This window comes from Haloarchaeobius amylolyticus (genome assembly GCF_026616195.1).
GTDB classification, from domain to species: Archaea; Halobacteriota; Halobacteria; order Halobacteriales; family Natrialbaceae; genus Haloarchaeobius; species Haloarchaeobius amylolyticus.
This window is the reverse complement of the sequence record NZ_JANHDH010000001.1, coordinates 2042760-2098162: the sequence shown is the minus strand read 5'-3', so window position 1 is coordinate 2098162 and position 55403 is coordinate 2042760. Positions and strand designations below refer to the sequence as shown.

General features: G+C 67.4%; 58 protein-coding genes (2 of these 58 cut by a window edge). 29 read left to right on the top strand and 29 right to left on the bottom strand.

Annotated features, from left to right (window positions below; translation table 11 throughout):
* Both NOV86_RS10815 and NOV86_RS10810 read left to right on the top strand, forming a co-directional pair.
* Window positions 1-358, top strand: the 3' portion of a protein-coding gene (locus NOV86_RS10815) for a hypothetical protein (protein WP_267641398.1). 65 nt of this gene lie to the left of the window's left edge; the window shows 358 of its 423 coding nt (coding positions 66-423); its start codon lies beyond the left edge, outside the window; it ends in the stop codon at window positions 356-358.
* 66 nt (window positions 359-424) lie between these two features.
* Entirely contained in the window at window positions 425-1087 is a 663-nt protein-coding gene (locus NOV86_RS10810) for an HAD family hydrolase (protein WP_267641397.1), read from the top strand.
* Between the two features lie 76 nt (window positions 1088-1163).
* On the opposite strand, the gene NOV86_RS10805 is transcribed toward NOV86_RS10810, so the two are convergent.
* The 8 genes from NOV86_RS10805 to NOV86_RS10770 all read right to left on the bottom strand — a co-directional run bounded on the left by NOV86_RS10805 (window position 1164) and on the right by NOV86_RS10770 (window position 7437).
* Entirely contained in the window at window positions 1164-2000 is an 837-nt protein-coding gene (locus tag NOV86_RS10805; protein WP_267641396.1) for an ABC transporter permease, read from the bottom strand.
* Window positions 1997-2944, bottom strand: a complete 948-nt coding sequence (locus tag NOV86_RS10800) for an ABC transporter ATP-binding protein (protein ID WP_267641395.1) — start codon at window positions 2942-2944, stop codon at window positions 1997-1999. The genes NOV86_RS10805 and NOV86_RS10800 overlap by 4 nt, the downstream gene beginning before the upstream one ends.
* A 71-nt stretch (window positions 2945-3015) precedes the next feature.
* Window positions 3016-3885: an ABC transporter permease gene (locus NOV86_RS10795; protein ID WP_267641394.1), complete on the bottom strand. Its 870-nt coding sequence runs from the start codon at window positions 3883-3885 to the stop codon at window positions 3016-3018.
* On the bottom strand, window positions 3882-4802 hold the full coding sequence (locus NOV86_RS10790) for an ABC transporter ATP-binding protein (RefSeq protein WP_267641393.1): 921 nt from the start codon (window positions 4800-4802) through the stop codon (window positions 3882-3884). Before NOV86_RS10790 ends, NOV86_RS10795 begins: the two co-directional genes overlap by 4 nt.
* A gap of 79 nt (window positions 4803-4881) precedes the next feature.
* A complete protein-coding gene (locus NOV86_RS10785; RefSeq protein ID WP_267641392.1) occupies window positions 4882-5730 on the bottom strand; it encodes an ABC transporter permease subunit in 849 nt (282 codons plus the stop codon).
* Window positions 5727-6698: an ABC transporter ATP-binding protein gene (locus NOV86_RS10780; RefSeq protein ID WP_267641391.1), complete on the bottom strand. Its 972-nt coding sequence runs from the start codon at window positions 6696-6698 to the stop codon at window positions 5727-5729. The genes NOV86_RS10785 and NOV86_RS10780 overlap by 4 nt, the downstream gene beginning before the upstream one ends.
* A 104-nt stretch (window positions 6699-6802) precedes the next feature.
* On the bottom strand, window positions 6803-7066 hold the full coding sequence (locus NOV86_RS10775) for a DUF7967 family protein (RefSeq protein ID WP_267641390.1): 264 nt from the start codon (window positions 7064-7066) through the stop codon (window positions 6803-6805).
* 65 nt (window positions 7067-7131) lie between these two features.
* Entirely contained in the window at window positions 7132-7437 is a 306-nt protein-coding gene (locus NOV86_RS10770) for a DUF5789 family protein (protein WP_267641389.1), read from the bottom strand.
* Window positions 7438-7549: 112 nt separating this feature from the next.
* Between NOV86_RS10770 and NOV86_RS10765 the strand changes: the two genes are divergently transcribed.
* Window positions 7550-9316: an excinuclease ABC subunit C gene (locus tag NOV86_RS10765; protein ID WP_267641388.1), complete on the top strand. Its 1767-nt coding sequence runs from the start codon at window positions 7550-7552 to the stop codon at window positions 9314-9316.
* A 178-nt stretch (window positions 9317-9494) separates the two neighbouring features.
* A complete protein-coding gene (locus tag NOV86_RS10760) occupies window positions 9495-10727 on the top strand; it encodes a putative manganese transporter (RefSeq protein WP_267641387.1) in 1233 nt (410 codons plus the stop codon).
* 23 nt (window positions 10728-10750) lie between these two features.
* Here the strand turns inward: NOV86_RS10760 and arcD are convergent, their stop codons facing one another.
* Window positions 10751-12211, bottom strand: coding sequence for an arginine/ornithine antiporter ArcD (gene arcD, locus NOV86_RS10755; protein ID WP_267641386.1), 1461 nt, complete (start codon window positions 12209-12211; stop codon window positions 10751-10753).
* Between the two features lie 200 nt (window positions 12212-12411).
* Here arcD and NOV86_RS10750 point away from each other — a divergent pair, with 200 nt between their 5' ends.
* The 4 genes from NOV86_RS10750 (at window position 12412) to NOV86_RS10735 (ending at window position 15196) form a co-directional block, all read left to right on the top strand.
* Window positions 12412-12894, top strand: a complete 483-nt coding sequence (locus NOV86_RS10750; protein WP_267641385.1) for an acyl-CoA thioesterase — start codon at window positions 12412-12414, stop codon at window positions 12892-12894.
* A 429-nt stretch (window positions 12895-13323) separates the two neighbouring features.
* The gene (locus NOV86_RS10745) at window positions 13324-14436 is read left to right on the top strand and encodes a sulfite exporter TauE/SafE family protein (protein ID WP_267641384.1); all 1113 of its coding nucleotides are present in this window, start codon (window positions 13324-13326) and stop codon (window positions 14434-14436) included.
* A 39-nt stretch (window positions 14437-14475) separates the two neighbouring features.
* On the top strand, window positions 14476-14919 hold the full coding sequence (locus NOV86_RS10740; protein WP_267641383.1) for a universal stress protein: 444 nt from the start codon (window positions 14476-14478) through the stop codon (window positions 14917-14919).
* Between the two features lie 61 nt (window positions 14920-14980).
* A complete protein-coding gene (locus NOV86_RS10735) occupies window positions 14981-15196 on the top strand; it encodes a DUF8015 family protein (protein WP_267641382.1) in 216 nt (71 codons plus the stop codon).
* Between the two features lie 83 nt (window positions 15197-15279).
* Here NOV86_RS10735 and NOV86_RS10730 read toward each other — a convergent pair whose 3' ends face one another.
* Both NOV86_RS10730 and uvrB read right to left on the bottom strand, forming a co-directional pair.
* The gene (locus NOV86_RS10730; RefSeq protein WP_267641381.1) at window positions 15280-15987 is read right to left on the bottom strand and encodes a DUF4013 domain-containing protein; all 708 of its coding nucleotides are present in this window, start codon (window positions 15985-15987) and stop codon (window positions 15280-15282) included.
* A gap of 125 nt (window positions 15988-16112) precedes the next feature.
* On the bottom strand, window positions 16113-18179 hold the full coding sequence (uvrB, locus tag NOV86_RS10725; RefSeq protein WP_267641726.1) for an excinuclease ABC subunit UvrB: 2067 nt from the start codon (window positions 18177-18179) through the stop codon (window positions 16113-16115).
* Between the two features lie 130 nt (window positions 18180-18309).
* Here uvrB and NOV86_RS10720 point away from each other — a divergent pair, with 130 nt between their 5' ends.
* Window positions 18310-18579: a DUF7553 family protein gene (locus NOV86_RS10720; RefSeq protein ID WP_267641380.1), complete on the top strand. Its 270-nt coding sequence runs from the start codon at window positions 18310-18312 to the stop codon at window positions 18577-18579.
* Between the two features lie 33 nt (window positions 18580-18612).
* On the opposite strand, the gene NOV86_RS10715 is transcribed toward NOV86_RS10720, so the two are convergent.
* Both NOV86_RS10715 and NOV86_RS10710 read right to left on the bottom strand, forming a co-directional pair.
* Window positions 18613-19236 carry a rubrerythrin family protein gene (locus tag NOV86_RS10715; RefSeq protein ID WP_267641379.1) on the bottom strand — a complete coding sequence of 208 codons (624 nt, stop codon included), beginning with the start codon at window positions 19234-19236 and terminating at the stop codon, window positions 18613-18615.
* A 150-nt stretch (window positions 19237-19386) separates the two neighbouring features.
* On the bottom strand, window positions 19387-20241 hold the full coding sequence (locus NOV86_RS10710) for a sulfurtransferase (RefSeq protein WP_267641378.1): 855 nt from the start codon (window positions 20239-20241) through the stop codon (window positions 19387-19389).
* 279 nt (window positions 20242-20520) lie between these two features.
* On the opposite strand from NOV86_RS10710, the gene NOV86_RS10705 reads away from it, so the two are divergent.
* Complete coding sequence (locus NOV86_RS10705) at window positions 20521-21303, top strand: sulfurtransferase (protein WP_267641377.1); 783 nt, start codon at window positions 20521-20523, stop codon at window positions 21301-21303.
* A gap of 15 nt (window positions 21304-21318) precedes the next feature.
* Here the strand turns inward: NOV86_RS10705 and NOV86_RS10700 are convergent, their stop codons facing one another.
* The gene (locus NOV86_RS10700; RefSeq protein WP_267641376.1) at window positions 21319-22464 is read right to left on the bottom strand and encodes an AI-2E family transporter; all 1146 of its coding nucleotides are present in this window, start codon (window positions 22462-22464) and stop codon (window positions 21319-21321) included.
* Between the two features lie 100 nt (window positions 22465-22564).
* Between NOV86_RS10700 and NOV86_RS10695 the strand changes: the two genes are divergently transcribed.
* The 4 genes from NOV86_RS10695 to NOV86_RS10680 all read left to right on the top strand — a co-directional run bounded on the left by NOV86_RS10695 (window position 22565) and on the right by NOV86_RS10680 (window position 27297).
* The gene (locus NOV86_RS10695) at window positions 22565-23119 is read left to right on the top strand and encodes an NUDIX hydrolase (RefSeq protein WP_267641375.1); all 555 of its coding nucleotides are present in this window, start codon (window positions 22565-22567) and stop codon (window positions 23117-23119) included.
* A 96-nt stretch (window positions 23120-23215) separates the two neighbouring features.
* Window positions 23216-24370 (top strand): thiamine ABC transporter substrate-binding protein, encoded by a 1155-nt coding sequence (locus NOV86_RS10690; RefSeq protein ID WP_267641374.1) that lies wholly within the window; start codon window positions 23216-23218, stop codon window positions 24368-24370.
* Window positions 24371-26284, top strand: a complete 1914-nt coding sequence (locus tag NOV86_RS10685; RefSeq protein ID WP_267641373.1) for an ABC transporter permease — start codon at window positions 24371-24373, stop codon at window positions 26282-26284. It abuts the gene before it with no gap.
* Window positions 26281-27297, top strand: coding sequence for an ABC transporter ATP-binding protein (locus NOV86_RS10680; protein ID WP_267641372.1), 1017 nt, complete (start codon window positions 26281-26283; stop codon window positions 27295-27297). The genes NOV86_RS10685 and NOV86_RS10680 overlap by 4 nt, the downstream gene beginning before the upstream one ends.
* Window positions 27298-27533: 236 nt before the next feature.
* Here the strand turns inward: NOV86_RS10680 and NOV86_RS10675 are convergent, their stop codons facing one another.
* Window positions 27534-29903, bottom strand: coding sequence for an ATP-dependent DNA helicase (locus tag NOV86_RS10675; RefSeq protein WP_267641371.1), 2370 nt, complete (start codon window positions 29901-29903; stop codon window positions 27534-27536).
* Between the two features lie 435 nt (window positions 29904-30338).
* Here NOV86_RS10675 and NOV86_RS10670 point away from each other — a divergent pair, with 435 nt between their 5' ends.
* On the top strand, window positions 30339-30893 hold the full coding sequence (locus NOV86_RS10670; RefSeq protein WP_267641370.1) for a DUF1684 domain-containing protein: 555 nt from the start codon (window positions 30339-30341) through the stop codon (window positions 30891-30893).
* A gap of 25 nt (window positions 30894-30918) precedes the next feature.
* On the opposite strand, the gene NOV86_RS10665 is transcribed toward NOV86_RS10670, so the two are convergent.
* Window positions 30919-31140: a hypothetical protein gene (locus NOV86_RS10665; protein ID WP_267641369.1), complete on the bottom strand. Its 222-nt coding sequence runs from the start codon at window positions 31138-31140 to the stop codon at window positions 30919-30921.
* A complete protein-coding gene (locus tag NOV86_RS10660; protein ID WP_267641368.1) occupies window positions 31137-31817 on the bottom strand; it encodes a class I SAM-dependent methyltransferase in 681 nt (226 codons plus the stop codon). The genes NOV86_RS10665 and NOV86_RS10660 overlap by 4 nt, the downstream gene beginning before the upstream one ends.
* Before the next feature lie 103 nt (window positions 31818-31920).
* Between NOV86_RS10660 and NOV86_RS10655 the strand changes: the two genes are divergently transcribed.
* The 3 genes from NOV86_RS10655 to NOV86_RS10645 all read left to right on the top strand — a co-directional run bounded on the left by NOV86_RS10655 (window position 31921) and on the right by NOV86_RS10645 (window position 33444).
* Window positions 31921-32370 (top strand): DUF2391 family protein, encoded by a 450-nt coding sequence (locus NOV86_RS10655; protein ID WP_267641367.1) that lies wholly within the window; start codon window positions 31921-31923, stop codon window positions 32368-32370.
* 107 nt (window positions 32371-32477) lie between these two features.
* Complete coding sequence (locus NOV86_RS10650) at window positions 32478-33056, top strand: DUF7090 family protein (RefSeq protein ID WP_267641366.1); 579 nt, start codon at window positions 32478-32480, stop codon at window positions 33054-33056.
* Between the two features lie 28 nt (window positions 33057-33084).
* Window positions 33085-33444, top strand: a complete 360-nt coding sequence (locus NOV86_RS10645; RefSeq protein ID WP_267641365.1) for a nucleoside triphosphate pyrophosphohydrolase — start codon at window positions 33085-33087, stop codon at window positions 33442-33444.
* A gap of 17 nt (window positions 33445-33461) precedes the next feature.
* Here the strand turns inward: NOV86_RS10645 and NOV86_RS10640 are convergent, their stop codons facing one another.
* From NOV86_RS10640 to NOV86_RS10625, 5 genes are all read right to left on the bottom strand, one after another.
* Complete coding sequence (locus tag NOV86_RS10640; protein ID WP_267641364.1) at window positions 33462-34241, bottom strand: DUF7089 family protein; 780 nt, start codon at window positions 34239-34241, stop codon at window positions 33462-33464.
* Window positions 34241-34339 carry a hypothetical protein gene (locus NOV86_RS23395; protein WP_435365272.1) on the bottom strand — a complete coding sequence of 33 codons (99 nt, stop codon included), beginning with the start codon at window positions 34337-34339 and terminating at the stop codon, window positions 34241-34243. Before NOV86_RS23395 ends, NOV86_RS10640 begins: the two co-directional genes overlap by 1 nt.
* Before the next feature lie 244 nt (window positions 34340-34583).
* A complete protein-coding gene (locus NOV86_RS10635) occupies window positions 34584-35588 on the bottom strand; it encodes an OapC/ArvC family zinc-ribbon domain-containing protein (RefSeq protein ID WP_267641363.1) in 1005 nt (334 codons plus the stop codon).
* On the bottom strand, window positions 35588-35974 hold the full coding sequence (locus NOV86_RS10630; RefSeq protein ID WP_267641362.1) for a DUF2073 domain-containing protein: 387 nt from the start codon (window positions 35972-35974) through the stop codon (window positions 35588-35590). The genes NOV86_RS10635 and NOV86_RS10630 overlap by 1 nt, the downstream gene beginning before the upstream one ends.
* Window positions 35975-35977: 3 nt before the next feature.
* Window positions 35978-36625, bottom strand: coding sequence for an Era-like GTP-binding protein (locus tag NOV86_RS10625; RefSeq protein ID WP_267641361.1), 648 nt, complete (start codon window positions 36623-36625; stop codon window positions 35978-35980).
* A 1764-nt stretch (window positions 36626-38389) separates the two neighbouring features.
* Here NOV86_RS10625 and NOV86_RS10620 point away from each other — a divergent pair.
* Window positions 38390-39961: a Cdc6/Cdc18 family protein gene (locus NOV86_RS10620; protein WP_267641360.1), complete on the top strand. Its 1572-nt coding sequence runs from the start codon at window positions 38390-38392 to the stop codon at window positions 39959-39961.
* A gap of 330 nt (window positions 39962-40291) precedes the next feature.
* On the opposite strand, the gene NOV86_RS10615 is transcribed toward NOV86_RS10620, so the two are convergent.
* Entirely contained in the window at window positions 40292-41392 is a 1101-nt protein-coding gene (locus tag NOV86_RS10615) for a S24/S26 family peptidase (protein WP_267641359.1), read from the bottom strand.
* A gap of 128 nt (window positions 41393-41520) precedes the next feature.
* Between NOV86_RS10615 and NOV86_RS10610 the strand changes: the two genes are divergently transcribed.
* On the top strand, window positions 41521-43149 hold the full coding sequence (locus tag NOV86_RS10610; RefSeq protein ID WP_267641358.1) for a DNA-directed DNA polymerase II small subunit: 1629 nt from the start codon (window positions 41521-41523) through the stop codon (window positions 43147-43149).
* A 43-nt stretch (window positions 43150-43192) separates the two neighbouring features.
* Here the strand turns inward: NOV86_RS10610 and NOV86_RS10605 are convergent, their stop codons facing one another.
* Window positions 43193-43630: a hypothetical protein gene (locus NOV86_RS10605; protein ID WP_267641357.1), complete on the bottom strand. Its 438-nt coding sequence runs from the start codon at window positions 43628-43630 to the stop codon at window positions 43193-43195.
* A 252-nt stretch (window positions 43631-43882) separates the two neighbouring features.
* On the opposite strand from NOV86_RS10605, the gene NOV86_RS10600 reads away from it, so the two are divergent.
* On the top strand, window positions 43883-45061 hold the full coding sequence (locus NOV86_RS10600) for an aspartate kinase (RefSeq protein ID WP_267641356.1): 1179 nt from the start codon (window positions 43883-43885) through the stop codon (window positions 45059-45061).
* A 54-nt stretch (window positions 45062-45115) separates the two neighbouring features.
* Here the strand turns inward: NOV86_RS10600 and NOV86_RS10595 are convergent, their stop codons facing one another.
* Window positions 45116-46135 carry an NADP-dependent oxidoreductase gene (locus tag NOV86_RS10595; RefSeq protein WP_267641355.1) on the bottom strand — a complete coding sequence of 340 codons (1020 nt, stop codon included), beginning with the start codon at window positions 46133-46135 and terminating at the stop codon, window positions 45116-45118.
* 152 nt (window positions 46136-46287) lie between these two features.
* Here NOV86_RS10595 and NOV86_RS10590 point away from each other — a divergent pair, with 152 nt between their 5' ends.
* From NOV86_RS10590 to NOV86_RS10580, 3 genes are all read left to right on the top strand, one after another.
* A complete protein-coding gene (locus NOV86_RS10590) occupies window positions 46288-47067 on the top strand; it encodes a PHP domain-containing protein (protein ID WP_267641354.1) in 780 nt (259 codons plus the stop codon).
* Between the two features lie 156 nt (window positions 47068-47223).
* Window positions 47224-48567 carry a tryptophanase gene (locus NOV86_RS10585; protein ID WP_267641353.1) on the top strand — a complete coding sequence of 448 codons (1344 nt, stop codon included), beginning with the start codon at window positions 47224-47226 and terminating at the stop codon, window positions 48565-48567.
* Window positions 48568-48665: 98 nt separating this feature from the next.
* Window positions 48666-49310: a DUF2268 domain-containing putative Zn-dependent protease gene (locus NOV86_RS10580; protein WP_267641352.1), complete on the top strand. Its 645-nt coding sequence runs from the start codon at window positions 48666-48668 to the stop codon at window positions 49308-49310.
* Between the two features lie 191 nt (window positions 49311-49501).
* Here the strand turns inward: NOV86_RS10580 and NOV86_RS10575 are convergent, their stop codons facing one another.
* Window positions 49502-50161, bottom strand: a complete 660-nt coding sequence (locus NOV86_RS10575) for a metallophosphoesterase family protein (RefSeq protein ID WP_267641351.1) — start codon at window positions 50159-50161, stop codon at window positions 49502-49504.
* Window positions 50162-50247: 86 nt separating this feature from the next.
* Here NOV86_RS10575 and NOV86_RS10570 point away from each other — a divergent pair, with 86 nt between their 5' ends.
* Both NOV86_RS10570 and NOV86_RS10565 read left to right on the top strand, forming a co-directional pair.
* Window positions 50248-51102 carry an SDR family NAD(P)-dependent oxidoreductase gene (locus tag NOV86_RS10570; protein WP_267641350.1) on the top strand — a complete coding sequence of 285 codons (855 nt, stop codon included), beginning with the start codon at window positions 50248-50250 and terminating at the stop codon, window positions 51100-51102.
* A complete protein-coding gene (locus tag NOV86_RS10565; protein ID WP_267641349.1) occupies window positions 51102-52061 on the top strand; it encodes a patatin-like phospholipase family protein in 960 nt (319 codons plus the stop codon). Before NOV86_RS10570 ends, NOV86_RS10565 begins: the two co-directional genes overlap by 1 nt.
* A 1-nt stretch (window position 52062) precedes the next feature.
* Here the strand turns inward: NOV86_RS10565 and NOV86_RS10560 are convergent, their stop codons facing one another.
* The 3 genes from NOV86_RS10560 to NOV86_RS10550 form a co-directional block, all read right to left on the bottom strand.
* On the bottom strand, window positions 52063-52644 hold the full coding sequence (locus tag NOV86_RS10560; RefSeq protein WP_267641348.1) for an IMP cyclohydrolase: 582 nt from the start codon (window positions 52642-52644) through the stop codon (window positions 52063-52065).
* A 66-nt stretch (window positions 52645-52710) separates the two neighbouring features.
* Window positions 52711-53385 carry a DUF2306 domain-containing protein gene (locus tag NOV86_RS10555; protein ID WP_267641347.1) on the bottom strand — a complete coding sequence of 225 codons (675 nt, stop codon included), beginning with the start codon at window positions 53383-53385 and terminating at the stop codon, window positions 52711-52713.
* Between the two features lie 109 nt (window positions 53386-53494).
* Window positions 53495-54247, bottom strand: coding sequence for a sensor domain-containing protein (locus tag NOV86_RS10550; RefSeq protein WP_267641346.1), 753 nt, complete (start codon window positions 54245-54247; stop codon window positions 53495-53497).
* A gap of 101 nt (window positions 54248-54348) precedes the next feature.
* On the opposite strand from NOV86_RS10550, the gene NOV86_RS10545 reads away from it, so the two are divergent.
* The 3 genes from NOV86_RS10545 to NOV86_RS10535 all read left to right on the top strand — a co-directional run.
* Window positions 54349-54696, top strand: a complete 348-nt coding sequence (locus NOV86_RS10545) for a helix-turn-helix domain-containing protein (RefSeq protein WP_267641345.1) — start codon at window positions 54349-54351, stop codon at window positions 54694-54696.
* Window positions 54693-55034 (top strand): DUF7521 family protein, encoded by a 342-nt coding sequence (locus tag NOV86_RS10540; RefSeq protein WP_267641344.1) that lies wholly within the window; start codon window positions 54693-54695, stop codon window positions 55032-55034. Before NOV86_RS10545 ends, NOV86_RS10540 begins: the two co-directional genes overlap by 4 nt.
* A 218-nt stretch (window positions 55035-55252) precedes the next feature.
* Window positions 55253-55403, top strand: the 5' portion of a protein-coding gene (locus NOV86_RS10535) for a hypothetical protein (RefSeq protein WP_267641343.1). It continues 35 nt past the right edge of the window; 151 of the gene's 186 nt are visible here — the first part of the coding sequence; its start codon is at window positions 55253-55255; its stop codon lies off the right edge, out of view.

The following is a 55403-nucleotide window of genomic DNA, read 5'->3' as shown; positions in this document are numbered from 1 at the left end:
CGGTGTGCGAGGGCTCGTCGGTGGCGGACAGTTCATCCTCGTCCCGTCCGGAGACGTGATTGGCGTGTCGACGACGGTGCTGGCTCCGACGCCGGTTCGTGACTTTCTGGTGCCGGGGCTGTTCCTGTTCGTCGGACTGGGACTGTTCCCACTGGTCTCGGCGTACGGCCTCTACAGGGGCCACCGATGGGCATGGAGTGGGACACTCGTCGTCGGAGTCGCGTTGGCTTGCTGGGCAGTCGTCGAAGGACTCGTACTCGGGTTCGGTGAGCGACTACAGTATCTCAATCTCGTCTACGGAATCGGACTGGTCGTGCTCGCTTTCTCGCCGGTCGTCCGCGCGCACTACGACACATAGTCCACCTCGTCCCGGCGCGCAACCGACCCCAAAAACCCAACTACCACCCAGCAGTACGCTCGATACGTGACAGCGTACGATACGGTCCTCTTCGACAACGACGGCGTCCTCGTGGACCCGCCGGCCCGGGAGACGCAGGCCGCGGCCATCCGGGAGGCGTTCGCCGCGGTGGGCGTCGACGACCCCGACCCCACCCACGTTGAGTACCTCTGCGGCGGCGTGTTCCCCGACGGCCTCTACGACATCGCGGCCACCTACGACCTCGACCCCGAGGAGCTGTGGACGGCCCGCGAGGAGTACGACGAGCGCTCGCAGTTCGAGAAGTTCCGTGCCGGGGAGCGAACCCGGTACGACGACGTGACCGCCATCACCGACCTCGACCAGCCCATGGGCGTCGTGAGCAGTAACCATCACAGCACCATCGAATTCATCCTCGACCACTTCGACCTCGCGTCGGTGTTCGACACCTACTACGGCCGCGAGATGACCATCGACAGCATAACGAAGAAGAAGCCGAACACGCACTACCTCGACCGGGCGATGGCCGACCTCGGCGGCGAGTCGGCCCTCTACGTCGGCGACAGCGACACCGACGTGCTCGCGGCCCACCGCGCCGGGATGGACTCGGTGTTCGTCCGGCGCGAGCACAGCCGCGACACCGACCTCACCGAGGCGGCGACCTACGAGGTGACGGACCTGCACGGGGTCGTCGACATCGTCAGCAGCTGAGGCGGCACCCGTCACACACCGGCAGCGCCCGGATTCGACCGGCTCCAGTGGAAGTCGGGGGGTTCGCCCCCCGTGCTCAGAGGTCGCTGTCCCGGAACCGGACGTAGGCGAGCCCGAGCGGGACGGTCGCCCAGAGGGCGACGACGAGGGCTGCGACGGCCGGCTGCTGGTACCACGGCGGGCTCGCCGGGACGGTGGTGCCGACGAAGCCGAAGCCGAACCCCAGTTTCGCGTCGAGCGCGACGCTCACGTTCCGGACCGCGGCCAGCGGCCCGAAGGCGACGAACGCGTTCGCCCAGTCCGGGGTCGTGGCGGGGAACGAGAAGCCGTTGGCCACGTAGAGTATCACGACCGGGATGAACCGCCAGACGCGCAGGAAGAACAGCAAGAAGACGCCGAAGGCGGCCGTGACGGTCAGGGCGCGCCCGCTGAAGGCGGCCGAGAAGGCCGTCGCGAGGCCGACGAATATCACCGCCAGCACGGTCAGGACCGACAGCGCAAGCAGCGCGAACGGCAGGTCGAAGGGCGCGAGGAACACCGCGGCGACGAGGTGCGAGGCGACGAAGGGCGTCAGCGTGAGCGCCAGCACGACCGCGAGCCGCCCCGCGAACGTCCCGAAGAGGAAGTCCGCCCGGGAGAACGGCAGCCCGAGCAGGACCTTGAGTTCGCCGTCGGACCGCTTCGTCACGATGGCGCCCTGCGCGAACGCCAGCCCGAGCAGGGGCGTGAGGTAGACGAAGCCGGCGAGCAGGATGCCGACGAGCTGTGAGCCCGTCGCGGCCTGTGTCGCGTTGTCGCCGTAGGCGTAGCCGATGGCGACACCGAGGAGCGCGAACAGGATGGCGCCGGCGTAGAGGCTGCGCGAGCGCCGGCTGTCGTGGAAGTCCTTGCGCGCGACCAGGCGCCACCTCATGGCTCGGCCCCCGGCGCGGTGGCGGGCCGGGCCGCCTCGCCGTCGCCCTGCGTGTAGGCGACGAACAGGTCCTCCAGCGAGGCCTGGCTCGTCTCGATGTTCTCGACGGTCGCGCCGGCGTTGTAGCAGGCCTGGACGACCATCCCCTTCGCCCGGTTCTCACAGCCCACCGTGATGGTGTGGCCCGACGCCTCGACCGAGGAGACGCCGTCGAGCGCCCGGACGCTCCCCGGCAGGCCGTCGGGCGCCGAGTCGAGGGTGACGGTCAACTCGCCGGTCGTGCCGGCGGCCTCGCGCAGGCCCTCGATGGTGTCGATGGCGACGAGGCGGCCCTCGCTCAGGATGCCGACGCGGTCACAGACCGCCTCGACCTGCTCGAGGATGTGACTCGAGAAGAAGACGGTCGCTCCGCGGTCGGCCTCTTCGAGGACTATCTCGCGCATCTCGCGGGCGCCGGCCGGGTCCAGCCCGGTCGAGGGCTCGTCGAGGATGAGGAGGTCGGGCTCGCCCGCCAGCGCCATGGCGAGCATCAGGCGCTGGCGCATCCCCTTCGAGTAGCCCGTGGCGGGCCGGTCGGCGGCGTCGGGGATGCCGACGCGCTCCAGCAGTGCCATGGGCTCCTCGTAGCCCTGTTTCGCCTCGATGGCGAACGCGACGTGTTCGCGGCCCGTCATCTCCCCGAGCGGGCCGTAGCCGTCGGGGAGGACGCCGGTGCGTTCGCGCACCGCGACCGTCTCCTCGGCGGCGTCCATGCCGAGGACGCGCGCCTCGCCGGTGGTCGGGTACGTGTAGTTCAACAGGATGTCGATGGTGGTCGACTTCCCCGCCCCGTTCGGACCGAGGAAGCCGAACACCTCGCCCGACTCGACCGTGAGGTCGAGGTCACGGAGGGCAGTGACGGAGCCGAAGCGTTTCGTGATGCCCCGGCACTCGATGGCGGTCATGCGCGAGTCATCTCTCGCCGGTTGTATAGGTCTTCTTCCGGGAACGATGGTTCCTGGCGCGGGAACCGGCCTCAGAGGTCAGCGCGCTCGAACCGGCGGTAGCCGACCCCGAGCGAGGCGACGACCCAGAACCCGAGGAACAGGAAGCCGACGGCGGGGTCGAGGAACCACGCGTCGGCCGGCAGCGACACCGCCGCGGACTCGGGCAGGACGGCCTCCCGGGCCGCGTTGTACGCCCCGCTGGGGGCGACCCACGTCACGAGGAAGTACCACGCCGGGTAGTTGGCCGGGTTCACCGGGAGCGAGAACCCGTTGACCAGGAACAGCACCCCGGTCGGCACCACGTCCCACATGATCTCGAAGACGAAGAAGATACCAATCGCGAGCGTCGTCGCCCGCGAGCTGGAGCCGGTCGTCGCCGAGACGCCCACGACGATACTGACGTAGACGAACGCGAACAGCACCGTCAACAGGGCGAACAGGACGTACTCCGCCAGCGGGAAGTCGACGCCGTACCCCACCGCGACGAGGTAGGAGACGAGGAAGCCGAGCAGGACGGGCAGGGCGAGCACCGCGGTCCGGCCGACCGTCTTCCCGACGAGCACGTCGCGTCGAGAGTGTGGCAGGCCGAGCAGGAGCTTCATGCTGCCCGAATCGCGCTCGCCGGCGATGGACTTGTGGCAGGTCACGAGCGCCGTGATGGTGACGAACAGCGTGGTCGCGCTGGCGAGGAAGATGAACGGCCCGAAGTTGACGCCGGCAGCCCCCGGCGCGGCGCCGGGACCGCCACCCTGCCCGCCCGCGGTGAGCAGCCCCTCGGTGAGCGAGAACACGGCGACCATCCCGGCCATGAGGAGGATGAACAGCGCCGAGACCACCCAGAGCACCCTCGAGCGAACCGCGTCCTGGAAGTCCTTCCGGGCGACGACGAGCCAGCTCATGCGTCGGCCTCCGTCTCGGTGTAGCGCACGAACAGCTCCTCGAGCGAGGTCTCCTCGGTCGCGAAGTCCTGCACGTCGACGTTCCACTCCTCCAGCGTCCCGAGCACGTCCATCTTCACGTTGGCCGAGAGCGAGACGGTGAGTTCGCGCCCCGCGGCCGAGACCGCGGCGACGCCCTCGATGTCCCGCAGCGCGTCCTGGACCGACTCGTCGACCGGCTCGGCGGTCGTCACGGTCAGCGTCTCGGCGGTCCCGGTCATGCCCTCGCGGAGGTTGTCGATGCTGTCGACGGCGACCAGTTGCCCCTGCCGGAGGATGGCGACGCGGTCGCAGACCGCCTCGACCTGCTCTAAGATGTGACTCGAGAAGAAGACGGTCGCGCCCCGGTCGGCCTCGGCGCGGATTATCTCGCGCATCTCGCGGGCTCCCTTCGGGTCAAGTCCCGTCGTGGGCTCGTCGAGGACGAGCAGGTCCGGTTCGCCGACGAGGGCCATCGCGAGGACGAGTCGCTGGGTCATCCCCTTCGAGTACTCGCCGGCCTTGCGGTCGGCGGCGTCGGCGATACCGACGCGGTCGAGGAGGCTCGTCGGGTCGTCGCTCGCACCCTTCGAGTCGACCGCGAACTGGACGTGTTGCCGGCCCGTGAGCCGGTCGTACACGTGGTAGCCGTCGGGGAGGACGCCGACGCGCTGGCGGACGGCCTCGGGGTCCTGTTGCGGGTCGATACCGAGCACGCGACACTCGCCCGATGTCGGGCGGACGAAGTCGAGGAGGATGTCGATGGTGGTCGACTTCCCGGCCCCGTTGGGTCCCAGGAATCCGAACACCTCGCCGTCCGCGACGGTCATGGAGAGCGAGTCGAGCGCGAGCACCTCGTCGAAGCGCCTGGTGACGCTGTCGAGTTCGATGGCGGCCATGGCTAGGTTCTGGTACGAAAACGTGTGTAATAAGAGTCGGCTAAAACGCAGAACAGTCAGCGACGAGAGAGGTCCGGGCTCAGAGGTCCGCGCGGTCGAATCGCAGGTACGCGATGCCGAGCGGGACCGCCAGCCAGAACGCCAGCCAGACGAAGCCGAACCACGGCTCGAGGTAGAACGCGTCACGACCCGTGAGGGTCGCACCGGTGTTCGCGCCGTCGAGGACCGCCGTGAGGGCGGACTGGTAGGCCGAACTGGGCGTCAGGCTGACGATGCCGAAGTACCAGTCGGGGTACTCGGCGATGGAGCCGGGCAGGGTGAAGCCGTTCGCGACGTACAGGACGCCCATGGGGATCGCGTTCCAGAGGAGTTCCAGCACGGCGAAGACGGCGAACGCCAGCGCCGAGGCCTTGCCGGCCGTCGAGACGCTGGCCGAGATGGCCGTCATGAGGCCGATGTAGACGAGCGCGAACACCAGCGTGATGCTCACGAACACGGCGTACTCGGCCAGGTTGTACGAGTCGTACAGCGCCACGATGACGCCCAGGGCGACCACCATCCCGAGGACGATGGGCAGGGCGAGGGTGACGGCCCGGCCGAGGACCTTCCCGAACAGCACGTCGGCCCGCGAGTGGGGCAGGCCGAGCAGCAGTTTCATCGAGCCCGAATCACGCTCGCCCGCGATGGCCTTGTGGGCGATGACGAGCGCCGTGATGCTGATGAACAGCGTCGCCGAGGACGCCAGGAAGTCGTAGAGCCCGAGGGCACTGAGTTCCGGGTCCGCGCCCGCGCCACCGGTGGCGGTGATCTCGGTGTAGATCCACGCCATCCCGGCGGCGAACAGGACGAACAGCGCCGACAGCAGCCACAGCGACCGCGACCGGCGGGCGTCGGTGAAGTCCTTCTTCGCGACGGCGGTCAGGCTCATGCGCGCACCTCCCCGTCGCCGTCGGTCCGAAGTTCGGCTTCGGTCTCGGCCGCGGGCGCGTCGGCGGTGAACTGCATGAACAGGTCCTCCAGCGAGGTCTGCTCGGTGGCGAAGTCGCTGACGACGAGGCCGGTCGACTCGATGGCGTCGAGGACGGCCGTCTTCGCGCCGGTGTCACAGGCCACGGTCAGGGTCGACCCCGCGGCGGTGACCGAGGTCACGCCGGGGAGCTGCTCGACGGTGTCGAGCGTCTCGTCGGTGGGCTCGCCGTCGACGGTGACGGTGAGGGTCGCCCCGCCGCCCATGCTGGCGCGGAGGTTCTCGATGGTGTCGACCGCGACGAGTTCGCCCCGGTTGAGGATGGCGACGCGGTCACAGACCGCCTCGACCTGTTCGAGGATGTGGCTCGAGAAGAACACCGTGGCGCCTCGTGCCGCCTCGGCGCGGATGATCTCGCGCATCTCGCGGGCCCCGTTGGGGTCCAGCCCGGTCGTCGGCTCGTCGAGGATGAGCAGGTCCGGTTCGCCCACGAGTGCCATCGCGAGGACGAGCCGCTGTTTCATCCCCTTCGAGTAGCCGCCGGCCTTCCGGTCGGCCGCCTCGGCGATGCCGACGCGCTCCAGGAGCGCCATCGGGTCGTCGCTCGCGCGCTTCGAGTCGACCGCGAACTGGACGTGTTGCAGCCCGGTGAGGCGGTCGTAGACGTGGTAGGCGTCGGGCAGCACGCCGACGCGCTGGCGGACCGCCAGGCTGTCGGCCTGCGCGTCCATACCGAGGACCGTCACGGTCCCTGCTGTCGGCCGGATGTAGTCGAGCAGCATGTCGATTGTCGTCGACTTCCCGGCGCCGTTGGGCCCCAGGAACCCGAATATCTCCCCCTCCTCGACCCGGAGGTCGAGGTCACGAAGCGCGACGACCTCGTCGCCGAAACGCTTCGTTACGCCGGAAAGTTCGATTGCAGGAACCATACATTTACTACAACCGACAGGTACTTATAGATACACTGATGGTTCGTAGCACGCTTCTCGCGACCCCACAGTACAAGAAAGGGCCGCTATAGAGTCCTCGATACTCAGATAGCTTCGTCCGGGTCGTACTGCTCCGCGGTCCGCGTCGCCTCCTTCGCGTAGCGCTCGCGGGTCGCCTCGTCGTCCGTCTGTTCGAGGTTCTCCTCGGGGACCGTCTTGCCAGCGGTGACGGGGTTCCGGGTGAGCGAGTTCGCCGAGCGCTCCTGTTGCAGGAAGCGCTCGCCGTCGGGCGTCGCGTACACGATGGTCACGAGGTTCCGTTGGTCGAAGGTGCGCTCGACCAGCCAGCACTGGACCGTGTCGGTCATGGTCGATACCTCCTCGCGGCGCGGGTTTGTATCTGCCGCAAGCGACCCCGCCAGAGCGAGGCGCCTCAGAAGGAGATGTCCGCCTCGTCCCGCGGGCCCGCCGCGACCTCCAGGTGGTTGCCGCCGCGGTCGTCGTAGAACTTCCGCCCGATGTACTCCTCGCTCAGGTTCCCGAGGATGGTCTCCAGCAGCTCCTGCGCCGAGTTGTAGCGGTCCGACCCGAGCGGGCCGAGGATGGCCGCGACGGTGTCGGTGTCGGACTCGTTCGGCGCCTCGACCTCGAGCGCCCCGATGCGGTCGAGGACCGACTCGAGTTCGATGGGGTACTGCAGTTCTGTCTCGAGGTACGCTTCGAGGTTCCCGAGTTGCATGACGAATCATTATAAATCCCAGAGGCGGATAGCGAGGTGCCCTGAGGTACCAAGTCGGATATCGCGACGCCAACGAAACCCCCATTTGAGGCCGCGCCCTAGCGCGACCAGCATGGACGCGGCCACGCTTCGCGATCGGGCTGGCGACCTCCCGACCGAGCCGGGCGTCTACCAGTTCCTCGACGGCGACACCACGCTCTACGTCGGGAAGGCGGTCGACCTGCGGGACCGCGTCCGGTCGTACGCCGACCCGCGGTCGGCCCGCATCCGCCGGATGGTCGACCGCGCCGACGACCTCGACGTGGCCGTCACGGACACCGAGACGCAGGCCTTGCTCCTCGAGGCGAACCTCATCAAGCGCCACCAGCCGCGGTACAACGTCCGGCTGAAGGACGACAAGTCCTACCCCCTCGTGCAGTTGACGAACCACGAGTTCCCCCGCATCGAGGTGACCCGCGACCCCGGCGAGGAGGCGACGGTCTACGGCCCCTTCACCGACAAGGGCCGGGTCGAGACCGTCGTGAAGGCCCTCCGCGAGACGTTCGGGGTGCGGGGCTGTTCGGACCACAAGTTCGCCAACCGGGACCGCCCCTGCCTCGACTACGAGATGGGGCTGTGCACCGCGCCCTGCACCGACGAGATAACCGAACCGGACTACCTCGCCGACGTGGGGTCGGTCGAGCGGTTCTTCGCCGGCGAGACGGGCGTGCTCGCGGACCCCCTCCGGACCGAGATGGAGGCCGCGGCCGCCGACCAGCACTTCGAGCGCGCCGCGAACCTCCGGGACCGCCTCGCCGTCGTGGACTCCTTCCACGGGGCCGGCGGCGAGGCCGTCAGCAGCCAGAGCGACGAGCGTCACGTCGACGTGCTCGGGGTGGCCATCCAGGGGACCGACGCGACCGTCGCCCGACTGCACGCCGAGGGCGGGCAACTGGTCGAGCGCGACCGCCACACCCTCGACGCGCCCGAGGTCGCGGATACCGAGCCCGAGGACGAGCGCGACACCATCCCGGCCGTGCTCGCGGCGTTCCTCGTCCAGTTCTACGCCGAGCGCCAGCTCCCCGACGCGGTGCTCCTGCCCGAACACCACGACGACGAGGAGGTCGCGGCGTGGCTCGACGCCGAGGGCGTCGCGGTCCGGGTCCCCGGCGCCGGCCGGGAGGCCAAACTGGTCGAACTCGCGCTGAAGAACGCCCGTCGGAACGTCGGCCGCCGGGACGAGTCCGCCGCCCTCGCCGACGCGCTCGGCCTCGACCGCGTCGCCCGCATCGAGGGCTTCGACGTGAGCCACGCGCAGGGGAAGGCGGTCGTCGGCTCGAACGTCACCTTCGTCGACGGGTCGCCCCAGAAGTCGGACTACCGGCGCAAGAAGCTCACCGAGGCGAACGACGACTACGCCAACATGCGGACCCTGGTTCGCTGGCGCGCCACCAGAGCAGTCGAGGGCCGGGACGACCGCCCCGACCCCGACCTCCTGCTCATCGACGGCGGGCAGGGGCAACTGGACGCCGCCCTCGACGCTCTCGCGGCGGTCGGCTGGGACGTCCCCGCCATCGCGCTCGCCAAGCAGGAGGAGCAGGTGATCACGCCAGACCGGACCCACGACTGGCCCGACGACGCGCCACAGCTCCACCTGCTCCAGCGGGTGCGCGACGAGTCCCACCGCTTCGCGGTCCAGTACCACCAGACGCTCCGTGATTCGGTCGAGACGGTGCTTGACGGGGTCGACGGGGTCGGCCCCGAGACCAGGAAGCGCCTCCTCCGACGGTTCGGCAGCGTCGATAACGTCCGGAACGCCAGCGTCGACGAGTTGCAGTCGGTCGAGGGCGTCGGCGCGAAGACCGCCGCGGCGATCCACCGCGCCCTCGGCGGGGAGTGAGGCAGGGGCGTCGGAAGCGACGGGGACGGGGCGGCGATTCCCTGGACTGTCCCGGGATACCGACCCTCACGCCGACACCTATTAGTCTTCTCTCAGCGTAGGTCTATCTAATACGAATAAAATTGTTAGATATGTCTAAATCTGATTCTTCCACCGACGAAACCGAGAGGCGCCGCCCGTGAACGAGTACCTCGACGTGACGCTCGCCTCCCTGCGCGACGGCTACGTGCAGGTGTCGGCCTTCGTCGCCATCACCATCCTCGTGTTCGGCCTCGTCCAGTACCGGACCGGCGGGGCGCTGCTCGCGAAGATCGAGGAGAACGAGCGCTTCCAGCCGCTGTTCGGGGCGCTCATGGGCCTGACGCCGGGGTGTGGCGGTGCCATCATCATGATGCCCCTCTACGTCCGCGGGACCGTCTCGTTCGGGACCGTCGTCGCCACGCTCGTCGCGACCGCAGGCGACGCCGCGTTCGTCATCCTCGTGCTCGCGCCGGAGGCCGCGCTGTACGCCTACGGTATCGCGTTCGTCACCGCGGTCGTCTTCGGCTACCTCGTCGACTGGGTCGGGCTCGGGGTTCACCGGGTCGACGCCGCGGTCGCCCGGCTCCAGCCCGCGACCACCGACGGCGGGACCGCGGTGGTCGGCCAGCGCAGCACCGTCACGCCGAACCCGGCACACGAGTACGGCTGTGACTGCCCGACCCACGCCCACGAACTCGGGCCAGACCGGCACTCACCGGTGCTGACGCCGCTCTCGCACGGGGCGCACGTCGTCTGGTGGGTCGCCGCCATGGCCGCGCTCGGCCTCGGCGTCACCTACCTGGTGCGTGGGGCACCCGACGTGTCGATGACCCTGGGACTGGGCTTCGACGGCCTGTTCACCGTGTTCGGCCTGCTCGGGACGACGCTGTCGTTCTACCTGTACTTCGTGGGTCGGCACTACATCGGCGAGGGAGCTGTCGGGAAGGCCCGCGAGTCCTTCGACTCGCTCTACGGGACGCTCCAGCACGCCGCGATGGAGACCAGTTTCGTCACGGTCTGGGTCATCGGTGCGTACCTGCTGTACGAGTACTTCCTGCTCGTGACGGGCGCCGACATCGGCGCTGCCGCGCAGGCAGCCGGGGTCATCGCTCCCGTCGCCGGGGCCGCCGTCGGCCTGATTCCGGGCTGTGGCCCGCAGATCGTGCTGTCCGGGGTGTACGCGAGTGGCGGCCTCCCGTTCTCGGCACTGGTGGCCAACGCCATCAGCCAGGACGGGGACGCCCTGTTCCCGCTGCTCGCCATCGACAGGAAGGCCGCCGTCGTCGCCAGCATCTACACGACCATCCCGGCGGTCGTGGTCGGCGTTGCGCTGCACTTCGTCTGGGGGCCGGTGCTCGGCTTCCCGTCGTTCGGCTTCGGCGTGCTCTGAAGCGAGAAAAAGTTGTTTTTCCGTCAGTCGTCGGCCGGCGAGGCGCGGCTCCCCGCCGCGGCCGGCGTGTCGTCGGTCGTCGTTATCTGCCAGCCGGTGACGGCCATGACGACGAGGATGCTCGGCGCGAGGAAGCCGAGGAAGTAGTACGGGGCGTACTCGAAGGGGTGCACACCGAGGACGCTCCACATGTACGCGCCGCCGGCGTTCCACGGGATGAGCGCGGAGGTGACCGTCCCGGACGCCTCCACTGCGCGCGAGAGGTTGCGGGATTCGAGGTCGAAGTCGTCGTACAGCCCGCGGAGGGTCATCCCCGGGACGACGATGCTCATGTACTGCTCGGCCGCGAGGACGTTCATCGAGATGGCCGCGACGCCGGTCCCGAGCGTGAGGCTCGCCACGCTGTGGACGACCTTCGCGATGTAGTGTGCGACCGTCGCGATGACGCCGGTACGCTCCAGCAGGCCCCCGAGGGCGAGCGCGGCGACGACGATGGTGATGGTCCACGTCGAGCCCATGAGACCGCTGGAGCCGAGGAGGCCGTTGACGAGTTCCGAACCGGTCGCCGGGTCGGTCCCGTTCTGGGCGATGTCCCACGCCGCGGTGAAGCCGACGCCCTGGACGGCCATGGTCGTGCCGACGCCCGCGAAGACGCCCGCGACGAGCGACGGGAGCGCCGGGAAGCCGTAGAGCGCGAGCGCGAACGTCACCAGCAGCGGGAGGAACACGACGGGTGAGACGGCGTAGCTGCCGCCGATGGCCGACTGGATGGTGTCGATGCGGCCGGCGGGGATGGCGCCTGTGGCGGTCAGCCCGAGGGCCGCGTAGAGCACCAGCGAGAGGGCGAAGGCGAGGCCCGTGCCGACGCGCATCGTCCGGACGTGCTCCATCAGGTCGGTGTTCGTGACCGCGGCGGCGAGGTTGGTGGTGTCCGAGAGCGGCGAGATCTTGTCGCCGGTGTAGGCGCCGGTGAGGATGGCGCCCGCGGTCATCGGCGCGGGGACGCCGAGGCCCGCCCCGATGCCCATGAACGCGACGCCGAGGGTCCCGGCGGTGGTCCACGAGGAGCCGATGGAGAACGCGACGACGGTCGCGAGCGCGGCCGTCGCCGGCAGGAAGACGGTCGGGGTCAGTATCTCCAGCCCGTAGTAGATGAGCCCGGGGATGGTGCCCGCCGCGGTCCACGTGGCGATGAGCATGTAGATGGTGAACAGGATGAGGATGGCCTGCATGCCCATCCGGATGCCGTCGACGATGCCCTCGAACAGCTCCTCCCAGGCGATGCCGAGCCAGTAGCGGCCGACAGCCGCGGTGAGTGCTGCCCCCCAGACGATAGGCAGGTGGGGGTCGAGGCCGAGGACGATGGCGCCGATACTGAGGAACACGACCATCCCGAGCAGGGGCACGAGCGCCTGTCCGAGCGAGGGGCGCCGGGCCGCGGGGATGTCGTCGTACGTGAGCGGTTCGAACGAGAGGCCTGTCATCGGCACAGCGTATTCCCAACAGGCATTAAAGCTCGTCGTTGTATTACCACAGACCATCGAAGGAAGACAGGTCGCTTGACGGGAAACAGTCAGAGAGACACTCACACGTCGCCGAGTACCGTTCCACACACCCGAATCAATCTTAGTTGAGTTAGGGAAATTCCACTGGTTTTATTCGCCAGCGGTGCCCCCGTCCGTGCATGTACAAGCACGACTCCGACGCCGCCTCGCTCGCCGAATCCTACACCGAGCTGAGCGAGATACTGATGCCCGACGACACGAACAACCTCGGGCGCGCCCTCGGCGGCTCCATCCTCCACTGGATGGACATCTGCGCCGCCATCGCGTCCCGGCGTTTCGCCCGCCGACAGGTCGTCACGGCCGCGATGGACCACGTCGACTTCCGGGGCCCCATCGAGCTGGGCGACGTGGTCGTCGTCACCGGCTACGTCTTCGACACCGGCAGCTCCAGCATGGACGTGAAGGTCGAGGTCCGGTCGGAACGGCCGGAACAGGGCGAGTACGAACAGACCGCCACCTCCTTCTTCACGATGGTCGCGCTCGACGACGCGGGCGACCCGACCACGGTCCCGTCACTGCACTGCGAGACGGAGACGGAGCAGGCGCTCCGGGAGGCGGCGGTGGAACGGCGAGAGAAACGGCGCGCTGCGCTGGTCGCCTAGGCCGGACTCAATGGGTTCGGCCACCGAAGGCCCGTACCTGCATCTCGATGAACCGACGCGGCCAGTGCCGGACGTGCGACCGGAACCGGCCGACGAGCCCCGTCGGTGCAGGCTCGGGAGGGTCTTCGAGAGGCTCCATCGATTCGTCATCGTCTAGCACGGACTGCCCAGAATCTCTCTCGGGGGGTCGCTCTCGAAAACTCATTACACATACGCATACCACGTCGTGACAAATAAACATTAGGGATACTCCTGCCGCCCGTTTTCAACACCCTCGGGACTCCTCCGGCGTATGCGTGCCCGACATATCCATCGATAATTCGACCACCAGTTCGGAGAAATCTTGCCAGAAACAGGTCATAACAGCCGGTTTCCAGAAGAAGGTAACGCTCTTATACCTGAACCTCAAACCGTGGCTCCACCAACCAAATGAGCTCGTCCTCATCGTACAGTAACATCCAGAAGACGTTTCTAAAGTACCAGCACGTGTTCGTGTTCCTGGCACCCGTGGTGTTCATCCTCGGCGTGTTCTTCTTCGCTCCCACGGAAGGGAGCGGCTCGAGTTACTGGCTCGAGTACTGGTGGCTGCTCCCGTTCTTCGTGCTCGGGGCGACCACCGTGAACACGGTCGGGATCAGTGGCTCGGCACTGTTCGTGCCGTTCTTCATCTTCATCTTCCCCATCTTCGCGGGGTTCTCGCTCGAACCGCAGACCCTCGTCGCGGTGGGGCTCATCAGCGAGTCCTTCGGCCTGTCGAGTTCCGCGCTCGCGTTCGTCCAGTACGGCCTCGTGGACCGGAAGCTCGCGCTCACCCTCGTCGGCGGGGCCGTCCCGTTCGTCGTCGGTGGCGCCGTGCTCTCGTTCTTCATCCCGGAGCCCGTGTTCCAGACCCTGCTGGCCATCGCGCTGCTCGCGGCCGCCTACCTGCTGTTCAAGGCCGACCTGGCCCACGAGGAGCCCGCCGGCTCCGACGACGACGACCACGCGACCGCCGCCGACGGCGGGAGCGCGCTCCCGAACGACGACGACAAGCTCGGTCCGGCCGGCGTCGAGACCGACGCAGACGGTGTCGTCACCCGCGTCGACCGCGACGGCGAGGACTACCGCTACGACCGCTCCGGCTACACGGAGCGCTTCGCGAACTACAGCGTCGGTGGCATCTTCCAGGGCCTCGCCGGCTTCGGTATCGGCGAACTCGGCATCATCTCGATGCTGCGCTCGAAGATCCCCGTCCGGGTCGCCATCGGGACCAACCACATCGTGGTCGCCTCGACGGCCATCCTGGCCTCGCTCGTCCACGTCTTCGGTGGGCAGTTCGTCCCCGGCGCCCACTCCATCGACATCGCCAGCACGCCGTGGAACATGGTCGTCTGGACCGTCCCCGCGACGGTGACGGGCGGGCAGATCGCCCCCTACGTCGCCTCCGCGCTCGACACCGAGACCATCAAGCACGGCGTCGGCGTCCTGTTCGGCATCATCGCGCTCGCGCTGTTCATCATCGCCCGCGCCGGGATGCTGGACATTCTCGCCGGGCTGGTCTGAAGCAGGGGTTTTTCGGTAGTCCGCGGACGACCTCTCTGTATGTACGACCACATCCTCTTCCCGACCGACGGGAGCGCCGGTACCACCGCGGCCGCGGGCCACGCCGCCGAACTCGCCTCGACCTACGACGCCACCGTCCACGTCCTGTCCGTTATCGACACGCGCAACCGCTTCGAGAGCCCCAGCGCCGGCATCTCCGCCGCCGTCTGGGAGGAGACCGAGCGCGAGCGCGCCGAGGAGGCCATCGAGTCCGCGGTCAGTGCGTTTCCGGACCACGTGAACACCGACCGCATCACCAGCGAGGGCGTCCCCAAGACCGCCATCCTCGAGTACGTCGACGAGCACCCCATCGACCTCGTCGTGATGGCGACCCACGGCCGGACCGGGCTCGACCACTACCTCATCGGCAGCGTCGCCGAGAAGGTCGTTCGCCAGTGCCCTGCCCCCGTGATGACGGTGCGCCAGGGCGACGAGGAGGAGTGAGGACCACACGAGACCACCCGCAGTCCCAATCACTTTCCGACGCGGTTTCGTACACGTAGATATGTACACCTGGCAGTACTACGACCTCGTCCTGCTGGGCGTCGCGTCCAGCATGCTCACCGGTGTCGGCGTCGGGGCGCTCACCACCGTCTCGATGTCGATGGCCATCGTCGCGACCGGCCTCGTCGCGGCGGCCATCATCGGCCACGGGCTGTTCGTGAACGGCCCCATCGACCAGCCCGACGACCTCACCGACGAGGTCGACGCCCTGAACTGATTTCTTGAAGCTCGGCAGCGTGACGGTCGCCAGAAGAAGTTCGACCCCGAAGGGTCCGTCTGCCTGTTCTCGACTCGCGGTCCTCAGAGGCTCGTCTGCGGGCGGCCCTCGGGCTGCCGGGTGTCCGCCCCGGGTGCCGCCTTGCGCGCGACCTTCCCGAGGTAGTTGAACACCCCGGCGGTGACGATGAACTGGAGCGCGAAGCCGACGAGGACGAGGTACAGCGGGAGCGAGACGATGCTCCCGACGACCAGCACGACGAGCGAGACGACGATGCCGACGAAGTAGGTGCTGTTGAACGCCAGGCGCTTGACCGACTGGAGGTCGAACGCGGCGCCGAACTCGCCGCGGGCGGCGAGGCCGACCAGCGCGGCGGGCACCATGTAGTAGGCGGCGAACATGACGAGCATCCCGACGCCGATGACACCGAGCAGGACCATCGACGCCGCCCCGGCACCGGCCGCGCCACCGGCCTCGCTCCCGAGCCCGACCGAGAACAGGCCGAACATCGGGATGACGATGGCGAACAGGAACACGGGGATGCCGACGTACACCAGCATCACCCCGAAGACGAGCGCGCCTTCCTTCAGGAGGCTCTCCCAGTCGTCGAACGTGGGAGCCTCCGTGTCGCCGTTCAGCCCGGCTCGCATCGCTCGGAGCGCGTAGCCGTAGATGAACAGCTGCGGGATGATGGGGATGAGCAGCGCCACCAGGTTCAACAGCCCGCCGATGGCGACGGTCTTCGTGGACTCTTCACCTTGCAGGGGGAACTTCAGTGATTCACCAAGCACGTTTCGGACTCTACGTATCTCCAAAAAAGAGTTTGGGTCGAGCTTTCATACCGTCGCCCGGACGCCCATGACGGGTTTCGGTGCCCGGAGTGTCGAATAGCTACACGAAGAGACGGTCGACAGTCTCAGAAGTCGGGGTCCGGTTCGGGCTCGATGCCCTCGTCCTGCGCCTCGAGTTCGTCGAACTCCTGTCGGAGGTCACGGATGCGGTCGCGGATGTCCGCCGCCAGCTCGAACTCGAGGTTGTTCGCGGCCTCCTGCATGCGCTCTTCGAGGCGCTGTATCTGGGCGGCCGCGGCCTCGGCGTCCTCGGGTTCGTCCGCGGTGCTGATGCCGCCGGTGTCGGTCTTCGAGCCCGGCAGGTTCGTCTCGCCCACCTCCTTGTCGATGGTCGTCGGCGTGAAGCCGTGCTCCTCGTTGTACTCCTGCTGGATGCGCCGACGGCGCTGGGTCTCGTCGATGGCGGACTCCATCGCGTCGGAGGGGTCGTCGGCGTAGAGGACGACCTCGCCGTTGACGTTGCGGGCGGCCCGCCCCATCGTCTGGACCAGCATCGTCTCGCTGCGCAGGAAGCCCTCCTGGTCCGCGTCGAGGATGGCGACCAGAGAGACCTCGGGGATGTCGAGCCCCTCGCGCAGCAGGTTGATGCCGACGAGCACGTCTATCTCGCCGAGACGCAGCGAGCGCACGAGTTCGTGGCGCTCCAGCGTGTCCGTCTCGTCGTGCATGTAGGCGACGTCCACGCCGGACTCCTCGAGGTACTCGGTGAGGTCCTCGGCCATGCGCTTGGTGAGCGTCGTCACGAGGACGCGTTCGTCGCGCTCGACGCGCTCGTCGATGCGGTCCATGAGGTCGTCGACCTGCCCGGTCGCGGGGGCGACCTCGACCGCCGGGTCGACGAGGTGGGTCGGCCGGACGATCTGCTCGGCGATGCGCTCGGAGTGCTCGCGCTCGTAGTCGCCGGGGGTCGCGGAGACGTACAGCCGCTTGTCGGTCTTCTCGAAGAACTCCTCGTAGGTGAGCGGGCGGTTGTCGTAGGCCGTCGGGAGCCGGAAGCCGTTCTCGACCAGCGAGTCCTTCCGGGACTTGTCGCCGGCGAACTGCCCCTTGATCTGGGGCAGGGTCTGGTGGGACTCGTCGATGACGCAGAGGAAGTCGTCGGGGAAGTAGTCGAGCAGGGTGTAGGGTGCCTCGCCGGACTCGCGGTCCGAGAGGTACAACGAGTAGTTCTCGATGCCCGAGCAGTAGCCCGTCTCCTGCATCATCTCCAGGTCGAAGGTCGTGCGCTCCTCGATGCGCTGGGCGGCGATGGCGTCGCCCTTGCGCTCGAAGTACCGGACCCGGTCGGCCATGTCCTCGCGGATCTCCTCCATCGCGTTCTGCAGGCGTTCCTCGGGGATGGAGTAGTGCTCGGCCGGGTGGACCAGCACGGCGGGCTCCTCGCTCACGACCTCGCCCTGCATCGTGTCTATCTTCATCATCCGGTCGATCTCGTCGCCCCACAGCTCGACCCGGACCGCGTACCGGCCGTACATCGGAAATATCTCGACGGTGTCGCCCCGGACGCGGAAGGTGCCCTGCGTGAAGTCCACGTCGTTGCGCTCGTAGTTCAGGTCGACGAGCCGGGCGAGCAGCTCGTCGCGGCCGACCTCGTCGCCGACCTCCAGGCGCATCGCCATCTCGACGTAGTTCCGCGGGTCACCGAGGCCGTAGATGGCCGAGACGGAGGCGACCACGATGACGTCGTCGCGGGTGAGGAGGGAGCGGGTCGCGGAGTGGCGCAGGCGGTCGATCTCGTCGTTGATGGAGGCGTCCTTGTCGATGTAGGTGTCCGTCTGTTCGACGTACGCCTCGGGCTGGTAGTAGTCGTAGTAGGAGACGAAGTACTCGACCGCGTTGTCCGGGAACAGGTTCCTGAACTCCTCGTAGAGCTGGGCCGCGAGCGTCTTGTTGTGCGCGATGACCAGCGTCGGTTCCTGGACCTCCTCGACGACCCACGAGACCGTGTTCGTCTTGCCGGACCCGGTGACGCCGAGCAGGGTCTGCTCGGTCATCCCCGACCGGTAGCCGTCGACCAGTTGCTCGATGGCGTCGGGCTGGTCGCCCGCCGGCTCGAAGGGGGCGTCCACCCGGAACGGTTTCTGGGCGTCCGGTCGGTCGGGCGAGAGGGGGCCGGAGTTGGCGTCGCTCATCTGGACGTCGCTATGGCGGCGAGCAGTATCAGTGGTGCGCTCGCTGGCGACCGTCTCCCGGGCGTCGCAGACCACGGCGAACCGTACCACCACCACAAACGATTATCCGGCGGCCGACCTATCAGCGAACATGGTACGAGAAGCACTCCAGTCCGCCAGCGACCTGCTGTCCGAGGCCGCCGAATCCGCCTCCGAGGAGTCCAGAGAGCGACTCCAGACACAGGCCGACCAGTTCGCGAAACACGCCGAGGCCGAGCGCGGCCCGGACCACGGTCGCCTCGCGAAACACGAGCGAATCCTCGCGGATGTCGCCGACACCGAGGGTGGCGAGGTCGAGACGAAGATCGACGAGGCGCTCGAGAAGATCCGCGAGTACCGCAGTACGGTCGAAGGCGTCTAGGTCGCGGGCCGAGAGGAACGGTCAGTCAGCCGGTCAGCAGACCGGCTTCGGGTTCACGCCCATCTCTTCCAGGCGTGCGGTGTAGACCTCGTAGACCGACTGGACGATGTTCGAGGCCGTCTCCTCGGCGAGCGCCTCGTCCGCGTCGTCGGTGCAGATGCGCGCGAGGTGCTCGGTCGCGCTGTCGAGGCGGGCCTCGAGTTCGGCCTTCCGGTCGCGGTAGGTCTGGGCGGTCTGTGGGTCGGCGTTGCCGACGTAGAAGCCGACGAACTGGTCGGCGAGCTTGAGTTCGACCAGCGTGTAGCCCACCAGCCCGGCGGTCCGGGTGACGGGGTCTGTGAACTCGCGCAACTGCTCGTGGAAGGCGTAGTCCTCGCCCGAGACCTCGGCGCCGATGTCGTCGTACCAGTCGCCCTCCTCGTCGGCGACCTTCGCGTAGAACGCCGTGAGTTCCTCGTCGGTGTCCTCGTCGACCTCGTTGGGCCACGCGCCGAACAGGTCGGCGTTCACGTCCGCGAACCCGGCCGCCACCGACTCGATGGTCTCGGCGTCCATGTCGCCGCCGGTGAACGCGTAGAGCGACTTCGAGGAGCCGATGCGGGAGAGGGCGGTCTGGTTCTCGTTCCGGATGGTCTCGAGGAAGTCGTCGGAATCCATGTCCGGACGTTCTCCGGCCAGCGGTTTGTACCTGCCGCCAATGACCGTTAGGTCCGGTATCGGTGACGGCCGCGAGACGGTGCGAACGGGCCCGAGAGCGCCGTCGCTGGCGAACTGGGGTGCGAAAGAAACGGATGCAGCCGAGAGCCGTCAGTTGCCCTTCTCGATGGGCGCGCCGACGAGGTTGCCCCACTCGGTCCAGGAGCCGTCGTAGTTGATGGCGTCCTCGTAGCCGAGCAGCTCGTGGAGCGCGAACCAGGCGACAGAGGAGCGCTCGCCGATGCGGCAGTAGGCGACGGTCGTGGACTCGCCGTCGATGTCGTACTCGCCGTAGAGCTCCTGCAGCTCGTCGTAGGACTTGAACGTGCCGTCGTCGTTGGTCACGGCCGCCCACGAGATGTTCTTCGCGCCCGGGATGTGGCCGCCGCGCTGGGCGGTCTCCTGCAGTCCCGGCGGGGCGAGGATCTCACCGGAGAACTCCTCGGGCGAGCGAACGTCGACGAGGGGAACGCCGCGCTCGATGGCGTTCTCGACGTCCTCGCGGTAGGCGCGGATGGACTCGCGCGGGCCGGCGGCGTTGTACTCCTGCTCGCTGAACGCCGGCACCTCGTCGGTGAGCGGGTAGTCGTTCTCGAGCCAGTAGTCGCGGCCACCGTCCATGAGACGGACGTCGTCGTGGCCGTAGTACTTGAACTGCCAGTAGGTGTAGGCAGCGAACCAGTTCGAGTTGTCACCGTAGAGGACGACCGTGGAGTCCTCGGTGATGCCGTGCGAGCCGAGGAGGTCCTCGAACTCCTCCTTCGAGAGGATGTCACGGGTCGTCTGGTCCTGGAGCTGTGTCTCCCAGTTGAAACCGATGGCGCCGGGGGCGTGGCCCTCCTCGTACGCCTCGGTGTCGACGTCGACCTCGACGAGTCGGTGTGCCGGGTCGTCGCTCTGGAACTCCTCCAGGTTGCTCTCGACCCAGTCGGCGGAAACGAGTACGTCTTTTGCGTATTCCGTCATACATCCCTTCTTCTCACGCTAGGGGTATATGGGTATGGCAACGCGGCAGGTGCCGCCGGTCGTCGGCCGAACCGGACAGAATCGCCGGGAGTTGCAGGGGTCGGTCCCATGTTGCCGGTTCGCACGGGCAGGCACCGTCGGACAGGTGCGGACTGACCAGGCAGTTACCAGATATATTTGCCGGCCAGGGAGGAACCCGAATTTGTTGCCGGTATCTGTGAGGGCGTCGCATCCGCCGGGACCGGGACACCTTACAGGTGGGACGACGAACCGGGGTCCATGAGCAGCCTTCCGTGGGTCGTCTCGCGCGACTGGCTCGCCGCCAACCGCGACGAGGTCCGACTCGTCGACGTCCGCGACGCGTGGGAGTACGACGGTATCGGCCACATCCCCGGCGCCGTGAACGTCCCCTTCGACGAGTACCGCAGCGACGGTGATGAGGACGAGGGGAAACTCCCCGGCCTGGAGACCTGGAACCGCCTCATGGCCGAGGCCGGCGTCACGCCCGAGGACACGCTCGTCGCCTACGACGACACCCACGGCGTCTTCGCCGCCCGGTTCGTCGTGACCGCGCTCAACTACGGGCACACGGACGTCCACCTCATGGACGGCGACTACAGCGCCTGGAACCGCGAGCACGAGACGACGAGCGAGACGCCCGGGTTCGATTCCACCGACTACGAGGGGACGATTCCCGACGACCGCCCCCTCATCTCCGCCGAGGCGGTCCTCGACGCGCTCGACGACGATGACACCGTCATCCTCGACACCCGCGAGGACTGGGAGTACGAGGAGGGCCACATCCCCGGCGCGCAGGTGCTCGACTGGCGCGACCTCGTCGACGAGGAGACCCGCGGCCTGAAGCCCGAGGCCGAGCTGCGCGACCTGCTCGACTCGATGGGCGTCACGCCCGAGAAGCGCGTCATCCTCTACTGCAACACGGCCCGGCGCATCAGCCACACCTACGTCGCCCTGCGCCACCTCGGCTACGAACACGTCGACTTCTACGAGGGGAGCCTCACCGAGTGGGAGAAGATCGACGGGCCGGTCGAGACGGCCTGACGGGGCAGGCGGTCCTCAGTCGTCGCCCGCGGTGCTGTCGGGCGAGCCGTCGCCGAGGCCATCCGAGTCGGGCGAATCGTCTCCCCCCTCGTCGCCGCCGGTCACCTCCTCTATCGCGTCCTCGGCGACGTCCTCTAGCGTCTCCTCGACCGAGAACTCGTCCTCGCCCAGTTCCTCGGCGCCGTTGACCTCGTCGGCCAGCAGCGACATCGACTCCGAGAACAGCGCGACGACGAGTGGTCCCGCGATGACGCCGATCGGGCCGACGCTCAGGAGGCCGCCGATGAAGCCGACGAAGTAGAGGCTACCGGGCATGTCCGCGGTGACGCTGGCCAGCCGCGGGCGGATGACCGCGTCGGGGAGGTAGCCGATGACGATGCCACCGACCACGAGGATGATGGCGGCCTCGGGTATCTCGTTGAGGCTCAGGTGCCACAGCGCGGTCAGGCCGATGAGGACGCTCGGGCCGATGATGGGGACGAACTGGAGGATGCCCGCGATGACGGCCATCGACACCCAGTACTCGTACCCGAGCAGCCAGAACACCGGGACAGCGACGAGGAAGGTCCCGAGCGCGGTCGCGAGCTGGAGCACGTAGATGGCCAGCAGCGTGTCGTTCGCACGCTCTTGCAGGGCGTGGGCGATGTCGTGGTACTTCGGTGGGACGACCGCGATGCCGGCCCGGTAGACCTGGTCCTGCGCGACGAGGAACGAGAACAGCACCATGACGAACAGCGTCGCCTTGAACGCGAGGTCCGGGCTGGACCGGGCGACCACGACCGCCAGGTCGGACAGGTAGGCGATGACGGCGTCCTGCACCTCGACCACGTCGAGCGAGTAGGAGACGCCGAACGCCTCGACCGCGAGCTCGGCGGGAATCTTGCGGACGAGCGCGAACAGGCCGTCGCGGCGGACGTACGCGATGACGAAGATGGGTGCGAAGACGGCGAACCCGCCGATGAACGTCAGGACCGTCGTCACCACGCCCGCCCAGTAGTTCGGGAGGCCGCGCCCGACCAGCCAGCGGTGGACCGGCGTGACGACGCTGGCGACCGTGAGCGCGAAGAAGACCGTCGCGAACACGGCCGAGAGGGTGATCCAGGTGACGACCCCGACGACCAGCACGAGCGCGACGAGGACGACGCGACGATTCAGTTCCACAGTTTATTCACTGCGCCGTAAGGTAAAAAGGTAGGGACGGTTCTGCCCGGACGTTCGTGATGTAGTAAGCTACTTGATACGTTGTGTGGTAGCAGTAGACATGGTCGAGCGCGAGCCCAGCGAGATCGACTCCGTCACCATCGAACCGACGTACTGCCACCGCTGCGGCACCGAACTCGGGACCGAGGAGTGGGAGGGACGGGAGGTGCCGTGGTGTCCCGAGTGCGACGTGGTGTTCTCACAGCTCCCCTCGACGGGTGTCCACGTCGTGGTCCACGACGACGAGGAGGTCCTGCTGCTCGACGAGCCGGTCCCGCAGCACGAGGGGCTGTGGAGCCTCCCCGGTGGCTTCACGAAGTACGACGAGGGCCCGAAGGAGTCGCTACTGCGCGAACTCGCCGAGGAGACCGGGCTGGCGGCGGACCCCGCCGACCTCGAGTTCCTGACCATCCTCCACGTCGAGTTGCCCGACCGCGGGCTGTACCTCATCACCTACCGGGTCGACCGGGAAGCGGTGTCCGGGGAGCTGACGCCCGAGGCCGAGGGGTTCGAGGCGTCGTTCGTCCCGGTCGAGACGGTACGGAACTCGCCGGACCGGATACGCGAGTCCGACGTGGACCGCATCGAGCAGGCGCTGGCGGCACGGGAGGAGTGAGGAGCAACACGACCTCGGTGACCGACCTCGCTCACGTCAACCACCGAGAGATACAATCCAGTTCTTTTAACTACAACAAGGTGGAATCACCGGCTAATGAAACGACGTGACTTCGTATCTGCGGTCGCGGCGGCGGGCGGCCTCGGCCTCGCGGGCTGTCTGACCAACGAGGGTACCGGGACCGAGGGCGGGACCGACACGACCGGCGGCACCGCGACCACGACCAGCCAGGGCACGGGGAAGGCCACCACGACGGGCGAACCGTCCGGGAAACTGACGGTGGCGACCTACGAGTCGTTCGTCGACTCGCCCTCCAGCAGCCCGGGCGCGTGGATCAAACAGGAGTTCGAGAAGCAGTACGACGACGTGACCATCGAGTGGAAGACGCCCAAGAACGGCGTCACCGAGTACGTCCAGCGCCGGAGCGAGGGCGTCTCCGTCGACGCGGACGTCTTCGTCGGGCTCAACGTGGACGACCTCGTCACCATCGACGACACCCTCGGCGACAAGCGCCTGTTCGGCGAACTGTCGCGCTCGGACATCGCCCGCGCGAGCCGCGTGCGCTCCGAACTGGAGTTCGACGACCCCAAGGGGCGGGTCCTCCCGTACGACACCGGCTACATCAGTCTCGTGTACGACGAGGGCGCGGTCGACGCCCCACAGACCTTCGAGGACCTGACGACCGACCCGTACCAGGGGACATTGCTCGCCCAGAACGCCCAGTCTGCCGACTCCGGGCAGGCGTTCATGCTCTGGACCGTCGACGCCATCGGCGAGGACGGCTACCTCGACTACTGGCAGGACCTGCAGGCCAACGACGTGAAGATACTGGGCTCGTGGTGGAACGCCTACAAGGCCTACCTCGACGGCCAGCGGCCCATCGTCGTCTCCTACTCGACCGACCAGGTGTACGCCAACCGCGACGACCTCGACATGAGCCGCCACCAGGTCGGCTTCCTGAACGACCAGGGCTACGCGAACCCGGAAGGCATGGCCGTATTCCAGAACACAGACAAGCCTCGGCTGGCAACCGAGTTCCTGAACTTCATGCTCGCGAGCGAGACCCAGGCCACCCTCGCGGTCCGGAACGTCCAGTTCCCCGCGGTCACCGACGACCACGTCTCGCTCCCCGCCTCGTTCGACGACTACGCCTTCCGCCCGCCCGAGACGGTCGCGTACACCTACCAGGAGCTGCAGGGCAACCTCTCGACGTGGACCGAGGAGTGGGCGAAGACCATCGCCAGCAACTAGATGTCCGCGTCCGACCGGCTCCAGCAGGCGCTCGGCCGGTCGGAGACTGCGGCTGACGGGGCGGTCGGAACCGCGGTCGCCCGCCTTCGAGACGCCGTCGACGACTACGGCCTGCCCGCGCTCACGGTCGGAACCACCCTCGTGCTGGTGGTCATGCTCTTCCTGCCGGTCGCGCTCGTCTTCGAGGAGGCGTTCGGCGGCGCGGCCCCGTTCGACTCCTTCGCGACGGTCCTCACCGACCCCTTCTACGTCGGCGTCCTCGCGGGCGTGTTCGCCCGGCCTCTCGCGGTCGGGACCCACCTCGGGAACGTCGCCGACTGGGTCCTCGCCATCGAGGTCGGGCTCGCCGGCGTCTCGCTGCCACCTCTCCGGAAGGGCCTGTTCGGCTTCACCGCCTACCAGGCGTTCCTCTCGACGCTCGCCAGCGTCGCCATCGGGCTGCCCGGCGCCTACGTCCTCGCCCGGTTCGAGTTCCCCGGGCGGCGGCTGCTGCGGTCGCTGACCATCCTCCCGTTCGTCCTCCCGGGCATCATGGTCGCGAGCGGCTTCTACGCCGCCTTCGGGCGCACCGGGCTGGCGAACTGGCTGCTCGGACTCGTGGGCGTCAGCCCCCTGAACTTCCTCGGGAACCACCCCCTCGCCGTGGTCATCCTCGCGCACGCCTTCTACAACGCGCCGCTGGTGACCCGGGTGACCACGGCGGCGTGGGAGTCGGTCGACGAGAGCGCGGTCGAGACGGCCCGGAGCCTCGGCGCGAGCCGGCGGAAGGCCTTCCGCGACGTGGTCCTGCCCCAGCTCCAGCCGGCCATCATGACCGGCGCGCTGCTCACCTTCATCTTCACGTTCCTCACGTTCCCCATCGTGCTCGCCCTCGGCGGCCTCGAACTCGCCACGGTCGAGGTGTGGGTGTACGACCGCGTGTCGAACCTCCGGTTCGAGGAGGCGGCCACGCTCGCGGTGCTGGAGACGGCCATCTCGCTCGTGCTGACCTACGCCTACCTGCGGTACGAGGCGGCCCAGCGCGCCATGGGCGGCGGCGACGGCCCGAGGCGGGACCGACTGTTCGGTGCGCTCGACCTGAAACGGGCGGGCATCGCGCTCTATGGCCTCTTCGTCGTCGTGCTGTTCGTCGGGCCACTGGCCGCCATGACCCTCGAAGGACTCACCGACGGCGGCGGCGTCACCCTGAAGCACTACGCCTTCCTGCTGGAGCGCCAGACCACGGGCGCGAGCTACCAGACCAAGCCCCTGCCCGCCATCGTGAACTCGCTCCTGTTCGCCGGGGCGACCGTCCTCGTGGCGGTCCCGATGGGCGTCGTGGTCTCGGTGGTGACGACCGGCGAGGGGCGAGGTCGCGGGCGGAGTGTGGTCGAGACGCTGACGATGCTCCCCTTCGCGGTCTCCGGCGTGGTCTTCGGCGTCGGGCTACTCCGCGGGCTCGTCTTCGGCATCCCGCTGTGGGGTGGCTGGCGGATCCAGGTCACCGGCACCATCGCCATCGTCGCGGCCCACGCGGTCGCGGCGTACCCCTTCGTGGTCCGGAACGTCGCGCCCCAGCTCGACGGGGTGGACCGCCGGCTCGTCGAGTCGGCCCGGAGCCTCGGGGCGACGCGGACCCGGGCACTGCTCGACATCGAACTGCCCCTCGTCGCGACCGGGCTGGTGGCGGGTGCCGCCTTCGCGTTCGCCATCAGCATCGGCGAGTTCGATTCGACGGTGATTTTGGCCAGCGACGCGGCCAGCTACACGATGCCAGTCGCGGTCGAACGCTACCTCGGGCGCCGGTTCGGGCCCGCCATGGCCATGGGAACCGTGTTGTTGCTCGTGACCGCCGCGAGCTTCGTCGTCGTCGGCCGACTCGGTGGCCGGGCCGACCGGGGGTCGCCTGGCGAGAACGGGGGTGGTCGCCCGTGAGCGACCTCCACCTCGATGCCGTGTCGGTCGAGTACGGCGATGCGACCGCCCTCTCGGACGTGAGCCTCGACGTGGAAGACGGCGAGTTCTTCACGCTGGTCGGCCCCTCGGGCTGTGGGAAGACCACCACCCTGCGGACCATCGCCGGGTTCGAGGAGCCGAGTTCGGGAGTGGTGCGATTCGGCGGCGAATCCATGGCCGGGGTCCCGCCGGAGGACCGCGACGTGGGCGTCGTCTTCCAGAACTACGCGCTGTTCCCGCACATGAGCGTCGCCGAGAACGTCGCCTACGGCCTGCAGTTCACCGACATCAACGACCACGACGCGAGGGTCACGGAACTGCTCGACCTCGTGGACCTCGCCGGGATGGAAGACCGCGCCCCCGACGAGCTATCCGGCGGCCAGCAACAGCGCGTCTCCCTCGCCCGCGCCCTCGCCCCCGAACCCGACGTGCTCTTGCTCGACGAACCGATGAGCGCGCTGGACGCGCGACTCCGCGAGACGCTGCGCCGGGAGGTCGCCCGTATCCAGTCAGAGCTGGGCGTCACGACCGTCTACGTCACCCACGACCAGGAGGAGGCTCTCGCCATCTCGGACCGCGTGGCCGTCATGCACGACGGGCAGGTCGAGCAGGTCGGGACGCCACAGGCGGTCTACCGCGAGCCCGCGAGCCGGTTCGTCGCGGAGTTCGTTGGGGAGAACAACGTGTTCACCGGTGCCACATCTCCAGTCGAAACGAAGGGGGTTCGCGTGCGCGTTGGCGAGGGCGAATTCCTGCTCACCGACGACGTGCGGGGCGACTCCGTGACGTTCTGCGTCCGACCCGAGCACCTGCGCGAGAACCACTCCGAGAACCGCTTCTCGGTGACGGTCGCACAGACCGAGTTCCTCGGCGAGTCGGTGCGGGTCTACTGCGACTGGGGCGGCCGGCAGGTCGTCTGGCGGACCGATTCGGTCCCCGGGGACGAGACGGTCCAGCTCGGGTTCGACCCCGCGGACGCGACCGTGGTGTGAGGCTGTTTCTGGGAGGAATCAACCGGTCCGGTGCGTGCTGAGGACAGTCCCGAGCGAAGCGAGTGGCTGTCGTCGGACGCGAGGGGTGAGAAGCGCACCGGAGCGTCGCGGAGGGAGCATCGGAATCGGCTGGGGAGGGCGTGGTGCTGTGCGGTGGCGGTCATGGACGCTAGCGAGAGCGGTCGAATCCCTCGTTGAACCACCCACATCCACGATTCACCGGACCCACCCAGCACTCACTGCCCGGACCAGAACCGCTCCAGCCCGAAGTCCAGCATGTCGGGACTCACCGGCTGGAACTCCTCGCGCTCGGGCTCGGGGAGGTACTCCCGGACCGAATCCCACGAGTCGCGGGCGTAGCGCTCGTCGACGAACACCCGGACCCCGACCTCCTCGGGGCCGCGGATCACCCGGCCGATTGCCTGCCGGGCCTTCCTGACCGCGGGCACCGTCAGGGCGTACTCGAAGCCGTCGCCGAACTTCTCGTCGTACGCCTTCCTGACGGCGCGGGTGCGCGGGCTTGCGGTGTTGATGAGTGGGACGCCACAGACGACGGCCGCCGACAGCCGGTCGCCCTTGTAGTCCACGCCCTCGGTCAGGGTCCCCCGCAGACTCGTCACGAGCACCTTCCCCTCGCCCGCGAAGAACTCGTCCTTGAGGTCCTCGGTGGTGCTGTCGGCGCTGGATTCGTCCAGCAGGACCGGCTTGTCCAGGCGCTTTTGGCACTGCTCGGCGGCCCACTTCGCTTCGTAATAGTTCGGCATCCCGACGAGGACGTTCCCCGGCGAGGAGGCGACCGAACAGATGGCGTCGACGTAGGTCTGCCGGACGCGGTTCTCCTCCCCGGTGTCCCCCCGGTTGTCGTAGGTGTACTTCGGCGCGGCGACCGCGAAGGACTCGCGGTTCTCCTCGGGGAAGTGCAGGCCGTAGGTCCGCTGTTCGACCGGCCGACCCTCCTTCTCCAGGTGGTTCAGGCCCGTGACCTCCGCGAAGACGTCCATCGGCGCGAGCGTCGCACTCATCAGGACGCCGCCGCCGAACTCCGCGAGGTGCTCGGCGATGACGCTGGAGGGGACGCAGTTCTGGATGGCGAGCCGGGCGTTGTAGGCGCGGCGCCAGGAGTCGACCGGCTCCATGTCGTCCCAGGTGCGTTCGAGTTCGATCTCGCGGAAGTACTCGGTGTGGTCGCGGTGGAACCACGCCGAGAGGGCGCGGGCCATGCTCTCGACGGCTCTCGATTTCTCCTCGTCCTCGGCCTCGTTGAGGATGCGCGCCGTGACCGCGGCCGCGTCGGGCAGGTCGGTCCAGGTGCGGCCGTCGTACCCCGCAGCCTCGGCCCACTCGGTTATCTCGTCGGGGGCCGGGTGCTCGGGGTCGCGCAGGGGAATCTCGGCGTCGGGCAGGTCGTTCAGGTCTGACTTCCAGCCGCGGTGTTCGCGGTCGAGGTGGGCCGTGACCCGCCGGTCGAGTTCCTCGCGGAGGTCGACCACGAAGTCCCGCGCGTGTTCGAGGTCCGAGACCTCGAGGTCGGTGTCGTGGAGTTCGCCACGGACGAGGTCGGCGTCGGCGGTGGTCTGGCGGCTCGTCGTGCCCCGGCCCTCGGAGAAGGCGACGGGCTGGATGACGCGGGTGAGTTCAGCCTCCGCATCTCTGAGTGTCCGGTCGGCCACGCCGTCGCTGACGAGGTCGCGCACCCGGGGTTCGAGCATGTGCGCCTCGTCGCAGACGAGGAAGGTCGAATCGTCGAGGAGCGGACCGGTGAACGACGAGGTCGTGGTCGGGTCGAAGGCGTGGTAGTAGTTCCCGACGACGACCTCGGCGTGCGCGAGGAGGACGCCCATCAGCGAGTGCGGGCAGGTACCGTACTCCATCCCCTTCGCGACGAGGTCGTCGGGGCGGAGCAGACCGGCGTCGGAGAAGTCGAAGGGCACCGCCTCCGCCGGGTCGCCGTCGTCGGGCATGTCCGCGAGGAACCGGGCGTAGAACGGGCAGAACTCGACGTCCCCCGTCCCGGTGTCGTACTCGGGCATCGTCCGGGGGTAGGGTGACGGCTCACCCGCGCTCTCGAGGTACGAGGCCGCCCCGCCGCCCGCGCCCGAGGAGGCGAGGTCGATCTGCTGGCTGCGGGCCTGCGCGGTCAGCGCCTCGGCAGTGGTGTCGCCGCCCTCGCCGGTCAGGTCGCGGGTCTTCTCCCGGAGCGTGTCACACCGGTCGTAGACGTTCCCGTCGTCGATGCCGCCCGAATTCTCCCGGTTGTACGGGCAGACGTCCGACTTCCCGACCAGCGTGAGCCCCGAGACGGGGTCCCAGTCGGCGGGCAGGTTCGCGTTGATGGTCTCCAGGTCCTCCTCGAACTGCCGGAGCTGCTGTTTCACGCTCGTCAGCACCAGCACGCGCTCGTAGTCCGAGTCGGGGTCGCGCACGAGGTTGATGCCCGCGGTCAGCGCCAGCATCGTCTTGCCAGTCCCGCAGGCACCCTCGACGACGGTGAACCCGTCGTTCTCGGCCGTCTCGATGGCGGTCTCGATCCCGTCGACCTGCTCGTCGTACGGTTCCGCGTGTCCGAAGACGGCTCGCCACGGCGCGGTCATCTGTATCTGCGTCATCGTCCTCCGTCCATAGGCCTGTCGGAGGTGGCCGCCCTATCGGTGATAAACTCCGGGACGGATGTGAGGGAAGTCCGGAGACGACGGTGCATCTCCAGTGGAACCGGAGGGGTCTGCGGGGGCGGTAGCATCACCGGGTGACGTGGAAAACCAACGTCCCACCCTGGCGCGCGCTGACGAGCGTGCCTCGCGCTAGCGAAGCCGCGAGTCGGCATCGCGCGAGGGACGAGCACTGGACTGGAGCGAAACGGAGTGGAGCGGAAGGAAGCGCGCAATCGGCTGGGGAGGGCGTGGTACGGAACGGTGCTGTGCGGGGGTCCCCCATTTCCATCGGCGCGAGTCACATGCTCGTCGTCACCAGCACCCGCTCCACGAGCCCACCAGTCACCACGCACAGAGCACAACGCCTACCCGATTCGACCCGAAACGACGGGTATGAGCGACTTCGACGCCGACACCTGGCGGGCCGAACTCGAACAGAAGCGCGAGGAGAAAGACGAGTTCTTCGGCGAGCATCCGCAGTCACCGATTCCCCCGGAGGAACGCGACGACTTCGACGGCGTGGCCTACTTCGACCCCGACCCGGCGTTTCGGGTCGAGGCCGACCTGACACACCACGCACAGCCCGAGCCGGTCCCGATGGAGACGACGAACGGCCCCGAGGTCCGCTACGTCCGGGTCGCGACGCTCTCGTTCGAGCTGGACGGCGACGCGTACGAACTCCACGGCTACAAACAGCGCCCCGACGAGGGCCAGCCCGAACCGCTGTTCGTCCCCTTCCGCGACAAGACGACCGGCCAGCAGACCTACGAGAAGGGCCGGTACATGGAGCTCCACGTCGACGGCGACCTCGAAGACGTGGACACCGTGACCCTGGACTTCAACCTCGCGTACTCGCCGTTCTGTGCCTTCTCGGACACCTTCTCGTGTCCACTGCCGCCCGAGGAGAACTGGCTGGAGACGACGATCGAAGCGGGCGAGCGATACTGAACCGCGACAGAACGGAGACGGAGGGTCAGAACAGGAAGCCGAACAGGCCCAGCAGGCCCATCAGGACGACCCCGAGGCCGATGATGCGGTAGAGGGTGACCCGGGTACTGGTGATGTACCGCCGGGTCGACCGCAGGTGTGCGAACCGGAGCTTCAGCATCTCCTCGGGGAACGCGACGAACGCGAGGCCGACCCCGAGGATGGCGACCATCCCGAACACGCCGAGCAGTACCTCCACGACGTTCACGGAGCCACCCCCACCGTGACCAGCGTGCCGAAGGTGCGGTAGCGCTCGACCATCGCCTCGCGAGTCTCCCAGTCCTCGGTCGGGAACTCGTCTGCCGGCGGGATGTCGATGTCACGGTCCGGGACGTTGTCCTGGCTCGCGACGTGGAGCCCGGCGTCGCGGAACGCCTCGCGGTAGTCGGCGGCGCTCCACAGCGTCATGTCCACCTCGATGTACTCTTGCCACTCGTGGGAGTGGACGTTCTCCTCGTAGTAGTTCACCGCGCAGGTGAACGTCCCGCCGGGGCGGAGGATACGGGCCACCTCGCGGAGCGTGTTCTCCGGGTTCTGTGCGTAGTAGAACGCCTCCATCGTCCAGACGTGGTCGACGCTGTCGGTCGCGAACGGCAGGTCGTCGAAGTCGCCGACGAGGTAGCCCAGCGCCTCGTCGTCGGCGTACGACTGCGCGTTCCGGGCCATCTCCGGGGAGCCGTCGAGGCCGTAGACGCGACCCGCGTCCTTGGTCTCGCGGAGCGCTCGCCCGGCGTAGCCGGAGCCACAGCCGAGGTCGACGACCGTCTCGCCAGTCTCGACCGGCATCCGTGCCAGTGCGTGCTTGGCGGTGTGCCAGTGGCGGTCCTCCATCCCTCTGTCGCGGCCGTCCTGGGCCCACGCGTCGAACTCCTCGCGGACACTCATGGGTAACCCCTCAGACCCGAGAGGACAAAACCCGTTCGGGAGACCACCCCTCATGCGATGCGAGAACGTACCGCTTATCCGCCCCGGGCGTGCATCCACCGGTATGGTCGGCCCAAGCAAGCGGTACAAGCTCGCCGACAGCGCCCAGCAGGTGGTCGGCGGGTTCCTGCTCGCCGGACCGTTCGTCGTGACCGAGGAGGTGTGGGTCCTCGCCGCGAACATGTCGACGCTCCACGGCCTCGTCACGGTCGCCATCGTCGGGGCCATCGGCTACGGCGCGCTCTACAAGGCCGACGACGACCGCAACCCCGACCGGGAGCTGGAGGTCGGTGGCATCCCGCTCCGGTTCGTCTCCCTCATGGTCGTCTCGTTCGGGTCGGTCGCCATCCTCGCGCTCGCGTTCACCGCCCCCGAGACGTTCCTCGTCGGTGACGGCGACGGCATCCTGACGAACCCGACGGAGACGGAGATGGCCGTCACGACACTCAAGGCCATCAGCGTCGGGGCCATCTTCAGCGTGGTCGGTGCCGCGACCGCCGACTCGCTGCTGTGACGAGTCGGGCGGCCCCCGACAGACCGGCGGTTCACGCCGTGTACCCCGGTAGCGTGGCTCACTTTCGCACCCGCAACGTTAAGTTCGTCCCGCCGGTTTCCGCAGGTATGGACTATCAGCTCACGGTAGACGGACTCGACGAGACGATTCCGGGTGGGACCAACATCCTCCTCGTCCATCCATCCACAGGTGAGACGGACCGGATCGACACCGAATTTCTGAAACACGACACGGACTACTTCTTCGTCATCTCTACCCGAACCACCGCGCGTGAGGTCCGCCAGAAGCTCGAGTACTACGACGTCGACGAGACCAAGGCGGTCATCCTCGACACCCTGAGCGTCGAGCGCGGCTACTCCCGACGCTCCAGCAAGAACGTCCACTACGTCTCCGCCCCCGACGACCTCGACGGCATCATCGAACAGACCGAGCGCTTCTTCGCGGAACACGACGGCAAGCTCCGCGTCAGTTTCGACTCCATCACCGAACTCGCCTACTACGCCGGCGAGGACGAGGGCCGCGAGGCCGTCGAGCGCATCCTCGAACTCATCGACGAGCACGACGCCGTCGGCCTGTTCCACCTCTCCGACGAGGTCCACGACGACGACGTCGAGGAGGGCTACCGCGACCTGTTCGACCGCGTCATCGACCTCGACGTCGAGGGCAACGTCTCCTTCGACGACTGATTCTCACGCTGCGCGCCGACCGCGATTCATGACGAGGTTCGACAAACTGGTCCGCGACGATATTCCCGCGGTGATCCGCGAGAACGGCGAGACACCGGTCACGCACGTCGCCGACGGCGAGGAGTACCGCGACCGCCTTCGCGAGAAGCTCGTCGAGGAGGCACGGGAGTTCCGTGCCGACCCGAGCGCCGAGGAGCTGGCCGACGTGCTGACCGTGCTCGACGCGGTCCGGGATGCCGAGGACATCCCGGCCGAGGCGGTCGCGAGGGAACGACGGGAGAAACTGGCCGCCCGTGGCGGGTTCGAGGAGGGAATCGTTCTGGAAGCGGTGCTGGCAGACGGCGAGTCGACCGCCTCGGAACCCGGAACCGAACCCGGGGAAGACTAGCGTCGATTCGACCCCGACTACTGCAGCGACTCGAACGTCTTCTCCGCCCACTTGACCGCGTAGGGTGCACCCCGGTCGCGGTAGGCATCGGTGTCGAGTGCCGCGAAGGGTGCCGGGAGTTCGACGGCGTGTTTGAGGCCGCTACAGGCCAGCTCGGTCGCGTCCGAGAAGTCGGTCTGGCCGAGTGCGACCTCCCTGGCGAGGCCGTCGAGCCGACCCTCGAGGCGCGACCCGGCGTCCTGCCACGCCTCGCCGAGGGCGGGCTGGGTCGACAGCCAGTCGGCGAACACGTCCCGCGTGTGCAGGCCGAGCCAGCCGTCGTACAGCGCCGCGGCGACCTGGTAGGTCGCGTTCGGATCCAGCGGCGTGGCGTCGGCGAGGTCGCGGTAGTGCGCCGCGAAGAAGCCGAGGAAGTGCTCGGGGACGTCGAGGCCAGCCTCCACGAGCGCTTCGGCGACGAGGAAGTCGATGAACGACTCCGGCGAGCCCTCCACCCGTGGTTTCACGATGACGACGGGCGGGTCGGTCTGGCGGGTCCACGCGACGCTCCCGTCGCCGGGTGCGCCGATGGTGAACTCGTTCCCGGCGAGCCGATGGAGGAGTTCGGGGGCCTCCTCGGGCACCCACGCCGGGTCGTACTCCGTCGGCGAGAGCGAGTCGACGAGCAGACCGAGGTCCTCGGCCTGTGCTGGCGGAATCGTCTCGAAGTCGGTGGCCGCGTCCAGGACGAGCGCCCCCGGGGCGTGCTCGTCGCGGACCGCCGCGACCGAAGGAGAGAGGTCGCGTTCGCTGAACATCACACGCCGCCGGCGCCGAGCGAGACGAGCACGAGGGCGATAGCGAGCACTCCAGAGACTCCGACCGTGGTCAGGACGATCTTGGTGGCGTCACTCATGTGCGGGTGGTACGAGCGGGAACGCTTAAAACCACCAGTTCCGGCCGCGACGCGCGGATGTTATGGCTGCGACGGGCAAGTCTTACGCTGTGGCTGGTGTGCGCACCGACAGCCACGACGAGACTGTCTTACCGAGTGTTTCGACTGGAACCACCATTCGGTTCAGAGACATTCTACAACCCGATGGTTCGGTTTCTGGACCCGAAAAACAGGGGTGTGGATGGGACAGATTGCTGCTGTCGGCTCACTCCTCCCCGCGCCAGCTGTCCGGGACGTCGATGACGTAGCGGCCGTCCTCGCGCAGGGAGATGATGTACTCCTCGCGGTCGTACAGCTCCATCAGGTTCAGCTCGTACTGCCCGGGGTTGAGGATCTTGATGCTCTCGAACTGCTGGTTGAGCTCCTCGCGCAACTCGTCCAGGTCGGGCCGGTCGTCGACCTCGGTGTCGGCCGGTTCGGCCACCACGTGGCCGTCGGCCGAGCCGACCTGCTGTTCCGGGGCTCCCGACTGGGCCGGTTGGGCGGCGGGCTCCGCACCGGATGCGGCGCTCGACTGTTCGCCAGGGTCGGGGAGTTCGTCCGGCGAGACGATGTCCGAGCGTGCACTCGCCTGTGCGTTGTCCTCGGAGGACATCGTCCGCGCCGAGATGCTGCCCGCACCCTCCTGGTCGTCGGCCGACTGTGGGGCGGGCCGGGACTCGGCAGTGTCCGGTTCGGCAGTGTCCGATTCGGCCGCCTCGGCCCTCTTCGGGCCGGTCGTCTCGGCCGGGGTGGGTTCCGCTGCCTCGGGTTCCGCCGTCTCGGCGGCGTTCGAGGGCTGTGTTTCACCTGCAGCCGGGTCGCTCGTCCCGGCGGTCGACTCGGTGGGCTGGGTTCCCGACTCTGCCGGCCCGGTTGGCGAGTCGTCGGCCCGTGCCGGCGACTCGTCCGACCGTGCTGCCGCCTTCTCGGCGGGCGTGTCGTAGTCCTCTGTCGCGGACTTCGGCCAGGCGCGGTCCTCGTCCTCGGAGTTCCGGTTGACCCACTCGCGGACGGTCGTGGCCGCCTTCGTAACCGCGTTGCCGTCCCGTGACGGCCGGTCGGGTGGACTCGCCGAGTCGTCGGGCTGGCTCGGCGACCCATCGGCGTCGTCCATCGCGCCCTTCGGGATGAACTGGAACTTGTTCCCGTCGCAGCCGGGACAGCCCGAGAGCATCTCCTTCGAGCCGTCCTCGAACGTCCGGCCGCATTCGGTACACTGGTGGGGCATTATTTCCGGGAGACGAGCGCGCTGATGAGGTTCTCGTCCTTGTGGAGCGTCTCGATCTGGTTCGCCGGACCGATGACCGTGAGCTTCGACGTCTCCTCGCGACCCATGATGCGGTCGAGGATGCTCGCGTCGTTCGTCTTCGAGCGGGGGTACGTCTCGATCTCGATACCGTTGAACTCGTCGGGGCTGATCTCGGTCATCGTGACCTCGATGAGCTTCGACTCTTCGTCGGGCGAGAGGCCCTCCTCGAGGATGACGATGTTCCCGTCGCGGACGCCATCGAGGATCATCCGGATCTTCTCCATGCTCGCGAGGTTAGCCATCCGCTCGCCACTGATGAGGTCGATCTGGACCCCGCCGCCGTCTGAGGTTTTAGCTTCCGGCATTGTTCACCCGAAATAGTCCGCAATCTTGTCGTAGACCTCGTCCATGTTCTCGCCCTCGAGGGCGGAGAGCGGGACGGTCTCGTGTTGCGGGAACGCGTCCTCGATGCGCTTGACGCTGGACTCGTCGAGGTCGATCTTGTTCGCGAAGATGAGCACCGGCAGGTCGCGCGACTCGATGATGCCGATGAGCATCGTGTTCACCTGCGTGAACGGGTCCTCCGAGCTGTCGAGCACGTAGATGACGCCGTCGACGTCCTCGCGGAGCCAGTGCATCGCCTCCGCGACGCCTTCGGTGGCCTCGCGGGAGCGCCGGACGGCTTCGTCCTTGTCGAAGTCGTCGAACTCCATGAACTCCTCGTAGTCGACCTTCGTCGTCACGCCGGGCGTGTCGACGATGTCGATGTTGACGGAGCTGCCGTTGCGCTCGATCTCCACGTTCTCCTTGCGCCGGGCGCGGCGCGTTTCGTGTGGAACGTGGCTCTCTGGCCCGACGGCGTCACCAGTCCAGTCGCGGGCGATCCGGTTCGCCAGCGTAGTCTTACCTGCGTTCGGCGGTCCGTAGATGCCGATTCGCTTCTGTTGCTCCTCCTCTGTGAACAGACTTTCCCTCACGCGAGCGAGGCTGTCTTTCAGTCCTGAGATGAGTCCCATCCTGTTCTATCCTCCCACACGTGACCGGCTGTGAAACCGCAATCCACGTGCGTCTGCCCATAGTAGCGAACTCGACTCACTTAAGCCTACGTCAGACATGAAATTTGTATATCATTTAACGTGTCGAGAACGGGCGCCGAGCGGCCCGGAAACCGGATGACGGGGACGTGGTCTGTGCACACGAACCAGACCCGTTCGAGTGCCGCAACACACGGGTTTTTCACGTGGAACGCGGTGAACCGCTTGTCGAGTCAGTTGGTTGCTTCGACGTCTGCTCCTGGGAGTCGGAGACCGGGACAGAAGAGCGTCGATGACAGCGGAAGATCCCGGGAGTGTCGAGTGGACCGGAGAATGGCCCACGCTCTCCCGGGCTTCGGACGGATTGGACGACCCGGTAGGCGATACAGGGACAGTCACCGATCGAAGTGGATAGCTCGAGGTGGAAAGACGAAACGTGAGGCACGTGGTCTGGTGACAGTGGACACGATAGGTGGTACCGGCCGACGTTGGTAGCCCCCCACCCCTTCGTTTCGGGTGGAGACGGTCGAAGGGGTGGTCGGGGTGGCGGCAGATGGCGTGTTTTGTTCTAGTGAAGAAACAGAAAAGAGACAACGTCTAGTCTACAATATAACTAGCTCTAGTACTATTTGGATTAATACGGCAGTGCGGATATTGTTTATAGACTACCGTCTTAAACATTCCGGCACTAGAAGACCCCGTGGACCCCCACCCCACCTTTCTCGCGTTCCACCCGAAACGAAGGGGTGGGGGGGTCCCTAGAGACGTGCTAGCACCCCTTCGTTTCCCGTCCACAGTACTCGGCAGCACTGACCGACCAGCACGGACACCCGACCCAGGGCCCGCCAGCATTCACTATCCATTCCACCGCATCACCTCCATCGACGACTCCCTCAAGCTGGACCCACCGGGAACTCGCCATCTCCTTCCAGGACCTTCCGGGGCTCCTGGATCGACAGCCCCGAGGAGACGCGGTCCACTCGATAGGCGGTTCGTCGAGCTACCGAGGTCGTCGACTCCATCAGTTGCCTACGGGATAGACTCCCGGTAGTATAGAGGAGGTTCTCTGCGGGACGATGGAAGCCTGCTCGCGTACGTGAGCGCAGACTAACTAGACTAGAACTCCTCCTTCCGACATTCCGTCTCCGACAGGCAGTCCGTCGTCTCTCCGCATCGAGCGTTCGACCGGAAGCACAGGGTGGTCCCCCCGGTCTGTGTCCCAACGAACCCCCTTCCTTCCCGTCCACTCCGGTTGCCGACGTACCGACCTCCTGTGGACTTCGTCGCGTTCTCGGTCTTTTCGACCTGCTCCCCTGTCTTCGTTTCCCGTCCAGCTACCGATCTTCGCCGTCCTGACCCCGAACTCACGCTGTATCCCCCAACCTCCCATCCTGACCCGACCGACTCGCCGACCGACCACCGCCACCCCGGTTCGACCTGAAACCGGAGGCCCCCGAGGTACCCATCCGACTGGATAACCACCGGCTCGAACTCTGAAACGGCTCGATACTCGCAGTAGGACCCTCCAACACCCGGTTACTTCGTGTGGAACGCCCCCGAGACCGACCCCGAACTGGTCGCTGAAGGACAACTATTATTACCCTCGTGTTCATCTGCTTCGTTTGCATCAACTGGACGGTTCGACATCGCGTTCTTCACTATGAACCTACTCACTGCCGGTGTCACGTCCTCTCGCGACCGGGCTGGCGACTATCTCCAGATGAAACAAAGGGGTGAACGTAACAGATGACAGATAACGACGATGCGGGCGGTGACGAACGAGACGGGGACCGACCCGGAAAGATAGAGACATCGCGGGACTTCAGCGTCGACCTCGACGACGTGGTCCTCGACGAGGAGGAGGAAGAGGCCTCCCAGGGGTTGTTCGACGACCTCCTCAGCGGGGAGCCCATCTTCGAGAACAAGGAGGTGCTGCGGCCCTCCTACACGCCACACGAGCTCCCCCACCGCAAGGAGCAGATCAACAAGATGGCGACCATCCTCGTCGCCGCGCTCCGGGGCGAGACCCCCTCGAACATCCTCATCTACGGGAAGACCGGGACCGGCAAGACCGCGAGCGCGAAGTTCGTCTCCAACGAACTCGAGTCCACCTCGAAGAAGTACGAGGTCCCGTGTTCCGTCGAGTACATCAACTGCGAGGTGACCGACACCCAGTACCGCGTGCTCGCCCAGCTCGCGAACAAGTTCATCGACGAGAACGAGGAGATCATCGACCGCCGTATCGACGAACTACAGGACCGGCTCGACGCACTCGACGAGTACGAGGCGACCGCCTCGGGCACCGCCCCCGACACCGACGACCGGTCCAGCGCCGGCGCAGCCGAAACGCACCCCCTCGCCGACACCGAGTTCGACTCCCGCGAGGACGTCCGCGACCGCATCGAGACCCTCCGCGAGGACCAGGAGGAGTTCGAGAGCGTCCCGATGACCGGCTGGCCGACCGACCGGGTCTACAGCGTCTTCTTCGACGCGGTCGACTACGAGGAGCGCGTGGTCGTCATCATGCTCGACGAGATCGACAAACTGGTCGAGAAGTCGGGCGACGACACGCTGTACAACCTCTCGCGGATGAACTCCGAGCTGGAGAACTCCCGCGTGAGCATCATGGGCATCTCGAACGACCTGAAGTTCACCGACTTCCTCGACCCTCGCGTCAAGTCCAGCCTCGGCGAGGAGGAGATCGTCTTCCCGCCCTACGACGCCAACCAGCTCCGGGACATCCTCCAGCACCGCTCCGACGTGGCGTTCAAGGACGGCGCACTCACGGGGGACGTCATCCCGCTGTGTGCGGCCTTCGCCGCCCAGGAGCACGGTGACGCTCGCCGTGCACTCGACCTGCTCCGCACCGCGGGCGAGCTCGCCGAGCGCTCCCAGTCCGAGGTCGTCGACGAGGAGCACGTCCGGCAGGCCCAGGACAAGATCGAACTCGACCGCGTGGTCGAGGTGGTACGCACCTTACCCACGCAGAGCAAACTCGTCCTGTTCGCCATCATCCTGCTGGAGAAGAACGGCGTCCACAACATCAACACGGGCGAGGTGTTCAACATCTACAAGCGCCTCTGCGAGGAGATCGACGCCGACGTCCTCACCCAGCGCCGCGTCACCGACCTCATCTCCGAGCTTGACATGCTCGGCATCGTGAACGCGGTCGTCGTCTCGAAGGGTCGCTACGGCCGCACCAAGGAGATCAGCCTCTCGGTCCCAATCGAGGAGACCGAGGCGGTCCTGATGAGCGACTCGCGGCTGGGCGACATCGAGAACATCCAGCCGTTCGTACAGGCGCGGTTCAACAACTGATTGCTTCACCGATTGCTTCGTCAGGAGGTCTCGTTTCGCTGACGGCCGGCGCTGTTCCGTCGATGGCTGTCGTTTCGAGTCGAACTCGTGGTGGTGCGTCGAACGGGCAGTTCACTCGCGCCGATGGCAGTGGAGACCGCAACAGCACAGCACCGCAGCCACACCCTCCCCAGCCGACTCCCGCCACTACGCTTCGTTTCACTTCACTCCGTTCCAGTCGTCCCTCGCGCGTCCGACTCGTGGTCTCCGACACACTCGTCGGCGCGCGCCAGGCGGCTACTCGGGGGACGACGAACCTGAAGAACCGAATCCGAACCGAGAATCAGCAGCTCACAGCCAGCCGCGTCGACGCGAAACAACGGTCCCGAGGCCGGCCGCGAACAGCCCGAGTTGCAGCCGAAGCCCGGTCAGCGTCGGCGGCGCGCTGCCGGCGGTCACGGTCGCGAGCTGGGCGAACTGGAGGCGGACCCAGCCGAGGAAGGGGATGCGCACCTTCGCCTTCCCCTGGATCCACTCGGGACGGACGACGTTGGACTGGCCGCCGACCTGGTCGTAGTGGTCGTTGGTCACCTCGTTGTCGCCCTTCGTGATGAAGCCCGAGTGGGGGGCCGGGCAGGCGTCGTTGGCGATCTCGGCACAGGAGTTCGCGCCGTCGAGGTAGCTCTTGTTCGCCCGCTGGTACCAGTTCTCGCCCTCCTCGACGTAGAACATGGCCCGGTGGATGATGGGTGTGCGGCGGTCGCTCCCGTACGGCTGGTAGACGATGACGTTGCCGTAGTCGCCGAAGCTCCAGTAGCCGCCGTTGGTCTTCGCGTGCTGGTAGGTCACGACGCCGGTCCCCTCCGCCGCGCTGGCGGGGGCGTACCGGTGTTCGTCGACGATGAACACCAGGTCGTTCTTGTGCATGTGGGGCTCCATGCTGCCGCTCTCGACCGCGACGAGTGGCGGCCAGACGCCGCTGACGGCGAACAGGACGAGGCCGATGATGGCCACCGTCAGGACGCTGCTGCCGATGTCGCGGATGGTCTGGACCCAGGGGTCGCTCGTGTTGAAGAACCAGTCGATTGGACCGTCGAAGTCCTCGTCGCCGTCACTCGCGCTCGCCCCCGGTTGTGGCGCAGGGGCGGTGGCGCCGGTGTCGCTGTCGGCGTCGGTGTCCAGTGGGTGGCCTTCCGCCGGCTCGGTCGACTCGCGGTCGTGAGAGGCAGGTTCGCTATCGTCACCCGGCGAGCCGCGGTCGCCAGCCTCGTCGTCGTCGCCGGTTCCGGACCCGCTGTCGGCCGGTTCCGACTCGTCGTCCGGCGCCGCCGACTCGTCGTCTGCCGACGTCGATGTGTCGTCGGCCCACTCCCACTCGTCCATCCCGTCGTCGCCGGGGGACTCGTCGGCGTCGGCGTCGTCGGGGTGGTCGTCGCTTCCGGGTCCGGTCATCTGCTTCCGGGTAGTCTCCCACCGCCAATCAACCTTCTGTTGCGGTCGACAGGTCGTCGGGCGCTTTCCGGCTCGATTCGTTCCGACTTTCGGCACCCTTTTGCCCGCCGGGCTAGTTCGAGAGTGATGTGCCACTGGAGGGGTCTGCACGCATCGTCGGCGAACTCGCGAGCCACGGCTACAACGCCGAGCGCGAGGCCGTGACGCTCATCGCGACCGCCGACGACCCGACCGGAACCCTCCGCGCGGTCGTCGACGCGGCCGGCGAGGACACCATCGTCATCACCGCCGAGGACGTCCGGACGGTCCGCGAGGCGGAATCGAACGGGTCGGCGCGGGAGGCCGCGGCGAACGGCGGCTCACCGGACGACCCGACCCAGACCCCGGCCGCCGCCGACTCCGGGACCGCTGGCCCCGGAACCGCCGCCGACCCCGAGACCGCCGAACCAGACCCCTCCGTTTCGGGTGGAGATTCTCCCCATTCACCCGGGAATACCGCGGCTGCTCCAGTTGAAACAGGGGGGTCCTTCCAGCGCGAGGTCGACCCCACGAAGCGGTCGGTCGACATCGCCGGAGACATCACCGGCCAGAGCACCGGGACCGGCGAGTACAAGGACTTCGTGAAGGTGTTCCGCGACCGCTACGACAAGCTCTCGAGCAAGTTGCGGGGGCGGGTCAACCACCGGCCGACGACCGCCATCGAGTCGATGGCGCCCGGCAGCGAGGTCGCCATCGTCGGGATGGTCAACGACATCCGGTCGACCGCCTCGGGCCACTGGCTCGTCGAACTGGAGGACACCAAGGGGACGTTCCCCTGCCTCGTGATGAAGGACCGCGACATCGCGGAGCTGGTCGACGAACTGCTCTGTGACGAGGTCATCGCCATCGAGGGGACGCTCTCGGACGACGCCGGCATCGTGTTCGTCGACTCGATGCACTTCCCCGACGTGCCCCGGACCTACGAGCCGTCCTACGCCGACCGGAAGGTCGAAGCCGCGCTCATCTCCGACGTCCACGTCGGCAGCCAGGAGTTCATGCACGACGAGTGGGACGCCTTCTGCGACTGGCTGTACACCGAGGAGGCCGAACACGTCGAGTACCTCTGCATCGCTGGCGACATGGTCGAGGGCGTCGGCGTCTACCCGAACCAGGACGAGGAACTCGACGTCGTCGACATCTACGAGCAGTACGAGACGTTCAACGAGAAGCTCAAGCAGGTGCCCGGCGACCTCGAGATAATCATGATCCCGGGGAACCACGACGCGGTCCGGTTGGCCGAACCCCAGCCGGGCTTCGACGACGAACTCCGGAGCATCATGTCGGCCCACGACGCCCGCATCACGGGCAACCCCTCGACGGTGACCATAGAGGGCGTCTCCGTCCTCATGTACCACGGCGTCTCGCTGGACGAGGTCATCGCGGAACTCCCCGAGGACAAGGCGAGCTACGACGAGCCCCACAAGGCGATGTACCAGCTGCTGAAGAAGCGCCACGTCGCCCCGCAGTACGGGGGCCACACCCGCCTCGCTCCGGAGGAGGAGGACTACCTCGTCATCGAGAACGTCCCCGACATCTTCCACACCGGCCACGTCCACAAGCTCGGCTTCGGGAAGTACCACAACGTCCTCGCCATCAACTCCGGCTGCTGGCAGGAACAGACCGACTTCCAGAAGTCCGTCAACATCGACCCCGACGCCGGGTACGCGCCCATCGTGGACCTCCAGGACCTCGACGTGACCGTCAGAAAGTTCTCCTGACCCTCGCTGTCGCCGTCATCGACGGCCGTTCCTGCGTTCTCCGTCAGTCGTCCATCCCGAACCGGTAGCGAAGCGTCTCCGAGTGCTCGAAGCGCGGCCCCGTCCCGATCCGTTCGAAGCCGGCCTGTTCGGCCGCCACGGCCGCGGGAGCGTCGGGGTCGGTGACGAGCAACTCGACGGTCATCCCCTCGGTCCGGGCGAACCGGAGCGGCTCCTCCAGCAACCGCTCGCAGGCGGCCTCGGTGCCGCCGAGCTGGGTGATGTGTACCGTGTCCGTCTCGGCGTCGAAGCTCACGAAGCCCAGCAGCTCCGCCTCGTCGGTCTCCTCGACGTCGGCGTTCGGGTCGTTGACCTCGGTCGCCTCGGCCTCGGCGACCCGGACGGTCCGGTCGTGGACGAGGTTGCGCATCACGTCCGCCGGTGTATCGGCGATGGCGGCCAGCGCCTCCGCGTCGGCCTCCACCGCGTCCCGTACGTACATCAGTCGAACCTTGGGACCGGTTCGGTATAAAACCCGAAGGCTGCGCGCCGGTCGCGCGGCCGGTAGCGGGCCACGAACGACCGGCCAGTCCGGCAGCCGGTCGTCCGCCGACCGCCAGCAGCGACACCGTGACGACCGACCACCGCCCCCGATATCGACACCGCGGCAGGTTTTTCCCCGGAGGGACATAGTTATGCCCGCGTCGGGGAAATGGTGGGGTATGAACCGATTTCGCACCGACGAGGTGGACGTATGCGAGTAGTCGCCAAGTTCGGGGGGACGAGTCTCGGCAGCGGTGACCGCATCAACCGCGCCGCCGACTCCATCGCCGCCGCCGTCCGTGAGGGTCACGAGATAGCCGTCGTCGCGAGCGCGATGGGCAACACCACCGACGACCTGCTCGACGAGATCACGTTCGAGGCCGACGAGGCCGACCGCGCCGAGATCGTCAGCATGGGCGAGCGGACCTCCGTCCGGATGCTCAAGGCCGCCCTCGGCGCCCGGGGCATCGACGCGGTCTTCCTCGAACCGGGCCACCCGGACTGGCCGGTCGTCGCCAACGAGAACGGCGAGGTCAACGTCGAGGAGACGAAAAAGCGCGCCGCGAAGATCTCCGAGGACCTCGGCGACGTCGTCCCGGTCATCACGGGCTTCCTCGCGGAGACGCTCGACGGTCACATCACCACCCTCGGCCGCGGTGGCTCCGACACCACGGCGGTCATGCTCGGCAAGTACTTCGACGCCGACGAGGTCGTCATCGTGACCGACGTCGAGGGCGTCATGACGGGCGACCCACACGTCGTCGAGGGCGCCCGCAACGTCGGCCAGATATCGGTCGACGAACTCCGCAACCTCTCCTTCCGCGGCGCCGAGGTCGTCGCCCCGTCTGCGCTCTCTTACAAGGACGACGACCTCGACGTCCGGGTCGTCCACTACCAGCACGGCGACCTGCTCTCCGGCGGCACACAGATCACCGGCCAGTTCAAGCACCTCGTCGACATGCTGGAGGAGCCACTCGCCTGTCTCACCGTCGCGGGGCGGGCCATCCGCAACCAGTCCGGCGTGTTCCACCGCCTCTCCGAAGCCCTCGCCGAGTCCGACATCAACATCGACGCGGTCGCCTCGGGCATGGACTCCATCACCTTCTACGTCGACGAGAAGGAGGCCGAACGCTCCGAGAACATCCTCCACCGCGAGGTCGTCGAGGACGAGAAACTCTCCTCCGTGACCGTCGAGGACGACATCGCCGTGGTCCGCATCACGGGCGGCGAACTCCCGAACCAGCCCGGCGTCATCGCCGGCATCGTCAACCCGCTGGCCGATGCGGGCATCAACGTCCACGACATCATCACCAGCGCGACCAGCGTCGCCATCTTCGTCACGTGGAGCGACCGCGAGCAGACGCTGGAGATCCTGCAGGACCTGTACTGAAGCCGAGCCGTCGTTTTTCACCTCGTCTCCAGGCCCGCCACTGCCAGGTTCGCCCTACTCAGAAGCCGCCGACACCTGGACTACCTGCTTCCCGATGTTGTCCCCAGAGAAGAGTCCGAGGAACGCGTCTGGTGCGTTCGAGAGCCCCTCTACGACCGTCTCCCGGTGAGCGACGTCGCCACGGGCGACCCACGTCGCCAGTTGCTCGCTGGCCTCACCGAACCGCGTGACGTAATCGCCGATCAGGAGCCCCTCCACCTTGGCCCGCGGCGCGATGAGCATGGGGAGCTTCCGTGGCCCGGTCGGGACGTTCTCGTCGTTGTAGTGGGCGATCTGCCCGCAGACGGCGACCCGCGCATCCAGGTTCAGTTTCGTGAAGACGGCGTCTGTGATGGGACCGCCGACGTTGTCGAAGTAGACGTCGACCCCGTCGGGGGCAGCGTCGTTCAGTGCCGCGCCGTAATCGTCGGTGGTCTTGTAGTTGATGGCGGCGTCGAAGCCGAGGGTCTCTGTGAGCCACTCCGTCTTCTCGTCGGACCCCGCGAACCCGACCACTCGACAGCCGTTCAGCCTCGCTATCTGTCCGACCACCGACCCGACGGCACCGGCAGCCCCGGAGACGACGACCGTCTCACCGGGTTTAGGCTCACCGACGTCGAGGAGGCCGAAGTAGGCCGTCCGTCCGGGCATCCCGAGCACACCGAGATACGCCGGCGGGTCCGCGACCGACGGGTCGACGGGAGCCACGTCGTCCGCATCCAGGAGGCTGTAGTCGGCCCAGGTCCCTTCGCCAGTGACGAGGTCGCCGGCGTCGTACCGGTCGCTCTCACTCGTGACGACTTCACCGACGATACCGCCTTTCAGCACGTCGCCGACGTCCCAGGGTTCGGCGTACGATTCGCTGTCCCGCATCCGGCCGCGCATGTACGGGTCCACGGAGAGATAGTCGACACGCACGAGGAGTTCACCTGCCCCTGGCTCCGGGACGTCGTCCTCCCGCAGTTCGAAGCTATCTGCGTCCGGTTCACCTTCGGGCCGCTCGACGAAATACCACGCGCGGTTCGTGTCTTCCATAACCGCCTTCTGGGTGTCGCACGGAAGGGCCTTCGGTCCTCGGCACGGCTTTCTGCCAGACCTGCTCGTGTACCGTCGGGGGGTCGGGGCGGCGACGTTCGAGCAGGCGACGCCCCCAGAAGCTACAATCGAATCGCGGCCGAAGGCGTGGTATGCGAGATCTCCACGTCCACTCGACCTACTCCGACGGCAGCTTCCTCACGCGCATGGTCCACGCGGCGCAGGAAGCAGGCCTGGAGGGGGTCGGCATCGCGGACCACTGCAACGTCTCGGCCCGGGAGGACCCCCAGACGTTCCGGGCGACCTACGGCTTCAACCTCGACGTGACCTACGAGCGCCGCCGGCTCGGCATCGAGACGGTCCGAGAGAAGGCGGACATAACCATCTACGACGCGGTCGAGATGGACTACGACCCCCGGGACGAGGCCGAGATTCGTGCCTTCCTCGACGAGGCGGACTTCGACTACGTCATCGGGAGCGTCCACACCGTCGGCGAGTACAACGTGCAGGCAGCGCCCCAGTTCGCGGACCTCTCCGACGCCGAACTCGACGCCGTCGTCGACGACTACTTCGACGCCCTCGTGGCACTGGCCGACTCGGAGCTGTTCGACATCGCCGCCCACCCGGACCTCATCGAGCGCACCGAACCCCTCCGTGGGCGGGCCACGGTCGAGCACTACGAGCGGGCGACCCGGGCGTTCGCCGAGTCCAGGACGGTCCCGGAGATCAACGCCGGGCGCGCCCTCGGCGACCCCGGCTTCGTCCACCCCGACCCGGAGTTCCTCGCGGCGCTTCAGGAGTACGACGTGGCCGTCACGGTCGGGACGGACTCGCACCGTCCGGACGAGATCGGCGAGCGCGCCGCGTTCCTCGACCGCTTCCTCGACGACCACGGCATCGAGCCGGTCGAACCGTCGAAACTGGTCGACTGACGGCGCCTGTCTGGCACCGCCCGCCCTACTTCAACCCTCCCGGTGTCGACTCCTGTCCCCGCCTGCCCATCTTCGTACATCCATCGGGAATCCTGTGGACTCGGGGCCAGCAAGCGCCAATTAGGACTTTCACATTCTCTCCCCAATACTGCCCCAATGACAGCGTACAAGTCGAAGATGGTCGAGCGCATCCACCTCCCCGCCCGGGAGGAGCGCGAGGCCAACCTCGAAGCCGCAGGGTACAACGTGTTCAACCTCGATTCGGACGCCGTGTTCATCGACCTCCTCACCGACTCGGGGACCGGAACCATGTCCGACGAGCAGTGGGCTGCCCTCATCCGCGGCGACGAGTCCTACGCCGGCGCGACCAGTTTCGGCAAGCTCGAATCGGCCGTCGAGGACGTGATGGGCTTCCCGTACGTCGTCCCGGCCCACCAGGGCCGCGGCGCCGAGAACATCCTCTACGGCGTGATGGTCGAGGAGGGCGACACCGTCCTCAACAACACGCACTTCGACACGACCCGGGCCCACATCGCCAACCAGGGCGCGGACCCGGTCGACTGCCCGGTTCCCGAGGCCCGCGACCTCGACGCCGAGGGCGACTTCAAGGGCAACTTCTCCATCGAGGAGGGGTGGAAGGTCGTCGAGGAGGTCGGCGCCGAGAACATCCCTGCCGTGGTCCTGACCATCACGAACAACTCGGCGGCGGGCCAGCCCGTCTCCGTCGAGAACACCCGGAAGGTCCGCGAGTTCTGTGACGAGATCGACGCGACGTTCGTCCTCGACGCGTGCCGGTTCGCCGAGAACGCCTACTTCGTCACCCAGCGTGAAGCGGAGTTCACGGACTCCTCGGTCGCCGAGGTCGCCCGCGAGCAGCTCTCCTACGCCGACGCCGCGGTCATGTCCGGCAAGAAGGACGGCCTCTCGAACATCGGCGGCTTCGTCGCCTGCAACGACGAGGCCCTCTTCGAGCAGGTGAAACAGCGCGGCATCCTCTACGAGGGCTTCGCCACCTACGGCGGGATGTCAGGCCGCGACATCGAGGCACTGGCGGTCGGCCTGCGCGAGGCCGTCGAGGAGGCGTACATCTCGGACCGCGTCGGGCAGGTCCAGTACCTCGGCCAGCTCATGGCCGAAGAAGGTCTTCCGGTGTTCGAGCCCATCGGCGGCCACGCGGTCTACCTCGACGCCGGCGAGTTCTTCCCGCACATCCCGGCCGAGGAGTTCCCCGGGCAGGCGCTGGTCTGCGAACTCTACCGCGAGGGTGGCGTCCGGTGTGTCGAGCTGGGCAGTTTCGCCTTCCCCGACAGCGACCGGCCCGAGCTGGTCCGGATGGCCGTCCCGCGCCGCACCTACCACAAGGAGCACATCGAGCACATCGTGGATACGGCGAAGGAGGTCTGGGCCCACCGCGAGGAGGTCGACGGGCTCGAGATCACGAAGGAGCCCGAGATGAAGGAGATCCGCCACTTCACGGCGGAACTCGCACCGCGGGCCTGACTGCCCGCGACGGGACCCGGGCGGTTCCGCCCGCGACGCTATACTCAGGGAGTGACATTTTACGCTGGGGCGTGTAGCCACACTCGTCCCCGCCGCCCATGTCCCGCGAGATACACCCGACCGTCAGCGAGTTGCGAGCAGCCAGAGAGACAGTCCAGAGCGCCCTGACCAGCGCGAACGTGTCGTTCCCGCTGGACACCGGGGTATCGGTCGAACTCGGCTGGGACGGCAGCGACTTCGTGACCAGCCAGGTCGACGGTGCCGCCGGCTACGCCGACTACCCCGACACCATCGAGATATCGTTCAACAGCCACCCAGACGAGTGGCAGGCGTCGCTGGCCTCCACCGCGACCCACGAGCACGCCCACCTCTGGTTCTTCGAGCAGCGCGGAGGCGAGGCCGACCGGAAGTGGGAGTACGTGCTCGAGGAGGCGTTCACCCAGCACGTCGCGGCCGACCTGGTCCCCGAGTACGACTCGCCGTGGTGGACGCGACACGCCGACACCGTCCTCGCCGACTACTGGCCGGTGGCCCGCGACGAGGCCTTCACGGCCCCGAGCGAGGAGGGCGGACCGCTGTTCATCGACCCGGAACCGGGGGGCTACCCGCACGGGTACGGCTACTCGCTGGCGTACCGACTCGGCGAGGAACTGCTCGCCGAGGAGGGGTACGACCTGCGTGAGTTGGTGGAGGTAGACCGCGAGGAGCTGGTCGCGGTCGGTGACCGGTTGTTCGGGGGGTAGTGACTGGTTCGTTCGACCACCTGAATCGTGGGTGCTGGAGTCGACAGGCGGGTCCCTCGCACGCTTCCAGTCCGCGGCCTCACTGGCTCACGGGTCGTTCCTCACCGTTCGCCTCGCGGCACTTCGTGCCGCGCCACTCGGCACGCTCACCAGCACGCGCCGATAGTGGTGGTGATGGTGAAAACTCGAGTCTACTCCCCCTTCGCCAGCCGGGTCGCCAGTCGCTCCGGCAGCCCGGCCTCGCGAATCTTCTGCTGGACCTGCTCGATGTCGTACTCGACCCGGCGTTCCTCGACCGCACCCGAGTCCATGTCCAGGAGCGCGTAGGCTGCCCGGGGGTCGCCGTCGCGGGGCTGGCCGACGCTCCCGGGGTTCATCACGACGCCCTCGGCGAACTCGGCGGTGTGCTGGACGTGGGTGTGGCCCATGATGAGGACGGCCTCGCCCCGGAGCAGGTTCGGGGCGAACTCGTGGGGCCGGGTGTAGTGGTCGGGGTCGTCGGGGTGGCCGTGGACGAGCTTCACGTAGCCGTCGCACTCGCGGCGTTCGTCGGGGAGGTGGCCGAGCCACTCGATGTGGCGGTCCTCGAGGTGTTCGCGGCTGTAGCGCACCCCGGCCCGCGCCATGTCGTTGAACCGGAAGCCGGTGTCGCGGGCGACCGCCCGGTCGTGGTTGCCCATGACCGTCGGCACGTCGCGCTCGAGCAGGACGTCGACGCACTCGGCGGGCGAGGGGCCGTAACCGACCACGTCGCCGGCACAGAGGAGGCCGTCGACCGGCGGCATGTCGGCGAGCACCGCGTCGAGGGCGACCCTGTTCGCGTGGATGTCCGAGATGACGCCGAACTCCATGTCGTATGACAGGACCCCCAGCGGTTTAGTTCTCCCCGTGGGACCCGGACCTAGTTTCTTGGTAACTCGGTGCGCACATCTGGTCGATGGCTGATGATTCCATTCAACCGGCAGAGTTGCGTCGCGAGGACGTCCTGACAGTCGACGACGACCACTTCACGACGGATTCCGTCGCCATCGTGACCGGTGGCGGCTCCGGCATCGGCCGGGCGACGGCGGTCGCGCTCGCGGCGAACGGCCTCACGGTCGTCGCGACCGACCTCGACGAGGAGGGGCTGGCGGGGACGGTCGAGACGGCCGAGGAGTGCGAGGTCGAGGGGACGGTCGAGACGGTGGCGGGGAACCTGACCGACGACGACGACATCGAGCGCATCGTGGCCGAGTCGGCGGAGTTCGGGCAGATCCGCTACCTCGCCAACATCGCGGGGCTCCAGCACATCGACCCGCTTCCGGAGTTCCCCATGGAGAAGTACGACCTGATGCACCAGGTGATGCTCCGGGCGCCGTTCTACCTCTCGAAACTCGTCATGCCCCACATCGAGGACACCGACGACCAGGTCGGCGCCATCGGGAACATGGCCTCGATCCACGGCCACATCGCCACGCAGGACAAGGCAGGGTACATCACCTCGAAGTTCGGCCTGCGGGGGCTCACGCAGTCCATCGCGGCCGAGGGCGCGGGTACCCTCCGGGCGTTCACCATCTCGACGGGCTACGTGAAGACGCCCCTCGTCACGGACCAGATTCCCGACACGGCGGCGGAACGCGGCATCTCGGAGCGCGAGGTCGTCGAGGACGTGATGCTCGGCGACGCGATGGTCAAGGAGATGATGGAGCCGGTCGAGGTCGCGAACCTGTTCGTCCTCGGGTTCTCGAAGCACGGCCGTCACCTCGACGGCGGTGACCTCACCTGGGACGGCGGGCACCTCACCACCTACTGATGGGGACCCGCGTCGCCATCGCCTGCCAGGGCGGTGGCAGCCACACCGCGTTCACCGCGGGGGCGCTGAAGTGCCTGCTCACCGAGGCCGCGGACGAGTACGAGGTCGTCGGGCTCTCGGGAACCTCCGGCGGCGCGGTCTGTGCCACCGCCGCGTGGTACGGCCTCCTCTCCGACGAGCACACGCCACAGGGGTTGCTCGACGACATCTGGGCCGACCTGACCGCCGACTCCGTGGCCGACCGGTTCGTCAACGACTGGGTCGTCATGAGTTCGGCCGTCGAGACCAGCGGCTTCCCCACCGCGCGAATCAGCCCCTACCAGAACCCGATGGCCCGGGCCGGTCAGCGGCAGTTCCAGCGCCTGCTCGAACGCCACATCGACTTCGACCGCCTCCCCGACCTCGCCACCGACGACGCCCCCCGGCTCGCGGTCGGGACGGTCAACGTCACCGCGGGCGAGTTCGAGACCTTCTGTGACGACGAGGTCACCGCGAGGGCCATCCTCGCCTCCTCCGCGATTCCGGACCTCTATCCGGCGGTCGAGATCCACGGCCACACCCACTGGGACGGCCTGTTCTCGCACAACCCGCCCATCCGTGACCTCTTCCACCTCCCGGCCGAGCGCAAGCCCGAGGAGCTGTGGATCGTCCAGATAAACCCCCAGCGCATCGAGGAGGAGCCCAGGAGCCTGCGCGAGATATACGACCGGCGCAACGAACTCTCTGGGAACATCTCCCTGAACGAGCAACTGCACTTCATCGAGAAGGTGAACACCTGGATCGACGAGGGCCACCTGCCCGAGAGCGACTTCCAGAAGACGGAGATACACCGCATCAGCATCGACGAGCAGTTCTTCGCCTCCTCGAAACTGGACCGCTCGCCCGACTTCATCGCGGAACTGGAGCGCCGCGGGCACGAGAAGGCGAAGGCGTTCTGCGAGCAGCGCCGCGAGAGCTGAGTTACTCCCCGTTCTCGACGGCCAGCTCGAAGCCGTCGCCGTCACGCGAGAGACCGGCCGCACAGACCGCGTGCTCGTAGTCCGCGTCGTACACCGCGGCCGCGGCCTCGGCGGCGGTCGCGGAATCGAGGTCGAAGGCGGTCGGGGCGTCCTCCTCGTAGGTCGCGACCAGCGTCGGCTCCGCGACCTGCTCGACCAGGAGGGCGTCCTTGCGGACGATGCCGATGAACGCCTGCCCGTCGTCGGTCATGATGCCGGCGATGCGGGGGGTGTCGTAGTCGTCCTTCTCGTAGTCGAGCGCGAGCAGCGACTGCGCCAGGGCGTCGCGGGCCGGGTAGCCCATCGCGAGCTTCTCGGCGGCCGGGTCGACGTGCGAGCCGTTGCCCAGCACGGCGCCGTTGTCGGTCACGCGAACGCAGTTGTAGGCGATGTAGGGGTTGTCCGTCTCCGGGGCGTCTTCTGTCGGGCCGACCGTGAGGGTGTCCTCGCCACGCGCCGTGACCTGCCGGTTCGGGAACGACCGGGAGGAGACTCGATACGCGCTGACGTCCGGGCCGACGACGATGAACCGTCCGATGTACATACACGAGTGTGCACACATTCGGGGTAAGAAGGTGTCGATGTATGCACGGTAGGGGGTATGTCGGGCTCAGTCGGTGGTCGGTGCCGCGCCGGCCGCGAACTGCTGTCTGTACCGGCGGGCCGCGTACCAGATGGCGATGCCACCGACCAGCGTCGGGGCGAGCCACCGGGCGATCTGGGGCAGGAACGTGAAGTTGACCGTGCCGAAGGCGGTCACGGTGGCGATGTACGCGCCGCCCATGCGCTGGAGGTGCTCGAAGAACCACTCACGGGGCTCGGTCGTGGCGGCCCGGAAACGCTGGACGTCCTGACCGGCGATGACGGTCGCGATTGCGCCGAAGACGAACATCACGACCGCGAACGCCTCGCCTGCGAGGGAGAACCAGCCGCCCATGGCGAGCAGGCCGACGCCCGAGAGGCCGAACAGGGCGACCGCGACCCAGTCCTCGGTCTCGGCCCGGTCGGCGGGGCGCTTGCGCGAGAGCACCCGGTAGCCCGAGTAGGCGAAGTAGAAACTGAAGATGGCGACGAGGCCGAGGAAGATGCGGCCGACGGACTGCTCGATGGCGAGCAACCCCAGTGCGGTGGTGGAGACGACGGCCATCCCATAGACGTAGGTCCGGCCGAGTCTGCGGTGACGGGTGCCACCTTTCTCGGTGACGATGGCGCCCGCGCCGGCGAACAGCGCGACGAAGCCGGCGACGATGTGGACGCCGAGGACGACCGATTCGATGGTGTTCATATCACACGAACAAGTGTTGGAATCATAACTATATCGGTGCGGGTTCTGACGTGTTCACCGGTGAGAACGGGCGGTCTGGCGGTGCGTCGGTGCGAACAGGGGTGTGCCGTCAGTCGGACCCGATGACCCGGGCGTGGGGGCCGAGGAGCTTCGTCGCGTACCCGAGCAGCCACGCCGCGGCGTTGAGCAGGTGGAAGCCGAGGAACAGCAGGACGACGCCGATGGCGGAGACCACCAGCGCGCCCTGGAGGGTGGTGACCTCGCCGGTCGCGAACTCGACGGGGCCGGTGAGGGTGATGGTCCAGAAGTCCTCGGTGAACTGGAGGGCGGGCAGCAGCGTCACGCTCCCCTCGGGGCCGAAGGTGAGGGAGACGCCGGGGCGGTCGTAGTAGAACGGGGCGGCCATGAACACGGTTGAGACGACGCTCCAGACGACGAGGGCGACGAACGAGCCGACGCCGACCCAGAACTTCGCGAAGGTGACCACGAGGCTGACGTAGGTCCCGTAGTCGGTGAGGAGGTCCTTCACGTACTCGAGGACGCCGTCTTCGAGGGTCGCGTCACCGGTCCGGGTGGGCACGTCGAAGCCGAGCAGGTGCCTCGCCAGCTCGGTCTCGATGCGCATGAAGGCGGTCCCGACGACCAGCGTCACGAGCAGTATCGGGACGCCGACGACGACCACGAGGGTCCCCGTCCCGGCCGATACGCCCGAGACGAGCGCCACGAAGTAGAACAGGCCGAGCGGGAACGCCAGGGCCAGGTACAGGAGGTTCTTGTACGTCTGGAGGCGGACGGGCACGCCGACGAGCTGCCAGAGGAGGGCGGCGGGGTCGGTCGCGATGCGGGATTCGGTCTGGCTCATCGGTTCATGATACCGGTGCGGAACCAATAAAGTCGGGAGCCGACTTTCCGGTCCAGAAACTCGCCGCCTCTTTATATGTTGCCTGCGCAACGTCTTCCACTGTGAGTGAGGAGTGCGACGAGGCGGAACTGCTCGCCCTGCTCCACGACGAGTACGCTCGCGCCATCCTCACGGCCACGAGTACAGCACCGATGTCCGCCACCGAACTTGCCGACACGTGCGAGATGTCACCGCCCACGGTCTACCGCCGGGTCGAGCGCCTGCAGGAGTGCGGGCTGCTCGCCGAGGAGACCCAGGTCGAGGAATCGGGCCACCACTACGCGGTCTACCACGCGACCGTCGACCACGTCACCGTCTCCTTCGACGACGGCGACGTGACCGTCGAGGTGGCCCGCGAGGAGGAGGCGGTCGCCGACCGCTTCACGCGCCTGTACGAGGGGATGCGATGAGCCCGACCATCGCACCATTGCCGACCCTGCTCCCCATGCAGGTCAGCCAGCCCGGCACCGAACTCCAGGCCGCGGTCGTCCTCGCGACGTTCGTCCTCTCGACGCTGCTCGGCCTGTTCATCGCCCGGAAGGCGTACCAGGGCTACCGCCGCAACGACAGCGGGCCGATGCTCTTTCTCGCCATCGGTATCGTCCTCCTGACCGCGGTCCCGGCCCTGCTCTCGGTCGGGCTCTCGACGTTCACAGGCCTGCCGGGGTCGCTCGTCGTCGCCGCGACGAACGTGGCCGAACTCGGCGGGCTGGTGGCCATCGCGTACTCGCTGTACGGGCGGTTCTGACGCCGGGTCCGCCCTGCCGAACCGTCCCTTCTGCCGCCGACGTATCACTCCCGGAGAAAGAACAGACTCCCCGGGGAGGAAACTGAGGCGGGCTGTGAATCCCCACAGCGAGCTATTGTGGCCGATAGAGAACGACAGTCATCTCTATTCGGGCCAGAAGTATTGCGAAACAAATCTTTATGCCTGAGTGATGTGAACAGGTGTCCGGGGAGTAACCGATGACTGCAGGAAACATCACCGACCCAGTCGCTGCGCTGTTCGTCGAACTCACGGGCGAGACCACCATCACCGAACGCCAGGTCGTCACGAGCAACGAGGGACTCTCGGACGACCTCACGGCCGACCTGAAGGCGGCCGTCGAGAACGGCC

Coding starts and splice junctions, on each gene's coding strand:
- NOV86_RS10685 (WP_267641373.1), top strand. CDS start 24,371: ATGTCCGCGTCCGACCGGCTCCAGCAGGCGCTCGGCCGGTCGGAGACT.
- NOV86_RS10670 (WP_267641370.1), top strand. CDS start 30,339: ATGAGCGACTTCGACGCCGACACCTGGCGGGCCGAACTCGAACAGAAG.
- NOV86_RS10595 (WP_267641355.1), bottom strand. CDS start 46,135: ATGGAAGACACGAACCGCGCGTGGTATTTCGTCGAGCGGCCCGAAGGT.
- NOV86_RS10615 (WP_267641359.1), bottom strand. CDS start 41,392: ATGACCGGACCCGGAAGCGACGACCACCCCGACGACGCCGACGCCGAC.
- NOV86_RS10555 (WP_267641347.1), bottom strand. CDS start 53,385: ATGAACACCATCGAATCGGTCGTCCTCGGCGTCCACATCGTCGCCGGC.
- NOV86_RS10645 (WP_267641365.1), top strand. CDS start 33,085: ATGACGAGGTTCGACAAACTGGTCCGCGACGATATTCCCGCGGTGATC.
- NOV86_RS10695 (WP_267641375.1), top strand. CDS start 22,565: ATGGTCGAGCGCGAGCCCAGCGAGATCGACTCCGTCACCATCGAACCG.
- NOV86_RS10720 (WP_267641380.1), top strand. CDS start 18,310: ATGGTACGAGAAGCACTCCAGTCCGCCAGCGACCTGCTGTCCGAGGCC.
- NOV86_RS10710 (WP_267641378.1), bottom strand. CDS start 20,241: ATGACGGAATACGCAAAAGACGTACTCGTTTCCGCCGACTGGGTCGAG.
- NOV86_RS10740 (WP_267641383.1), top strand. CDS start 14,476: ATGTACGACCACATCCTCTTCCCGACCGACGGGAGCGCCGGTACCACC.
- NOV86_RS10650 (WP_267641366.1), top strand. CDS start 32,478: ATGGACTATCAGCTCACGGTAGACGGACTCGACGAGACGATTCCGGGT.
- NOV86_RS10790 (WP_267641393.1), bottom strand. CDS start 4,802: ATGGCCGCCATCGAACTCGACAGCGTCACCAGGCGCTTCGACGAGGTG.
- NOV86_RS10635 (WP_267641363.1), bottom strand. CDS start 35,588: ATGCCCCACCAGTGTACCGAATGCGGCCGGACGTTCGAGGACGGCTCG.
- NOV86_RS10560 (WP_267641348.1), bottom strand. CDS start 52,644: ATGTACATCGGACGGTTCATCGTCGTCGGCCCGGACGTCAGCGCGTAT.
- NOV86_RS10590 (WP_267641354.1), top strand. CDS start 46,288: ATGCGAGATCTCCACGTCCACTCGACCTACTCCGACGGCAGCTTCCTC.
- NOV86_RS10570 (WP_267641350.1), top strand. CDS start 50,248: ATGGCTGATGATTCCATTCAACCGGCAGAGTTGCGTCGCGAGGACGTC.
- NOV86_RS10620 (WP_267641360.1), top strand. CDS start 38,390: ATGACAGATAACGACGATGCGGGCGGTGACGAACGAGACGGGGACCGA.
- NOV86_RS10630 (WP_267641362.1), bottom strand. CDS start 35,974: ATGCCGGAAGCTAAAACCTCAGACGGCGGCGGGGTCCAGATCGACCTC.
- NOV86_RS10705 (WP_267641377.1), top strand. CDS start 20,521: ATGAGCAGCCTTCCGTGGGTCGTCTCGCGCGACTGGCTCGCCGCCAAC.
- NOV86_RS10780 (WP_267641391.1), bottom strand. CDS start 6,698: ATGGTTCCTGCAATCGAACTTTCCGGCGTAACGAAGCGTTTCGGCGAC.
- NOV86_RS10715 (WP_267641379.1), bottom strand. CDS start 19,236: ATGGATTCCGACGACTTCCTCGAGACCATCCGGAACGAGAACCAGACC.
- NOV86_RS10540 (WP_267641344.1), top strand. CDS start 54,693: ATGAGCCCGACCATCGCACCATTGCCGACCCTGCTCCCCATGCAGGTC.
- NOV86_RS10625 (WP_267641361.1), bottom strand. CDS start 36,625: ATGGGACTCATCTCAGGACTGAAAGACAGCCTCGCTCGCGTGAGGGAA.
- NOV86_RS10565 (WP_267641349.1), top strand. CDS start 51,102: ATGGGGACCCGCGTCGCCATCGCCTGCCAGGGCGGTGGCAGCCACACC.
- NOV86_RS10640 (WP_267641364.1), bottom strand. CDS start 34,241: ATGTTCAGCGAACGCGACCTCTCTCCTTCGGTCGCGGCGGTCCGCGAC.
- NOV86_RS10800 (WP_267641395.1), bottom strand. CDS start 2,944: ATGACCGCCATCGAGTGCCGGGGCATCACGAAACGCTTCGGCTCCGTC.
- arcD (WP_267641386.1), bottom strand. CDS start 12,211: ATGACAGGCCTCTCGTTCGAACCGCTCACGTACGACGACATCCCCGCG.
- NOV86_RS10770 (WP_267641389.1), bottom strand. CDS start 7,437: ATGCAACTCGGGAACCTCGAAGCGTACCTCGAGACAGAACTGCAGTAC.
- NOV86_RS10675 (WP_267641371.1), bottom strand. CDS start 29,903: ATGACGCAGATACAGATGACCGCGCCGTGGCGAGCCGTCTTCGGACAC.
- NOV86_RS10765 (WP_267641388.1), top strand. CDS start 7,550: ATGGACGCGGCCACGCTTCGCGATCGGGCTGGCGACCTCCCGACCGAG.
- NOV86_RS10690 (WP_267641374.1), top strand. CDS start 23,216: ATGAAACGACGTGACTTCGTATCTGCGGTCGCGGCGGCGGGCGGCCTC.
- NOV86_RS10735 (WP_267641382.1), top strand. CDS start 14,981: ATGTACACCTGGCAGTACTACGACCTCGTCCTGCTGGGCGTCGCGTCC.
- NOV86_RS10795 (WP_267641394.1), bottom strand. CDS start 3,885: ATGAGCTGGCTCGTCGTCGCCCGGAAGGACTTCCAGGACGCGGTTCGC.
- NOV86_RS10750 (WP_267641385.1), top strand. CDS start 12,412: ATGTACAAGCACGACTCCGACGCCGCCTCGCTCGCCGAATCCTACACC.
- NOV86_RS10785 (WP_267641392.1), bottom strand. CDS start 5,730: ATGAGCCTGACCGCCGTCGCGAAGAAGGACTTCACCGACGCCCGCCGG.
- NOV86_RS10655 (WP_267641367.1), top strand. CDS start 31,921: ATGGTCGGCCCAAGCAAGCGGTACAAGCTCGCCGACAGCGCCCAGCAG.
- NOV86_RS10605 (WP_267641357.1), bottom strand. CDS start 43,630: ATGTACGTACGGGACGCGGTGGAGGCCGACGCGGAGGCGCTGGCCGCC.
- NOV86_RS10585 (WP_267641353.1), top strand. CDS start 47,224: ATGACAGCGTACAAGTCGAAGATGGTCGAGCGCATCCACCTCCCCGCC.
- NOV86_RS10550 (WP_267641346.1), bottom strand. CDS start 54,247: ATGAGCCAGACCGAATCCCGCATCGCGACCGACCCCGCCGCCCTCCTC.
- NOV86_RS10580 (WP_267641352.1), top strand. CDS start 48,666: ATGTCCCGCGAGATACACCCGACCGTCAGCGAGTTGCGAGCAGCCAGA.
- NOV86_RS10660 (WP_267641368.1), bottom strand. CDS start 31,817: ATGAGTGTCCGCGAGGAGTTCGACGCGTGGGCCCAGGACGGCCGCGAC.
- NOV86_RS10745 (WP_267641384.1), top strand. CDS start 13,324: ATGAGCTCGTCCTCATCGTACAGTAACATCCAGAAGACGTTTCTAAAG.
- NOV86_RS10575 (WP_267641351.1), bottom strand. CDS start 50,161: ATGGAGTTCGGCGTCATCTCGGACATCCACGCGAACAGGGTCGCCCTC.
- NOV86_RS10805 (WP_267641396.1), bottom strand. CDS start 2,000: ATGAGGTGGCGCCTGGTCGCGCGCAAGGACTTCCACGACAGCCGGCGC.
- NOV86_RS23395 (WP_435365272.1), bottom strand. CDS start 34,339: ATGAGTGACGCCACCAAGATCGTCCTGACCACGGTCGGAGTCTCTGGA.
- NOV86_RS10600 (WP_267641356.1), top strand. CDS start 43,883: ATGCGAGTAGTCGCCAAGTTCGGGGGGACGAGTCTCGGCAGCGGTGAC.
- uvrB (WP_267641726.1), bottom strand. CDS start 18,179: ATGAGCGACGCCAACTCCGGCCCCCTCTCGCCCGACCGACCGGACGCC.
- NOV86_RS10775 (WP_267641390.1), bottom strand. CDS start 7,066: ATGACCGACACGGTCCAGTGCTGGCTGGTCGAGCGCACCTTCGACCAA.